This window comes from Pseudomonas kairouanensis (genome assembly GCF_004682055.1).
Classification (GTDB): domain Bacteria; phylum Pseudomonadota; class Gammaproteobacteria; order Pseudomonadales; family Pseudomonadaceae; genus Aquipseudomonas; species Aquipseudomonas kairouanensis.
The window spans coordinates 1-56,370 of the sequence record NZ_QUZU01000031.1 but is presented as its reverse complement, the minus strand read 5'-3'; the positions used below and the strand labels follow the sequence as shown (position 1 = coordinate 56,370).

52 protein-coding genes, 8 tRNA genes and 1 pseudogene (1 of these 61 only partly in view) are annotated in these 56,370 nt (G+C 60.4%); 43 read left to right on the top strand and 18 right to left on the bottom strand.

What is annotated here, in order from left to right; genetic code table 11:
- Window positions 1–1,377, bottom strand: partial view of an aldehyde dehydrogenase family protein gene (locus DYL59_RS21800; RefSeq protein ID WP_135291023.1) — the 5' portion only. It extends 6 nt beyond the left edge of the window; only the first 1,377 of its 1,383 coding nucleotides appear in the window; its start codon is at window positions 1,375–1,377; the stop codon falls past the left edge of the window.
- 103 nt (window positions 1,378–1,480) lie between these two features.
- Here DYL59_RS21800 and ptrR point away from each other — a divergent pair, with 103 nt between their 5' ends.
- On the top strand, window positions 1,481–2,353 hold the full coding sequence (ptrR, locus tag DYL59_RS21795) for a putrescine utilization regulator PtrR (protein ID WP_135291022.1): 873 nt from the start codon (window positions 1,481–1,483) through the stop codon (window positions 2,351–2,353).
- A gap of 123 nt (window positions 2,354–2,476) precedes the next feature.
- Here the strand turns inward: ptrR and DYL59_RS21790 are convergent, their stop codons facing one another.
- Window positions 2,477–2,686, bottom strand: a complete 210-nt coding sequence (locus DYL59_RS21790; protein WP_135291021.1) for a hypothetical protein — start codon at window positions 2,684–2,686, stop codon at window positions 2,477–2,479.
- A 99-nt stretch (window positions 2,687–2,785) separates the two neighbouring features.
- Window positions 2,786–3,982, bottom strand: a complete 1,197-nt coding sequence (locus DYL59_RS21785; RefSeq protein WP_135291020.1) for an amino acid aminotransferase — start codon at window positions 3,980–3,982, stop codon at window positions 2,786–2,788.
- Between the two features lie 343 nt (window positions 3,983–4,325).
- On the opposite strand from DYL59_RS21785, the gene uvrB reads away from it, so the two are divergent.
- From uvrB to DYL59_RS21720, 13 genes are all read left to right on the top strand, one after another.
- The gene (gene uvrB / locus DYL59_RS21780) at window positions 4,326–6,341 is read left to right on the top strand and encodes an excinuclease ABC subunit UvrB (RefSeq protein WP_135291019.1); all 2,016 of its coding nucleotides are present in this window, start codon (window positions 4,326–4,328) and stop codon (window positions 6,339–6,341) included.
- Between the two features lie 125 nt (window positions 6,342–6,466).
- Window positions 6,467–8,086, top strand: a complete 1,620-nt coding sequence (locus tag DYL59_RS21775) for an alpha/beta fold hydrolase (protein ID WP_193557573.1) — start codon at window positions 6,467–6,469, stop codon at window positions 8,084–8,086.
- A 99-nt stretch (window positions 8,087–8,185) separates the two neighbouring features.
- Window positions 8,186–9,667, top strand: coding sequence for a glutamate--tRNA ligase (gene gltX / locus DYL59_RS21770; protein WP_135291018.1), 1,482 nt, complete (start codon window positions 8,186–8,188; stop codon window positions 9,665–9,667).
- Window positions 9,668–9,814: 147 nt separating this feature from the next.
- Window positions 9,815–9,890: transfer RNA gene (locus tag DYL59_RS21765), tRNA-Ala, on the top strand.
- A gap of 79 nt (window positions 9,891–9,969) precedes the next feature.
- Window positions 9,970–10,045 (top strand) — tRNA-Glu (locus tag DYL59_RS21760).
- 50 nt (window positions 10,046–10,095) lie between these two features.
- Window positions 10,096–10,171 (top strand) — tRNA-Ala (locus DYL59_RS21755).
- A gap of 79 nt (window positions 10,172–10,250) precedes the next feature.
- Window positions 10,251–10,326 (top strand) — tRNA-Glu (locus DYL59_RS21750).
- A 181-nt stretch (window positions 10,327–10,507) separates the two neighbouring features.
- Window positions 10,508–11,047, top strand: a complete 540-nt coding sequence (locus DYL59_RS21745; RefSeq protein WP_135291017.1) for a TetR/AcrR family transcriptional regulator — start codon at window positions 10,508–10,510, stop codon at window positions 11,045–11,047.
- 15 nt (window positions 11,048–11,062) lie between these two features.
- The gene (locus DYL59_RS21740; RefSeq protein ID WP_135291049.1) at window positions 11,063–11,896 is read left to right on the top strand and encodes an alpha/beta hydrolase; all 834 of its coding nucleotides are present in this window, start codon (window positions 11,063–11,065) and stop codon (window positions 11,894–11,896) included.
- 38 nt (window positions 11,897–11,934) lie between these two features.
- The gene (locus DYL59_RS21735; RefSeq protein ID WP_135291016.1) at window positions 11,935–12,369 is read left to right on the top strand and encodes an acyl-CoA thioesterase; all 435 of its coding nucleotides are present in this window, start codon (window positions 11,935–11,937) and stop codon (window positions 12,367–12,369) included.
- 55 nt (window positions 12,370–12,424) lie between these two features.
- Window positions 12,425–13,384 carry a tRNA dihydrouridine synthase gene (locus tag DYL59_RS21730; protein ID WP_135291015.1) on the top strand — a complete coding sequence of 320 codons (960 nt, stop codon included), beginning with the start codon at window positions 12,425–12,427 and terminating at the stop codon, window positions 13,382–13,384.
- A 282-nt stretch (window positions 13,385–13,666) separates the two neighbouring features.
- Window positions 13,667–14,554: a hypothetical protein gene (locus tag DYL59_RS21725; RefSeq protein ID WP_238340756.1), complete on the top strand. Its 888-nt coding sequence runs from the start codon at window positions 13,667–13,669 to the stop codon at window positions 14,552–14,554.
- 64 nt (window positions 14,555–14,618) lie between these two features.
- On the top strand, window positions 14,619–14,936 hold the full coding sequence (locus tag DYL59_RS21720) for a hypothetical protein (protein WP_135291014.1): 318 nt from the start codon (window positions 14,619–14,621) through the stop codon (window positions 14,934–14,936).
- Here the strand turns inward: DYL59_RS21720 and DYL59_RS21715 are convergent.
- Both DYL59_RS21715 and DYL59_RS21710 read right to left on the bottom strand, forming a co-directional pair.
- Window positions 14,933–18,214, bottom strand: a complete 3,282-nt coding sequence (locus tag DYL59_RS21715) for an EAL domain-containing protein (protein ID WP_135291013.1) — start codon at window positions 18,212–18,214, stop codon at window positions 14,933–14,935. The two genes, DYL59_RS21720 and DYL59_RS21715, sit on opposite strands and share 4 nt — an antisense overlap.
- Window positions 18,215–18,280: 66 nt before the next feature.
- Window positions 18,281–19,171, bottom strand: a complete 891-nt coding sequence (locus DYL59_RS21710) for a LysR family transcriptional regulator (RefSeq protein WP_135291012.1) — start codon at window positions 19,169–19,171, stop codon at window positions 18,281–18,283.
- A gap of 139 nt (window positions 19,172–19,310) precedes the next feature.
- Between DYL59_RS21710 and leuC the strand changes: the two genes are divergently transcribed.
- From leuC to DYL59_RS21615, 19 genes are all read left to right on the top strand, one after another.
- Window positions 19,311–20,729, top strand: coding sequence for a 3-isopropylmalate dehydratase large subunit (leuC, locus tag DYL59_RS21705; RefSeq protein WP_135291011.1), 1,419 nt, complete (start codon window positions 19,311–19,313; stop codon window positions 20,727–20,729).
- A gap of 10 nt (window positions 20,730–20,739) precedes the next feature.
- The gene (gene leuD / locus DYL59_RS21700; RefSeq protein WP_135291010.1) at window positions 20,740–21,381 is read left to right on the top strand and encodes a 3-isopropylmalate dehydratase small subunit; all 642 of its coding nucleotides are present in this window, start codon (window positions 20,740–20,742) and stop codon (window positions 21,379–21,381) included.
- A gap of 131 nt (window positions 21,382–21,512) precedes the next feature.
- The gene (locus tag DYL59_RS21695; protein WP_135291009.1) at window positions 21,513–22,277 is read left to right on the top strand and encodes a class I SAM-dependent methyltransferase; all 765 of its coding nucleotides are present in this window, start codon (window positions 21,513–21,515) and stop codon (window positions 22,275–22,277) included.
- A 52-nt stretch (window positions 22,278–22,329) separates the two neighbouring features.
- The gene (gene leuB / locus DYL59_RS21690) at window positions 22,330–23,412 is read left to right on the top strand and encodes a 3-isopropylmalate dehydrogenase (protein ID WP_135291008.1); all 1,083 of its coding nucleotides are present in this window, start codon (window positions 22,330–22,332) and stop codon (window positions 23,410–23,412) included.
- A gap of 64 nt (window positions 23,413–23,476) precedes the next feature.
- Entirely contained in the window at window positions 23,477–24,589 is a 1,113-nt protein-coding gene (gene asd, locus DYL59_RS21685; protein WP_135291007.1) for an aspartate-semialdehyde dehydrogenase, read from the top strand.
- A gap of 248 nt (window positions 24,590–24,837) precedes the next feature.
- Window positions 24,838–25,848: an aspartate-semialdehyde dehydrogenase gene (locus DYL59_RS21680; RefSeq protein WP_135291006.1), complete on the top strand. Its 1,011-nt coding sequence runs from the start codon at window positions 24,838–24,840 to the stop codon at window positions 25,846–25,848.
- A 162-nt stretch (window positions 25,849–26,010) separates the two neighbouring features.
- Window positions 26,011–28,566 carry a FimV/HubP family polar landmark protein gene (locus DYL59_RS21675; protein ID WP_135291005.1) on the top strand — a complete coding sequence of 852 codons (2,556 nt, stop codon included), beginning with the start codon at window positions 26,011–26,013 and terminating at the stop codon, window positions 28,564–28,566.
- Between the two features lie 230 nt (window positions 28,567–28,796).
- A complete protein-coding gene (gene truA / locus DYL59_RS21670; protein ID WP_135291047.1) occupies window positions 28,797–29,621 on the top strand; it encodes a tRNA pseudouridine(38-40) synthase TruA in 825 nt (274 codons plus the stop codon).
- A gap of 64 nt (window positions 29,622–29,685) precedes the next feature.
- Window positions 29,686–30,306 carry a phosphoribosylanthranilate isomerase gene (locus DYL59_RS21665; protein ID WP_135291004.1) on the top strand — a complete coding sequence of 207 codons (621 nt, stop codon included), beginning with the start codon at window positions 29,686–29,688 and terminating at the stop codon, window positions 30,304–30,306.
- 244 nt (window positions 30,307–30,550) lie between these two features.
- The gene (gene accD, locus DYL59_RS21660) at window positions 30,551–31,471 is read left to right on the top strand and encodes an acetyl-CoA carboxylase, carboxyltransferase subunit beta (protein ID WP_135291003.1); all 921 of its coding nucleotides are present in this window, start codon (window positions 30,551–30,553) and stop codon (window positions 31,469–31,471) included.
- Window positions 31,468–32,775 carry a bifunctional tetrahydrofolate synthase/dihydrofolate synthase gene (gene folC / locus DYL59_RS21655; protein ID WP_135291002.1) on the top strand — a complete coding sequence of 436 codons (1,308 nt, stop codon included), beginning with the start codon at window positions 31,468–31,470 and terminating at the stop codon, window positions 32,773–32,775. Before accD ends, folC begins: the two co-directional genes overlap by 4 nt.
- A complete protein-coding gene (locus DYL59_RS21650; RefSeq protein WP_135291001.1) occupies window positions 32,759–33,412 on the top strand; it encodes an SPOR domain-containing protein in 654 nt (217 codons plus the stop codon). Before folC ends, DYL59_RS21650 begins: the two co-directional genes overlap by 17 nt.
- A 257-nt stretch (window positions 33,413–33,669) precedes the next feature.
- On the top strand, window positions 33,670–34,227 hold the full coding sequence (locus DYL59_RS21645) for a CvpA family protein (protein ID WP_003192538.1): 558 nt from the start codon (window positions 33,670–33,672) through the stop codon (window positions 34,225–34,227).
- A 41-nt stretch (window positions 34,228–34,268) separates the two neighbouring features.
- Window positions 34,269–35,774 carry an amidophosphoribosyltransferase gene (gene purF / locus DYL59_RS21640; protein WP_065904549.1) on the top strand — a complete coding sequence of 502 codons (1,506 nt, stop codon included), beginning with the start codon at window positions 34,269–34,271 and terminating at the stop codon, window positions 35,772–35,774.
- A 65-nt stretch (window positions 35,775–35,839) separates the two neighbouring features.
- On the top strand, window positions 35,840–37,051 hold the full coding sequence (locus tag DYL59_RS21635; RefSeq protein ID WP_135291000.1) for an O-succinylhomoserine sulfhydrylase: 1,212 nt from the start codon (window positions 35,840–35,842) through the stop codon (window positions 37,049–37,051).
- 11 nt (window positions 37,052–37,062) lie between these two features.
- Entirely contained in the window at window positions 37,063–37,827 is a 765-nt protein-coding gene (locus tag DYL59_RS21630; RefSeq protein ID WP_135290999.1) for an SDR family oxidoreductase, read from the top strand.
- Between the two features lie 107 nt (window positions 37,828–37,934).
- Window positions 37,935–38,010: transfer RNA gene (locus DYL59_RS21625), tRNA-Val, on the top strand.
- A gap of 55 nt (window positions 38,011–38,065) precedes the next feature.
- Window positions 38,066–38,142 (top strand) — tRNA-Asp (locus DYL59_RS21620).
- A 106-nt stretch (window positions 38,143–38,248) separates the two neighbouring features.
- Window positions 38,249–38,325: transfer RNA gene (locus DYL59_RS21615), tRNA-Asp, on the top strand.
- Between the two features lie 236 nt (window positions 38,326–38,561).
- On the opposite strand, the gene DYL59_RS21610 is transcribed toward DYL59_RS21615, so the two are convergent.
- A complete protein-coding gene (locus tag DYL59_RS21610; protein WP_135290998.1) occupies window positions 38,562–39,845 on the bottom strand; it encodes an NAD(P)/FAD-dependent oxidoreductase in 1,284 nt (427 codons plus the stop codon).
- A gap of 184 nt (window positions 39,846–40,029) precedes the next feature.
- Between DYL59_RS21610 and DYL59_RS21605 the strand changes: the two genes are divergently transcribed.
- Both DYL59_RS21605 and DYL59_RS21600 read left to right on the top strand, forming a co-directional pair.
- Window positions 40,030–40,106: transfer RNA gene (locus tag DYL59_RS21605), tRNA-Val, on the top strand.
- Window positions 40,107–40,265: 159 nt separating this feature from the next.
- Complete coding sequence (locus tag DYL59_RS21600) at window positions 40,266–40,718, top strand: hypothetical protein (protein WP_135290997.1); 453 nt, start codon at window positions 40,266–40,268, stop codon at window positions 40,716–40,718.
- Between the two features lie 25 nt (window positions 40,719–40,743).
- Here DYL59_RS21600 and DYL59_RS21595 read toward each other — a convergent pair whose 3' ends face one another.
- On the bottom strand, window positions 40,744–42,171 hold the full coding sequence (locus DYL59_RS21595) for a DHA2 family efflux MFS transporter permease subunit (RefSeq protein ID WP_135290996.1): 1,428 nt from the start codon (window positions 42,169–42,171) through the stop codon (window positions 40,744–40,746).
- Between the two features lie 185 nt (window positions 42,172–42,356).
- On the opposite strand from DYL59_RS21595, the gene DYL59_RS21590 reads away from it, so the two are divergent.
- Window positions 42,357–42,986 (top strand): YajG family lipoprotein, encoded by a 630-nt coding sequence (locus DYL59_RS21590; RefSeq protein WP_193557572.1) that lies wholly within the window; start codon window positions 42,357–42,359, stop codon window positions 42,984–42,986.
- 60 nt (window positions 42,987–43,046) lie between these two features.
- Here DYL59_RS21590 and DYL59_RS21585 read toward each other — a convergent pair.
- Window positions 43,047–43,400, bottom strand: a pseudogene (locus DYL59_RS21585) (hypothetical protein); the annotation flags it as partial.
- 239 nt (window positions 43,401–43,639) lie between these two features.
- On the opposite strand from DYL59_RS21585, the gene DYL59_RS21575 reads away from it, so the two are divergent.
- The 3 genes from DYL59_RS21575 to pcp are packed head-to-tail and all read left to right on the top strand — an operon-like array spanning window position 43,640 to window position 45,952.
- Window positions 43,640–44,356 (top strand): DUF969 domain-containing protein, encoded by a 717-nt coding sequence (locus tag DYL59_RS21575; RefSeq protein ID WP_135290994.1) that lies wholly within the window; start codon window positions 43,640–43,642, stop codon window positions 44,354–44,356.
- Entirely contained in the window at window positions 44,353–45,303 is a 951-nt protein-coding gene (locus DYL59_RS21570; protein ID WP_135290993.1) for a DUF979 domain-containing protein, read from the top strand. Before DYL59_RS21575 ends, DYL59_RS21570 begins: the two co-directional genes overlap by 4 nt.
- Before the next feature lie 7 nt (window positions 45,304–45,310).
- On the top strand, window positions 45,311–45,952 hold the full coding sequence (gene pcp, locus DYL59_RS21565; RefSeq protein ID WP_135290992.1) for a pyroglutamyl-peptidase I: 642 nt from the start codon (window positions 45,311–45,313) through the stop codon (window positions 45,950–45,952).
- A gap of 15 nt (window positions 45,953–45,967) precedes the next feature.
- Here pcp and DYL59_RS21560 read toward each other — a convergent pair whose 3' ends face one another.
- The 5 genes from DYL59_RS21560 to DYL59_RS21540 all read right to left on the bottom strand — a co-directional run bounded on the left by DYL59_RS21560 (window position 45,968) and on the right by DYL59_RS21540 (window position 49,647).
- Window positions 45,968–46,285: a hypothetical protein gene (locus DYL59_RS21560; protein WP_238340755.1), complete on the bottom strand. Its 318-nt coding sequence runs from the start codon at window positions 46,283–46,285 to the stop codon at window positions 45,968–45,970.
- Window positions 46,286–46,406: 121 nt separating this feature from the next.
- The gene (locus tag DYL59_RS21555) at window positions 46,407–47,807 is read right to left on the bottom strand and encodes a heavy metal sensor histidine kinase (protein ID WP_135290991.1); all 1,401 of its coding nucleotides are present in this window, start codon (window positions 47,805–47,807) and stop codon (window positions 46,407–46,409) included.
- The gene (locus DYL59_RS21550) at window positions 47,804–48,475 is read right to left on the bottom strand and encodes a heavy metal response regulator transcription factor (protein WP_135290990.1); all 672 of its coding nucleotides are present in this window, start codon (window positions 48,473–48,475) and stop codon (window positions 47,804–47,806) included. Before DYL59_RS21550 ends, DYL59_RS21555 begins: the two co-directional genes overlap by 4 nt.
- A 41-nt stretch (window positions 48,476–48,516) precedes the next feature.
- Entirely contained in the window at window positions 48,517–48,768 is a 252-nt protein-coding gene (locus DYL59_RS21545; RefSeq protein WP_135290989.1) for a DUF2790 domain-containing protein, read from the bottom strand.
- Window positions 48,769–48,876: 108 nt separating this feature from the next.
- A complete protein-coding gene (locus tag DYL59_RS21540; protein WP_135290988.1) occupies window positions 48,877–49,647 on the bottom strand; it encodes an alpha/beta fold hydrolase in 771 nt (256 codons plus the stop codon).
- 213 nt (window positions 49,648–49,860) lie between these two features.
- Here DYL59_RS21540 and DYL59_RS21535 point away from each other — a divergent pair, with 213 nt between their 5' ends.
- Entirely contained in the window at window positions 49,861–50,532 is a 672-nt protein-coding gene (locus DYL59_RS21535; RefSeq protein WP_135290987.1) for an HAD-IA family hydrolase, read from the top strand.
- Window positions 50,533–50,557: 25 nt separating this feature from the next.
- On the opposite strand, the gene DYL59_RS21530 is transcribed toward DYL59_RS21535, so the two are convergent.
- Both DYL59_RS21530 and csrA read right to left on the bottom strand, forming a co-directional pair.
- On the bottom strand, window positions 50,558–50,812 hold the full coding sequence (locus tag DYL59_RS21530) for a hypothetical protein (protein WP_135290986.1): 255 nt from the start codon (window positions 50,810–50,812) through the stop codon (window positions 50,558–50,560).
- Between the two features lie 260 nt (window positions 50,813–51,072).
- Window positions 51,073–51,267, bottom strand: a complete 195-nt coding sequence (gene csrA / locus DYL59_RS21525; protein ID WP_003192511.1) for a carbon storage regulator CsrA — start codon at window positions 51,265–51,267, stop codon at window positions 51,073–51,075.
- 247 nt (window positions 51,268–51,514) lie between these two features.
- Between csrA and DYL59_RS21520 the strand changes: the two genes are divergently transcribed.
- A complete protein-coding gene (locus DYL59_RS21520) occupies window positions 51,515–51,895 on the top strand; it encodes an SPOR domain-containing protein (RefSeq protein ID WP_135290985.1) in 381 nt (126 codons plus the stop codon).
- Between the two features lie 31 nt (window positions 51,896–51,926).
- Here DYL59_RS21520 and DYL59_RS21515 read toward each other — a convergent pair whose 3' ends face one another.
- The 3 genes from DYL59_RS21515 to DYL59_RS21505 form a co-directional block, all read right to left on the bottom strand.
- Window positions 51,927–52,616 (bottom strand): endonuclease, encoded by a 690-nt coding sequence (locus DYL59_RS21515; RefSeq protein WP_135290984.1) that lies wholly within the window; start codon window positions 52,614–52,616, stop codon window positions 51,927–51,929.
- Between the two features lie 4 nt (window positions 52,617–52,620).
- Entirely contained in the window at window positions 52,621–52,872 is a 252-nt protein-coding gene (locus DYL59_RS21510) for a DUF1654 domain-containing protein (protein WP_135290983.1), read from the bottom strand.
- 192 nt (window positions 52,873–53,064) lie between these two features.
- The gene (locus DYL59_RS21505) at window positions 53,065–54,153 is read right to left on the bottom strand and encodes an asparaginase (protein ID WP_135290982.1); all 1,089 of its coding nucleotides are present in this window, start codon (window positions 54,151–54,153) and stop codon (window positions 53,065–53,067) included.
- Window positions 54,154–54,648: 495 nt separating this feature from the next.
- On the opposite strand from DYL59_RS21505, the gene DYL59_RS21500 reads away from it, so the two are divergent.
- Window positions 54,649–55,605, top strand: coding sequence for a sugar ABC transporter substrate-binding protein (locus DYL59_RS21500; protein ID WP_135290981.1), 957 nt, complete (start codon window positions 54,649–54,651; stop codon window positions 55,603–55,605).
- A 57-nt stretch (window positions 55,606–55,662) separates the two neighbouring features.
- On the top strand, window positions 55,663–56,370 hold a 708-nt coding region (locus DYL59_RS21495; protein ID WP_135290980.1), incomplete at its 3' end, for an ATP-binding cassette domain-containing protein.

The following is a 56,370-nucleotide window of genomic DNA, read 5'->3' as shown; positions in this document are numbered from 1 at the left end:
ACGGTCCAGCCACACGGTCTGGGCGTTGCAGAATTCACGTACGCCGAAGTGCGACAGCTCGCGGCCAAAGCCACTTTTCTTGATCCCACCAAATGCCACCCGAGGGTCGGACACGCTGAACGCGTTGACGAAGATCCCACCGGTTTCCAGGCGGTTGGCAATATCGCGTGCTTTTGCTGCATCGGTGGTGAAGATGCTGGCGGTAAGGCCGAACTCGCTGTCGTTGGCCAAGTCAACCGCATGGTCGGCGTCGCGGGCGGTGATGATCGAGGCCACCGGGCCGAACAGTTCCTGTTTGAACGAGGTCATCTGGTCGGTGACGTTGGCCAGTACGGTGGGCTCGTAGTAGTTGCCGTCGCCTGCGACCTTGTTGCCGCCCAGCAGCAGGGTGGCGCCTTCTTCCAGAGTGGCCTGGACCTGAGCGTGCAGCTCGTCACGCAGGTCGAAGCGCGCCATCGGGCCGATGTAGGTGGTGGTCGAGGTTGGGTCGCCCATCACCAGGGCACGGCTGGCCTCCAGGAATTTGGCGGTGAAAGCTTCGGCCACACCGGCTTCGATGATCAGGCGCTTGGCGGCGGCGCAGACCTGGCCGCTGTTCTGGAAGCGACCGATCAGCGCGGCTTGCACGGCAGCGTCGAGGTCGGCGTCGTTGAGCACGATAAACGGGTCGGAGCCGCCCAGTTCCAGTACGCATTTTTTCAGCGCGGCACCGGCCTGGGAGCCGATGGCGACACCAGCGCGCACGCTGCCGGTGAGGGTCACGGCGGCGATGCGTGGGTCGGCGATGGCTTTGGACACCCCATCGTTGCCCACGTTGACCACTTCAAAAATGCCTTCGGCGAAACCGGCTTTTTTGAAGGCTTGCTGGATCAGGTAGGCGCTGCCCATGACGTTGGGCGCATGCTTGAGGACAAAGGTGTTGCCGGCGAGCAGGGTCGGCACGGCGCCGCGCAGCACTTGCCAGACCGGGAAGTTCCACGGCATCACGGCGAGGATCGGGCCCAGGGGGCGGTATTCGATCTGCGCGCTGCCGTTGTCCACCAGGGTCGGTTCCGGCGCGAGCATGGCCGGGCCGTGGGCGGCGTACCACTCGGCGAGCCCGGCGCATTTTTCGATTTCGGCGCGGGCCTGGGCGATGGGTTTGCCCATTTCCAGGGTGATCATCTGCGCCATGTCTTCGGCCTGCTCGCGCAGGGCGGCGGCCAGGGCCAGCAGCAGTTCGGCGCGCTGGCTCACTGGCTGACGGCGCCAGGTGCGGAAGGCGGCGGTGGTGCGGTCGAGTGCGGCATTCAATTGCGACTCGGTTTCGTAGGCATAGCTGCCAACGGTTTCGCCGTTGGCCGGGTTGATCGAGAGGGCGTGGGTAGTCGCGTTCATGGCACCGTCCTGCTGAATGATTAAGTTGGGTTCAGGTTACGGGGCTGGATCTTTTCTGGAAACTGAATAATATTAAGCAATACATTCACGAATGGAGAATGACGTGGATCTGGTGCAGTTGGAAATCTTCAAGGCTGTTGCCGAACAAGGCAGCATCAGCGCCGCCGCGCAGTTGATTCATCGGGTGCCGTCGAACCTGACCACCCGTATCAAACAGCTGGAGCAAGACCTGGGCGTTGAGTTGTTCATCCGCGAGAAGAGTCGCCTGCGCCTGTCGCCGGCCGGCTGGAACTTCCTGGGCTATGCGCGGCGCATTCTGGACTTGGTGCAAGAAGCCCGCGCCACGGTGGCAGGGGAGGAGCCCCAAGGCGCATTCGCCCTGGGTTCGCTGGAAAGCACGGCGGCGGTGCGCATCCCGGTATTGCTGGCGGCGTATAACCAGAAGCACACCAAGGTTGAGCTGGACCTGAGCACCGGACCCTCCGGCACCATGATCGAAGGCGTGCTGTCGGGGCGCCTGACGGCGGCGTTTGTGGATGGGCCGGTGTTGCACAGCACCCTGGAAGGCGTGGCGGTGTTCGAAGAGGAAATGGTGGTGATCGCGCCACTGCATCACGCGCCGATCACCCGGGGGCAGGATGTGAATGGCGAGAACATCTACACCTTTCGCTCCAATTGCTCGTATCGGCATCACTTTGAGCGCTGGTTTTCACAGGATGGCGCGGTGCCGGGCAAGATCTTCGAGATCGAGTCGTACCACGGGATGTTGGCGTGCGTGAGTGCCGGGGCGGGGTTGGCGCTGATGCCGCGCAGCATGCTGGAGAATATGCCGGGGTTTGCGGCGGTGAGTGTGTGGCCGTTGATGGACAGCTTTCGCATCCTGCACACCTGGTTGATCTGGCGGCGGGGCACGGTGTCGCAGAGCCTCAATAGCTTCGTAAAGCTGCTGGAAGAACGCAATCTGGTTGCAACCTAGATCTAATGTGGGAGGGGCGGTGCGACGATTCGACTTGCTCCCGATGAGGGTGTGTCAGGCAACAGATTCAGTGACTGATTCACCGCCATCGGGAGCAAGCCCCCTCCCACATTTTGATCTTCATCAGCCGCCGAATTGCAGGGTGCCCATCGCGAGCTTGGCCATCAATGCTGTCGCGCCCAACTGCACCAACCACAACGCCAGCCCACCAATGAACACCCCCAGTGCCACTTGCAATACCAGGCTCTTTTGACGTTTGGGTTGCGGCGCACGCGGCGCATAGTCATCCAACTCATCGCGGTCGGCACGCAGGTCCAGGTCGTCGTTTCTCATAGGGTTCTCACTGCAAAGGGGCGGGCAAGGTTCAGTCTAGGGGCTGGATACAAAAAAGGGGAAGCCATCGGCTTCCCCTCCTGTGCAACGGCTACAGGTTTACAGCACCTGAACGATTGCCTTTGTGACCGCGTCGATGTTGGACTGGTTCAACGCCGCCACGCAGATACGCCCGGTATCCAGCGCGTAGATACCGAACTCAGTACGCAGACGGGTCACTTGCTCAACGCTCAGGCCGGAGTAGGAGAACATCCCACGCTGGCGGCCGACGAAGCTGAAGTCGTGGCCGGGTGCAGCCTTGGCCAGTTCGGCCACCATCTGCTCACGCATGCCACGGATGCGCAGGCGCATTTCGGCCAGCTCGGCTTCCCATTGGGCGCGCAGCTCAGGGCTGTTGAGCACTGCGGCAACAATCGCTGCGCCGTGGGTGGGCGGGTTGGAGTAGTTGGTGCGGATCACGCGCTTGACCTGGGACAGGATGCGCGCGCTTTCTTCCTTGGACTCGCCGACGATGGACAGCGCGCCCACACGCTCACCGTACAGGGAGAACGACTTGGAGAACGAGCTGGACACGAAGAAGGTCAGGCCCGATTCAGCGAACAGGCGCACGGCAGCGGCGTCTTCGTGGATGCCATCGCCAAAGCCCTGGTAGGCCATGTCGAGGAACGGCACCAGGTTCTTGGCCTTGACCACGTCCAGCACGTTCTGCCAGTCGGCCGGGCTCAGGTCGACGCCGGTCGGGTTGTGGCAGCAGGCGTGCAGCACCACGATGGATTGCGGCGTCAGGGCGTTGAGGTCTTCGAGCAGGCCGGCACGGTTTACATCGTGGGTGGCGGCGTCGTAGTAGCGGTAGTTCTGTACCGGGAAACCGGCGGTTTCGAACAGGGCGCGGTGGTTTTCCCAGCTTGGGTCGCTGATGGCCACGACGGCGTCGGGCAGCAGTTGCTTGAGGAAGTCGGCGCCGATCTTCAGCGCGCCGGTGCCGCCAACGGCCTGTACGGTAGTGACCCGGCCAGCGCCCAGCAGCGGCGATTCAGCGCCAAACAGCAGGGTTTGTACGGCTTTGTCGTAGGCTGCGATGCCATCGATGGGCAGGTAGCCACGGGCGGCGTGTTGCGCCACGCGAATGGCTTCCGCTTCGGCAACGGCACGCAAGAGTGGAATCTTCCCCTCCTCGTTGCAGTAAACGCCCACGCCAAGGTTGACCTTGGTGGTTCGTGTATCGGCGTTGAATGCTTCGTTGAGGCCCAGGATTGGATCGCGTGGTGCCATTTCGACAGCGGAGAACAGGCTCATTTTTGCGGCAGCTCTATGGGGGATAGGAGGGACGTGTCGCGCTCCAGCCGAATGCACTAGAGCGGTGCACAAACGGGGAGCTAGTATAGAGGCCATCACGGCTTGAGGCGACAACCGAAACGGCTTTTCGGCCAAGTTTTTCGGTTTATTTGCTGACCGTTAGTCTTATTGCAACCCTGATCCTGGACGGCTGGTCAGAGGATTGCCTTGAAAGCCCTCACATTCGCCACCACTTGTAGGGCTATCATGGTTTTTTCCTACGGCCCGCGCTGAATTTTTGCGGGCGGTGGTTTTTTTCGTCCCCGACGGGTTTACAGTCCGGGGTGACTCAAAGAGGTACGTTATGTCGGATTTCCAATTAGTCACCCGTTTTGAACCCGCCGGCGACCAGCCCGAAGCCATTCGCCTGATGGTCGAAGGCATCGAGGCAGGCCTGGCGCACCAGACGCTGCTCGGGGTGACCGGTTCGGGCAAGACCTTCAGCATTGCCAATGTGATTGCGCAGATCAACCGGCCCACCCTGGTATTGGCGCCGAACAAGACCCTGGCCGCGCAGCTTTACGGCGAGTTCAAGGCGTTCTTCCCGAACAACGCGGTGGAGTATTTCGTTTCCTACTACGACTACTACCAGCCTGAAGCCTACGTGCCGTCGTCCGACACCTTTATCGAGAAAGACGCCTCGATCAACGACCATATCGAGCAGATGCGGCTGTCGGCCACCAAGGCGCTGCTGGAGCGCAAGGACGCGATCATCGTCACCACGGTGTCGTGCATCTATGGCCTGGGCAGCCCGGAAACCTATTTGAAGATGGTGCTGCACGTTGACCGTGGTGACAAACTCGACCAGCGCGAACTGCTGCGCCGCCTCACCAGCCTGCAATACACCCGCAACGACATGGATTTTGCCCGCGCCACCTTCCGCGTGCGTGGCGACGTGATCGATATCTACCCGGCCGAATCCGACCTGGAAGCGATCCGCATCGAGCTGTTTGACGATGAAGTCGAGAGCCTGTCGGCCTTCGACCCGTTGACCGGTGAGGTGATCCGCAAGCTGCCGCGCTTCACCTTCTACCCGAAAAGCCACTATGTAACGCCCCGCGAAACCCTGATGGGCGCCATTGAAGGCATCAAGGTGGAGCTGGCCGAGCGCCTGGACTACCTGCGCGCCAACAACAAGCTGGTGGAAGCCCAGCGCCTGGAGCAGCGCACCCGCTTCGACCTGGAGATGATCCTGGAGTTGGGTTACTGCAACGGCATCGAAAACTACTCGCGCTACCTCTCGGGCCGCGATTCCGGAGCGGCGCCGCCGACCTTGTATGACTACCTGCCGGACGATGCGCTGCTGGTGATCGACGAGTCTCACGTCAGCGTGCCGCAAGTGGGCGCCATGTATAAGGGCGACCGGTCGCGTAAAGAAACCTTAGTGGAGTACGGCTTCCGCTTGCCCTCGGCGCTGGACAACCGGCCGATGCGCTTTGACGAATGGGAGGCTATCAGCCCGCAGACCATCTTTGTGTCCGCCACGCCCGGTAACTACGAGGCCGAGCATGCCGGCCGCGTGATCGAGCAACTGGTGCGCCCCACCGGCCTGGTAGACCCGCAAATCGAAATTCGCCCGGCACTGACCCAGGTGGACGACCTGCTCTCGGAGATCAACAAGCGCGTAGCGCTGGAGGAGCGGGTGCTGGTCACCACGCTGACCAAGCGCATGTCCGAAGACCTTACCGACTACCTGGCCGACCACGGCGTGCGTGTGCGCTACCTGCACTCGGACATCGACACCGTGGAGCGCGTGGAGATCATCCGCGACCTGCGCCTGGGCACCTTCGATGTGCTGGTGGGCATCAACCTGCTGCGCGAAGGCCTGGACATGCCGGAAGTGTCGCTGGTGGCCATTCTGGATGCGGACAAGGAAGGCTTCCTGCGTTCCGAGCGCTCGCTGATCCAGACCATCGGCCGTGCTGCGCGCAACCTCAATGGCCGGGCGATCCTGTACGCCGACCGCATCACCGGTTCCATGGAGCGGGCGATTGGCGAGACCGAGCGCCGTCGCGAGAAGCAGATCGCCTTTAACCTGGAACACGGCATCACGCCCAAGGGCGTGTTCAAGGATGTCGCCGACATTATGGAAGGCGCCACCGTGCCCGGCTCGCGCAGCAAGAAGCGCAAGGGCATGGCCAAGGCTGCCGAGGAAAGCGCCAAGTACGAGAACGAACTGCGCTCGCCGAGCGAGATCACCAAACGCATTCGCCAGTTGGAAGAGAAGATGTACCAGTTGGCGCGGGATCTGGAGTTTGAAGCGGCGGCGCAGACGCGCGATGAGATTGGCAAGTTGCGCGAGCGTTTGTTGGCGGTTTGAGGCCATCCCCGCGTTGAGGGCGATCTTTCGGAAGGCGGATAGCCAGATTTCGTCTGTTTCCTACATTTTTCGTGGTTAACCCCTTGTGATAATCCAGCCCCTCACGGGCTATGCACGGGGCGAAAATGATGAGCAGTCGCGTACTGAAATGGATTTCAACTGGAGGGGGCGTCTGCGCTGCCAGTGTGCTGATACTGTTGCTGGGCGGGTGCTTGGGCATACGTCAACCTCCAGGGCTCGGTGTCAGCTGGCTGCCGACGTGTGAGGCCATTCCCGCTGATGGCCTGGACCCGGATGTGTTCGCCCGAACCCAATGCGGTATCGCGACAGTGCCGCTCGATCACTTCAATCCAATGGCCGGCACCCTGGCCTTGGACATCACGCGCGTCAATGCCCGGTTACCTCACGCGCGTGAAGGTGCCATATTCACCAATCCAGGGGGGCCAGGGTCGTTGGGCAACGCTGTCTTTGCCCCGGTGTTGGCTTCAGCGTGGAAGGGCTTTGGCGAAGGGTCTGGAGTCGAGTCCTTTCGACATTTGGTGGATGCCTATGATGTGATCGCAATCACGCCGCGAGGGCAGGGCGGCCAGGCAGATTCGCAGCTGGTATGCCAATCAGACGAAATGATCGTCGCGCAAAACGACCTCTCCGAAGATCAAACGCCTGCCAATTTCGCCGCGTTGCACCATAACGTCGGGGTGCTGGCGCGTGGTTGTGCCAGCCAGCGGCTTGCGCCCTATATCAATACCGATCAGACCGCGCGGGATATGGAGTTTATTCGCCTGCAGCTCAAGGAGCCCAAGCTTCACTACTTCGGTAATTCCTACGGTACCTGGCTGGGGGCCTGGTATGGCGGACTGTTTCCCAAACATGTCGGACGCATGGTGCTGGACTCCAATGTGGACTGGACGTCGAGCTTCCAGGGCGCCAGTTTGAATATTGCGCCCGAGAAGGAAAGAGTCTTTGAACGCTTTGTCGCGCAGCACGCTGCGGCCAACGCGACGGTCTATCAGATGGGCGAAGATCCGAGCGGGGTACGTCAGGTCTTTCTGGGCCTGTTGCCTGAAGTCAGGGTGGCCATGCGTTCTGACACCGACTTTTACAGTTCTGCCGACTATCTGCTCGCGGCACGAGCACTCAGTGGGTGGTTGCAGGTCTGGCCGGGTATATCGGACGCTGAGCTCCTGGCACTGGCGCGCACCTACCGATTCAGCCCGGATACCGAGGTGGCGCAGGCTGCGCGAAGGGCATTTGCAGATCTGTTGCGGGCGACGCGATCACCTGCCCACTGGAATGGTATCCCTCCCGGCCCCCTACGGCTGACACCCGAGGAGTCCGTGCGTAGCACAGTGTTGTGCAACGACTCGGTGGCCTCGGGCGAAGCTTTTTGGACGGGAAAGGAAAGTCTCTACGCTGTTCGCTATCCTGTTGGCGGCAGTTTTTTTCCTGCCAGGCATTGCTCTGCCTGGGCAGGCACACAATTGTCAGGGGTGCCGTTGATCCGTTTGGGGCGGCTGGACAGTATTGTAATGGTGCAGGCCGAATACGATGACCAAACCCCAAAAACAGGCGCAGTGCGGGCGTTTGATAGCTTGCCCAATACTCACCTTATTGTGCTCGAGGGTGCGTACAGACATGGGGTTTCTTTCAGTGAGTACGATGCCTGTGTAACCCCCAAGGTTGGCGAGTACCTGGCGTACGGTCGCAAGCCTGAACGCCTTTCGATTTGTAATGCGGCGGATTGACTGGGGGCATAAGCCCCAAGCTGGAGCATGGGGGCCTTGGGCTGTTACCATTCGCCCCTTGCTTTAACTTTTAGTTTTATCGCCCATTCGAGACCCGCCATGACCACCGTCCGCACGCGCATCGCGCCATCGCCTACTGGGGATCCCCACGTCGGCACTGCTTACATCGCCTTGTTCAACTACTGCTTTGCCAAGCAGCACGGTGGTGAATTCATCCTGCGGATCGAAGACACCGACCAACTGCGCTCGACCCGTGAGTCGGAGCAGCAGATTTTCGATGCCCTGCGCTGGTTGGGCATTACCTGGGCTGAAGGCCCGGACGTCGGTGGCCCCCACGGCCCGTATCGCCAGAGCGAGCGCAGCGACATCTACAAGCAGTACACCCAGCAATTGGTGGACATGGGCCATGCGTTCCCATGTTTCTGCACCGCCGAAGAACTGGACCAGATGCGTGCCGAGCAAATGGCCCGTGGCGAAACCCCACGCTACGATGGCCGCGCGCTGCTGCTGTCGAAAGAAGAAGTGGCCCAGCGCCTGGCAGCAGGCCAGCCCCATGTGATCCGCATGAAAGTGCCGAGCGAAGGCGTGTGCGTGGTGCCGGATATGCTGCGCGGTGACGTCGAGATCCCGTGGGACCGCATGGACATGCAAGTGCTGATGAAGACCGACGGCCTGCCGACGTACTTCCTGGCCAACGTGGTCGATGATCACCTGATGGGCATCACCCACGTATTGCGTGGCGAAGAATGGCTGCCATCGGCGCCCAAGCTGATCCTGCTCTACGAGTACTTCGGCTGGGAACAACCGCAGCTGTGCTACATGCCGCTGCTGCGTAACCCGGACAAGAGCAAGCTGTCCAAGCGCAAGAACCCGACCTCGGTGACGTTCTACGAGCGCATGGGCTTTATGCCGGAAGCGATGCTCAACTACCTGGGCCGCATGGGCTGGTCGATGCCGGACGAGCGTGAGAAGTTCTCGTTGCAGGAGATGGTCGACAATTTTGACCTGTCCCGCGTGTCCCTGGGCGGGCCGATCTTCGACATCGAGAAGCTGTCGTGGCTCAACGGCCAGTGGCTGCGTGACCTGCCGGTGGAAGAGTTTGCCAGCCGCGTGCAGCAGTGGGCGTTGAACCCTGAATACATGATGAAGATCGCTCCACTGGTGCAGGGCAGGGTGGAGACGTTCAGCCAGGTCGCACCGCTTGCCAGCTTCTTCTTTGCCGGGGGCGTGAACTCGGATGCCAAGCTGTTCGAGTCCAAGAAGCTCTCCGGCGATCAGGTGCGCCAGTTGATGCAGTTGATCCTGTGGAAGCTCGAAAGCCTGCGCCAGTGGGAGAAGGACGCGATCACTGCCACGATCCAGGCGGTGGTGGAATCCCTGGAGCTGAAATTGCGCGATGCCATGCCGCTGATGTTTGCCGCAATCACCGGGCAGGCCAGTTCGGTGTCGGTACTGGATGCGATGGAAATCCTCGGTCCGGACCTGACCCGTTTCCGTCTGCGCCAAGCCCTTGATTTGCTTGGTGGTGTGTCGAAGAAAGAAAACAAAGAGTGGGAAAAGCTGCTGGGCGCTATCGCTTAAGCTGGCTGATGTAACGGCGAAACCCAGGCTTTGCGGGGTTTCGCCGGTAAGTGATTGTTATCCCGGCAAAAAATTTTGGAAAATGTTGAAAATAAATTTGACACACTTCCAAACCGCTATTAAGATTCGCCCCGTCCTCACCGATGAGGGGCTATAGCTCAGCTGGGAGAGCGCTTGCATGGCATGCAAGAGGTCAACGGTTCGATCCCGTTTAGCTCCACCAATTTACAGGTTCAAGGCCTGGCCACACCGTCCTTGAATCGATCAGTTCTCAGCGCTGATCAGGTTGTACAGAAGGTTTTGTCCCCTTCGTCTAGTGGCCTAGGACACCGCCCTTTCACGGCGGTAACAGGGGTTCGAGTCCCCTAGGGGACGCCAGTTTCAACAAGCAGTTCGAAAGGTCTGCTGCGTCGCGAGACGAAAAATCCGGGGCTATAGCTCAGCTGGGAGAGCGCTTGCATGGCATGCAAGAGGTCAACGGTTCGATCCCGTTTAGCTCCACCAATTTACAGGTTCAAGGTCTGGCCACACCGTCCTTGAATCGATCAGTTCTCAGCACTGATCAGTTGTATAGAAGGTTTGTGTCCCCTTCGTCTAGTGGCCTAGGACACCGCCCTTTCACGGCGGTAACAGGGGTTCGAGTCCCCTAGGGGACGCCACGATTACCCGCTCTGCGGGATTTTTAAGGGTCATTCAATTATTGAATGGCCCTTTTGTTTGTCTGGCGTTTGGCCAATCCTCATCCCCATTCCTTTTTCCCTTCTGACCAATGGTCATGCCTGTCGCTTGCCAAATATTATTATGGTAATAATATTGGCCCCATGAGAAACGGAGGCTTTGATGAGCGATAAAAAAGCACAGACCCGCGAACGTATTCTGCAGGCCGCCAGCGCTGCGCTGATCCAGCGCGGCCCGGCGGAGCCGAGTGTGGGCGAAGTCATGGGCGCGGCGGGGCTGACCGTCGGTGGTTTCTACGCGCACTTTGAGAGCAAGGATGCGTTGATGCTGGAAGCCTTCACGCAGTTGTTGGCCAAGCGTCGCGCGTCGATTGACGACATGGACGCCCAGTTGACCGGTGAGGAGCGCAGAAGCCTGGTGGCAGCGTTCTATCTGTCGCGCAAGCACCGCGACTCCACTGCCCAGGCCTGTCCGATCCCGGCCACTGTGGGCGAAATGGCCCGCCTGCCGGATGAGTTCCGTCAGGCCTTGAACGAGCATTGCGAGCTGATGGCTGCGCAACTCGCCGCTACCCCCGAGGACACTGACAAAGCCCTCGCCGACATGGCGTTGATGATCGGTGGCCTGGCCCTGGCCCGCGCCCTTGGCCCTGGGGAATTGTCTGACCGTGTGCTGCGCGCCGCCAAGTCGGCCGTGCGCTAGAAGAGGGCTTGCATGATGGGCACGTTAACCTGGATTCGTCGTTTCAACGGCACCCTGGGGCACCTGGCACCGCACGCGGTGGCCAGCAAAATGCGCCGTGCCTTCATGACCCCGCGTGACCTGCCGCCACGGGACTGGGAGCTGCCATTGCTGGCACAATCGGAGCGTCTTACCCTTCGCTTCGGCTTGTCGGCCCTGCGCTGGGGGCAGGGGCCGGCCGTGCTGCTGATGCATGGCTGGGAAGGCCGGCCCACTCAATTTGCCAGCCTGATCACGGCGCTGGTCGACAATGGCTATTCCGTCATCGCCTTGGATGGCCCAGCCCACGGTCGCTCGCCGGGGCGCGAAGCCCACGTATTGCTATTCGCCCGCGCCATGCTGGAGGCGGCGGCCGAGTTGCCGCCGCTGCATGCTGTGATCGGTCATTCCATGGGCGGCGCCAGTGCGATGCTGGCGGTGCAGTTGGGGTTGCGCACCGAAGCCTTGGTGAGTATCGCGGCGCCATCGCGCTTTCTCGACGTACTGCGCGGCTTTACCAAGATGGTCGGCCTGCCGTCACGCGCTCGTTCGGCGTTTATCCAGGAAGTCGAGTGGGCGATGGGCATGCCGCTCAAGCACTTGGACGTGGCTCACTACCAGATGAATATGCCCGGCCTGATCGTGCATGCCGAAGACGACACCTTCGTTCCGGTCAAGGCCTCCCAGGCAATTCATGACGCCTGGTTCGACAGCCGCCTGCTGCGCCTGGAACAGGGCGGCCATCAGAAGGTGTTGGCCGACCCACGGGTAATCGACGGCGTGCTGGCGTTGCTGGCAGGTCAGCGTCTACAGGCGCGGCAAACCGCCTGATACACTGCCCGGCCGACATCAATCGACTGGAGCAAGGCATGGGCTGGGATTTGGCAACGCCGTTTATCATCGACCTGCAGGTCGCCGCCGAGGATATCGACGGCCTGGGGCACGCCAATAACGCGGTGTACGTGTCCTGGCTCGAACGCTGCGCCTGGCGCCACTCCCAGCGCCTGGGGCTGGACCTTACCGAGTACCGTCGCCTGGACCGCGCCATGGCCGTGGTGCGCCACGAGATCGATTACCTGGCCGCCGGTTACGAGGGCGACGAGCTGCAACTGGCCACCTGGATTGTCGATTGGGACCAGCGGCTGAAGATGACCCGGCGTTTCCAGCTGTTCCGACCTCGCGACGGCGCGACCCTGCTGCGGGCGCAAACCACCTTTGTGTGCATCGAACTGTCCAGCGGCAAGCCCAAGCGCATGCCCGTGGAGTTTCTCGACGGTTACGGCCCCGCCCTGACAGGGGGTTAACGGTTGCCGTAGGAAACCCAGTAAACTGCGCCACGATTTTTGTTGAGTGTTTTCCATGCAAATTGCTTTGGCGCCCATGGAGGGGTTGGTCGACAACATCCTGCGGGACGTGTTGACCCGCGTGGGCGGAATTGACTGGTGCGTGACCGAATTTATCCGCGTCAACGACCGCCTGCTGACCCCGGCCTACTTTCACAAGCTTGCCCCTGAGCTGCTGCACGGCGCCCACACCGCTGCGGGCGTGCCGTTGCGCGTGCAATTGCTCGGCTCCGACCCGGTGTGCCTGGCGGAAAATGCTGCGCTGGCCTGTGAATTGGGCTCGCAGGTGATCGACCTCAACTTCGGCTGCCCGGCCAAGACCGTCAACAAGTCGCGCGGTGGGGCCGTACTGCTCAAGGAGCCGGAGTTGCTCAACCAGATCGTCGAGCACGTGCGTCGCGCTGTGCCGGCCCATATCCCGGTGACCGCCAAGATGCGCCTGGGCTTCGACAGCCCGGACGGCGCGCTGGTGTGCGCCACGGCGTTGGCCGAAGGGGGCGCGGCGCATATCGTGGTGCATGCACGCACCAAGACCGATGGCTACAAGCCGCCAGCGCATTGGGAGTGGATTCCGCGCGTTCAGGATGTGGTCAAGGTGCCGGTATTTGCCAATGGTGATATCTGGAGTGTTGAAGACTGGAAGCGCTGCCGTGAAGTCAGTGGCGCCGAAGACATCATGCTCGGTCGTGGCTTGGTGGCGCGACCTGACCTGGCACGCCAGATCGCAGCCGCACGGGCGGGCGACGAGGTGGTGGAAATGACCTGGGCGCAGATGCAGCCCATGCTCCAGGACTTTTGGACCCAATCGGTCGCTCAACTGACTGAAAAACAGGCGCCGGGTCGCTTGAAGCAGTGGCTGGCGATGCTGACCCGCAACTATCCGGAGGCGGTGGAGTTGTTTACCGCGCTGCGCCGGGAGACTGACTTGCAGCAGGTCAGCCGGTTGTTGGGGATGCCCCATCCGATTGCAGCCTGATTGTTTCTGATCGCAACAGGGCGCCCATGGCGCCCTTTTTTGTGCCTGGCGATTGTGGCAGGCGTTATCAGGTTTGACTCGGATAAAACGCACATAGCCTCGGATGAATCCTCTCGATATTTCACGGTTGGCAGCTTGCGGTTACTTGTGCAATTGGAACCTGCTGATGTGACTCACCACTGACTAAGTGCACTGAACATAATCAAACTTATAGGGGCGGTTGCTCTGTGAGGTGTTTGCGTTGGGTGTCATCTCTATCAATTATCAGTTAAGGAGTGATTCATGCAGGTTGTCTGTGTTTCGCGTCACAATAATATTGAAATGTTTAATGATCGTAGTGGCGTTGATGTCGCTAAGTTTGTACCCGCACTGAAATTAAGCGCTGCGTCAGTCCACGATGTAGGGTCGGTAATAAAAAACACCAGCGGCAACAGTTTGCCCCCAGCGGCAAACGATAGTGCCGTGTTGGCCCAAACGCTGTTCAAGATGATCGATATGGCAGTAGCGTTGTTAAAAAGTTGGTATTTTCCTGCGCCATCGCCGATTACTCCGGTGGGTCCTCCAAGCCCCAGGGTCGTAGTGCCTGATGTGCCGTCGGTGATTCCGGGTCAAAAGCCCAAGGACATCTGGGGTGGTTTCAGGCAGGGCCCGGACGGTAATTGCGTGACTGTCTCGGCCATCAAGGCTGCCATGATGCGGTTTGGCCAGAAACCCACGGACATATTCACCGAAGTAAAGCCTGTACGCGGGGGTTATGAGGTGGTGATGAGGGATGGCTTCAGGTTTCAACTCAGTGAGTCTGAGTTGCAAATGGGAACCAAGGGGTCGCAGTTTCAAGGTTACGACCAGGCCATGCTCAAGGATGCTCATTTCTTATTTGCCGTCAGCGCCAAGAGAGCACAAATGGAAAATAACGATGGCAGCGCAGCGCGCAGTTTTGATCAGGCTATAAAAACGTTGAACGATGGGGAATACTCTCGTGAAGGTTTATTGCGATTGGGCTTGAAGAATCATATTAAAACCGTGCCGTTGTCAGACTTGTTGAATGGCATGATCGGTACAGTCGAGCGGCGAGGGCACTCGGTGGCGGTTATTGAAGGGGTCGAAGAACTTTGGGGCAAGCGAGGAAACGCGCCCTATCAGCCCGAGACGATTACCGGGTTGGTCTAAGTGGGTCCCTGATAAGTGATTAAGTTACGTGTTGTTCAATAATTAATTAAATAGGAATTGCACCATGATAGGTTCTACGCGCTCGGCTGCTCTTTTTCCGACAAGCGATATCGTCAACAACCCACCCGTGGCTGGCAATTGCTGTCCTGCCAGCGAAGCGGCGGATAAAGGTGTGGGGAGCCCGGCGCATTTCCCGTGGCTGCCGCCGGTACTCCCGCCAAAACCCAAGCCTCCGGTCGAGCCGCCCAAGACAGGCGGAGTTCTGGAGCGAATTGAAGATGTGGTTGAGTGGGCTATCGATGCCTTCAAAAACTTCGCCGGCAAGCTCGGCGATATGTTGGCAGGGCTGAAACAATTGCCTTCCTGGATGCGCTGGTTTTAATCCTCCAATAGCGTTCTAAACCCCTCTATCGGCAATGGCCGACTGTGCAAATACCCTTGGAACAAATGGCACCCCAGCTTCTGCAGGAAGGCCAGTTGTTCCGGGGTTTCCACGCCTTCGGCGATCACTTCCAGGTTCAGGCTGCGGGCCATGGCCACGATGGCGCGGATGATTTCGGCGTCGTTGGGGTCGTGGGTGGCGTCGCGCACAAAGGATTGGTCGATCTTCAGCGCGTCCACCGGCAGGCGTTTGAGGTAGGTGAGCGATGAGTAGCCGGTGCCAAAGTCATCCATGGCAAAGCTGATGCCGAGTTTTTTAAGGCGGCGCATTTTGCTGATGGTGTCATCCAGATTTTGAATCACGATGCCTTCGGTGATTTCCAGTTTCAGCAGGCTGTAGGGCAGCGAGTGCTGCTTGAGGCTGCGTTCGACCCGCTCCACAAAATCGTTCTGGCGAAACTGCCGGGGGCTGATATTCACGCACAGGCTGAAATTCAGCGGGTCCACCAGCCCATCGGCGATGAGTTGCTCGAAGGCCGCGCAGGCTTCATCGAGGATCCAGGTGCCCACTTCCAGGATCAGGCCGCTGTCCTCCAGCACCTTGATAAATTCGGTGGGTGACTGGGCGCCCAGTTGTGGGTGCTGCCAGCGCACCAGGGCTTCGGCGCCGACAATCTTGTTGCCGCGCGCGTCCACCTGGGGCTGGTAATGCACGCTGAACTCACCCCGCGACAGGGCCAGGCGCAAGTCGGTTTCCATGCGCAGCCGTTCGCTGGCGGTTTTTTGCATGCTGTTGTGGAACATCTGCGTGGTATTGCGTCCTGAGTCCTTGGCGCGGTACAGGGCGATATCGGCACGCTTGAGCAGGTCGGCCGGCGTGGAGCCGTGATCGGGGATCAGCGCCACCCCGATGCTGGGGGTGACCTGCAAGCGGTGGCCGTCCAGGAACATCGGCTCCGAGAGCAATTCACGCAGGGTGTCAGCCAGTTCCTGTACCTGGGCGCTGACTTCGATACGCGAGCCATCCAGCCCGCTGAGCAGCACCACGAATTCGTCGCCGCCCAGGCGCGCCACGGTGTCTTCCATGCGCACGCTGGCTTCCAGGCGGGCGGTGACGATTTTTAGCACGGTGTCGCCCACCGGATGGCCGAGGGAATCGTTGATGTGCTTGAAGTGGTCAAGGTCCAGGAACAGCAGCGCGCCCCGCAGATTATGGCGCTTGAGCAGGGCGATCTGCTGGCTCAGGCGGTCCATCAGCAGCGCCCGGTTGGGCAGGTTGGTCAGTGGGTCGTGGTAGGCGAGGTGGCGGATCTGGGCCTGGGCGTTTTTCAGCAGGCTCACGTCCCTCGCCGTCAATAACAGGCAGGGGGTTTCGTTCAGCGTGATTGGCTCTACCGAGACTTCCACCGCCAGCACTTCGCCGCGCTTGTTGTGCCAGAGCATTTCCAGGTGGTGAATGCGGCCCTTGATCTGCAACTCTGCCAATAGCGCGGCGCGCTGGTTTTCATCGGCCCAGATGCCGATCTGGTACAGCGTCAGGCCAATGGCTTCTTCGGCGCGGTAGCCGGTGAGGCGGCAGAAGCCGTCGTTGACTTCCACGTAGCGGCCGGTATCGCGCTCGGTGATGGAAATGGCGTCGGGGCTGGAATGGAAAGCCTTGGCGAACTTCTCTTCGCTGGCTTTCAGCGCGGCTTCCGAGCGTTGCTGCTGGGTGATGTCCCGCAGCGTGGTGACGATGCAAGGTTGCTCACCCACCTTGATCAGGCGGCTGGAAATCACGCAGGTCAGGGCTTGGCCGTCTTTGTGATGGACCACGATGGCCACATTGCTCAGGGCTTGCTCGCGGATCACTCGCTCGATGCGCTGCAGGCGCTTGCTCGACTCGTCCCACAGGCCGATCTGCTCGGCGCTTTTATCGATCACTTCGGCGGCGGTCCAGCCAAAGGTCTGGGTGAAGGCCGGGTTGATCTCGATAAACGCGCCGCTGTCCAGGCAGGTGACGCAAATGGGGTCGGGGCTGGCCTGGAACAGGCTGGCGAACTTCTCCTCCGACGCGGTGAGGCGTTGCTCGCGTTCCACTTGGTCGGTGATATCCAGCAGTGTGCCGGCCATGCGCAGGGGCGCGCCTTGCTCGTCGCGGTACAGGCGCGCGCGGCTTTCCAGGTAGCGCGAACTGCCGTCTTCCATTTGCACGCGGTAGGTCAGCTGATAGTTGCCCGCCGGGCCTTCGCGCAGGGTGCGATAGGCGTTGCGCATGTTGTCGCGTTCTTCATTGGGCATGCCCTCGAAGAAGGCATCGAAGGATTCATGGAAGGGTTCGGCCGGCAAACCATGCAGTTGAGCGGCGCGGGCCGAGCCATAGAGCATGCCGGTGGGGATGTGCCAGTCCCAGGTGCCCAGTTGCGCGGAGTCCAGGGCCAGGTCAAGACGCTCCTGGCTGTCTTTGAGGGCTTGATCGGCGTTCTTGCGCTCGGTGGTGTCGAGGAAGGTGCTGATCAGGTAGGCCTCGCCCTCAAGCTCGACCTTTTGAGCGCTGAGGGTGCCGTCGTGGATTTGGCCGTTGCTGGCGCAAAACTGCACCTCCATGGTGATCGGCTCGCCCTTGCGCTGGGTGGCCTTGACCAGTTGCGCGCGCTGCTCCGGGTGGCGCCACAGGCCCAGGTCCAGGGTAGTGCGGCCAATGGCATCGGCCACGGGCCAGCCGAAGTGGATCTCGAAATACTGGTTGGCTTCGCTGATCAATCCGTCGGCCTGGCGGGTCAGCAGCACCATGTTCGGGCACAGGTGGAACAGCGTGGCGAAGCGCTTTTCAGAGTGGCCCAGGGCGTTTTCGCGCTCGCGCTGGTGGGTGATCTCACGGATCACGCCGATCATGCGGCGTCGGCCGGATTTGTCCGGCGCCAGGCTGCCGTTGATTTCCAGCCAGTGGTGGGTGCCATCGGGCCACTGGATGCGGTGGCGCATAGCCTGCTCGAACGGCTCCCCGGCCAGCACTGCATGAAACGCACGCACCACCCGGGCGCGGTCGGCGGGGGCCAGCAGGTCGAGGTAGTCCAGGTCCTTGGGCAAGGGTTGGCGGGGGTCAAAGCCGAACAGCGCCTGGGTGCCTCGTGACCAGCTTAATTTTCCTGTGTCGATTTCCCAGCACCACGCGCCCAGGCGGGCAGCGTTGAGGGCTGCCAGCAGTTGTGGGGCGCTGTCCCAGCTTTGTTCCGCCTCATGGGGGTCCAGGGCGTAAATGCGGGGCAGCGGCGGTACGGAATCGAAGGGGTTGCGCATTATCAAAGGGCCTTGGCTCGATGGGCGTAAGGCGCGGTTTTACTTAAACCTTGAGGCCGCACAGCTTCATGCCGGTATCCCTGGCAGATCGACCTGTGCATCCAATAGGCTCATGAAAGCCCGCGCAGCATTCGACAGCGTCCTTTCGGTGTGCACGATATAGCCTAGCTGGCGACTGAGCTGTATGCCCGGCAAAGCGATACTTGCCACCTGATCATCGAGCATGGTGCGCGGCAACACGCTCCAGGCCAGGCCGATAGACACCATCATCTTGATAGTTTCCAGGTAGTTAGTGCTCATCGCGATATTCGGCGTAAGGCCCTGGCCTTCGAACAGCCGGCTGACAATATGGTGCGTAAAGGTGTTTCCACCGGGGAAAACCGCCGGATGACCGGCAATATCGGCCAGTGTGACGATGCCATTGAGGGTCAGGCTGTGTTCCGGCGCCACGACGAAATCCAGCGGGTCATCCCATACCGGGGTGGCGCGCACCAGGTGATGGGGGTCGGGCGCCAGGGTGATCACCGCCACTTCGGCGCGGCCATGGAGGATTTCTTCGTAGGCCACTTCCGAATCAAGGAACTGAATATCCAGCGCAACGTTCGGATATTCCCGAGTAAAGGTACGCAAAATCGGCGGCAGGCGGTGCAGGCCGATGTGGTGACTGGTGGCCAGGGTCAGGCGCCCGCTGACTTCACCGGTGAGGTTGGTGAGGGCGCGGCGGGTGTCGTCCAGCACGTTGAGAATCTGATAAGCCCGAGGCAGCAGGGCCCGTCCGGCCTCGGTGAGGCCAACTTCACGGCCCAGGCGATCAAACAGGCGCACCTTTAATTGTTGCTCAAGACCGGCAATGCGTTTGCTGATGGCCGGTTGGGTGAGGTGCAGGCGCTCACCGGCGCCAGAGAAGCTGCCGGTCTCGGCGATGGCGATAAAGGCGTTGAGGTTGGCCAGGTCCATGGTTGTATTCCAGTTGGTAATCCAAAGCATAAAAAATATGAATTTGAGTTATTTAATGTAGCGCCATACCATCAGCCTCACAAGCCAAAGGGTTATTGAAAAGCCCGGCGTATGAAACACCGCTGATGAGGACCGACTGATGGCCGGCAAAACGCTTTACGACAAGCTTTGGGATTCCCATGAAGTGAAACGGCGCGACGATGGCTCGTCGCTGATCTACATCGACCGTCACATCATCCATGAAGTGACCTCGCCCCAAGCGTTCGAAGGCCTGCGGCTGGCCGGGCGCAAGCCTTGGCGCGTGGACTCTATCATCGCCACCCCCGACCACAACGTGCCCACCACCCCTGAGCGCAAGGGCGGCATCAATGCCATCGTCGACACCGTCTCGCGGTTGCAGGTGCAAACCCTCGACGACTATTGCGATGAATATGGCATCACCGAATTCAAGATGAATGACGTGCGTCAAGGGATCGTCCATGTGATCGGCCCGGAGCAGGGCGCCACCTTGCCGGGCATGACCGTGGTCTGCGGTGACTCCCATACCTCCACCCACGGTGCGTTCGGCGCCCTGGCCCATGGCATCGGCACTTCCGAGGTGGAGCATGTGTTTGCCACCCAGTGCCTGGTTGCCAAGAAAATGAAGAACATGCTGGTGTTGGTCGAAGGCACGTTGCCGTTTGGCGTGACCGCCAAGGACATCGTGCTGGCCGTGATCGGCAAGATCGGCACCGCCGGCGGTAACGGCCATGCCATCGAGTTCGCTGGCAGCGCCATTCGCGACCTGTCCATCGAAGGCCGCATGACCATCTGCAACATGTCCATCGAAGCCGGTGCCCGCGTGGGTATGGTGGCGGCGGACGAAAAAACCGTCGAATACGTCAAGGGTCGTCCCTTCGCACCGGCTGGCGCCGATTGGGACGCAGCGGTAGAGGCCTGGAAAGACCTGGTCTCCGACGCCGACGCGGTGTTCGACACCGTGGTTGAGTTGGATGCTGCCCAGATCAAGCCGCAAGTCAGTTGGGGCACTTCGCCGGAAATGGTGTTGGCCGTTGACCAGAACGTGCCGGACCCGGCCAAGGAAGCCGACCTGGTCAAACGCGGTTCCATTGAGCGCGCCTTGAAGTACATGGGTTTGCAGGCCAACCAGGCGATTACCGACATTCAGTTGGACCGCGTATTCATCGGCTCTTGCACCAACTCGCGGATCGAAGACCTGCGCGCGGCGGCGGTGATCGCCAAGGGCCGCAAGGTGGCCTCGACCATCAAGCAAGCCATCGTGGTACCGGGTTCGGGCCTGGTCAAAGCGCAAGCCGAAGCTGAAGGGCTGGACAAGATCTTCCTCGAAGCCGGTTTTGAATGGCGTGAGCCGGGCTGCTCGATGTGCCTGGCGATGAACCCGGACCGTTTGGAATCGGGCGAGCATTGCGCGTCCACCTCCAACCGTAACTTCGAAGGGCGTCAGGGCGCCGGTGGGCGTACTCACCTGGTCAGCCCGGCCATGGCTGCTGCAGCTGCCGTCAACGGTCGTTTCATCGACGTTCGCGAATTGATCTGAGGAATACCCGATGCGTGCTTTTACCCAACACACCGGCCTTGTCGCCCCTTTGGATCGCGCCAACGTCGACACCGACCAGATCATCCCCAAGCAGTTCTTGAAGTCGATCAAGCGCACCGGTTTCGGCCCGAACCTGTTCGACGAGTGGCGCTACCTGGACGTGGGCTATGCCTACCAGGACAACTCCAAGCGCCCGCTGAACAAAGACTTCGTGCTCAACGCCGAACGTTACCAAGGCGCCAGCGTGTTGCTGGCCCGGGAAAACTTCGGCTGCGGTTCCAGCCGTGAACACGCGCCGTGGGCCCTGGAAGAATATGGCTTTCGCAGCATCATCGCGCCGAGCTACGCCGACATCTTCTTCAACAACAGCTTCAAGAACGGCTTGCTGCCGATCATCTTGACCGACGAAGAAGTGGACGAGTTGTTCAAGCAAGTGGAAGCCGAAGAAGGCTACCAGTTGACCGTCGACCTGGCTGCGCAAACCGTGACTCGCCCGGATGGCAAGGTGTACCACTTTGAAGTGGATGCCTTCCGCAAGCACTGCCTGATCAACGGCCTGGACGATATCGGCCTGACCTTGCAGGACGGCGATGCGATTGCAGCGTTTGAGGCTAAGCACCGTGCGAGCCAGCCTTGGTTGTTTCGCGATTGATGTAAGGCAGGGCCGCCGCCATCGGGAGCAAGCCCCCTCCCACATTTTGAATTGCGAATACCTTCAAATGTGGGAGGGGGCTTGCTCCCGATGAGGCCAGTGTTAACAACACAAAATCCAAGGAAAGCACCATGACCAGCACCGCCCACACCCAAGTCGTGCAAAAACAATTCGGCGAGCAAGCCTCGGCCTACCTGAGCAGTGCCGTGCACGCCCAGGGCACCGAATTCGCGCTGCTGCAGGCCGAGCTGGCCGGGCAGGGCAGTGCGCGACTGCTGGACTTGGGCTGCGGTGCCGGGCATGTGAGCTTCAATGTGGCGCCACTGGTTAAAGACGTGGTGGCCTACGACCTGTCCCAGCAGATGCTCGACGTAGTCGCCGCCGCTGCAAAGGACCGTGGCCTGCACAACATCCACACCGTCCATGGCGCCGCCGAACGCCTGCCGTTCGCCGATGGCGAGTTCGACTTCGTGTTCAGCCGTTACTCGGCCCACCACTGGAGCGACCTGGGCCTGGCCCTGCGTGAAGTGCGCCGTGTGCTCAAGCCGGGCGGCGTGGCGGCGTTCGTGGATGTGTTGTCACCGGGCAGTCCGCTGTTGGACACTTGCCTGCAAACCGTCGAAGTACTGCGCGATACCAGCCATGTGCGCGATTATTCTGCCGCCGAATGGATGCAGCAACTCAGCGAGTCCGGTTTGCATGTGCGCAACAGCAGCCGCCAACGCCTGCGCCTGGAGTACACCTCGTGGGTCGAGCGCATGCGCACCCCTGAGGTACTGCGTGCTGCAATCCTTGAGTTGCAAAAGGCGATGGGCCAGGAAGTGCGCGATTACTACGAGATTCAAGCCGACGGCACCTTCAGCACCGACGTGCTGGTGGTATGGGCTGAACGCTGATCAATTTTTCCGGCCTGCCCGCGTGCAGGTCGCTCGATGAAATGAGGAACCCATGAGCAAGCAGATTCTGATTCTCCCTGGCGACGGTATTGGTCCGGAAATCATGGCCGAAGCGGTCAAAGTCCTGGAAGTGGCCAACACCAAGTACAGCCTGGGCTTCGAGCTGAGCCACGACGTGATCGGCGGCGCGGCCATCGACAAGCACGGCGTGCCGCTGGCTGACGAAACCCTGGAGCGTGCCCGCGCGGCGGACGCCGTACTGCTGGGTGCCGTGGGTGGCCCGAAATGGGACAAGATCGAACGTGACATCCGCCCTGAGCGCGGCCTGCTGAAAATCCGCGCGCAACTGGGCCTGTTCGGCAACCTGCGCCCGGCGATCCTCTACCCGCAACTGGCCGATGCATCGAGCCTCAAGCCGGAAGTGGTCGCAGGCCTGGACATCCTCATCGTGCGTGAGCTGACCGGCGGTATCTATTTCGGCTCGCCACGCGGCGTGCGCGAGTTGGAGAATGGCGAGCGCCAGGCCTACGACACGCTGCCGTACAGCGAGAGCGAAATCCGTCGCATTGCCCGCGTCGGCTTTGACATGGCCCGCGTGCGTGGCAAGAAGGTCTGCTCGGTTGATAAAGCCAACGTCCTGGCCTCCAGCCAGCTGTGGCGCGAAATCGTCGAAGAAGTGGCCAAGGATTACCCGGACGTCGAACTGAGCCACATGTACGTCGACAACGCCGCCATGCAGCTGGTGCGTGCGCCCAAGCAGTTCGACGTGATCGTCACCGACAACCTGTTCGGCGACATCCTGTCGGACCAGGCCTCGATGCTCACCGGCTCCATCGGCATGCTGCCGTCGGCGTCCCTGGACACCAACAACAAGGGCATGTACGAGCCGTGCCACGGTTCGGCGCCGGATATCGCGGGCCAGGGCATTGCCAACCCGCTGGCGACCATCTTGTCGGTGTCGATGATGCTGCGTTACAGCTTCAACCTGGGCGATGCAGCAGATGCCATCGAGAAGGCTGTAAGCCTGGTGCTGGACCAGGGTTTGCGCACTGGCGACATCTGGTCTCAGGGTTGCACCAAGGTCGGTACACAAGAAATGGGCGATGCAGTAGTCGCCGCGCTGCAGAATCTGTAATCTCTCGGGCCCGCTTGCAGTTGTTGCTGCACGGCGGCCCACTTTTTAACAAGGTGTAGTTGCGATGAAACGTGTAGGTCTGATCGGTTGGCGCGGTATGGTCGGTTCCGTGCTCATGCAGCGGATGCTGGAAGAGCAGGATTTCGATCTTATTGAGCCGGTGTTTTTCACCACTTCGAACGTTGGTGGCCAAGGGCCGTCCGTGGGCAAGGATATTGCCCCGCTCAAGGACGCCTACAGCATTGAAGAGCTGAAGACCCTCGACGTGATTTTGACCTGCCAAGGCGGCGACTACACCAGCGAAGTCTTCCCCAAGCTGCGTGAAGCGGGCTGGCAGGGCTACTGGATCGACGCCGCATCGAGCCTGCGCATGCAGGACGACGCCGTGATCATCCTGGACCCGGTCAACCGCAAGGTCATCGACCAGCAGTTGGACGCCGGCACCAAGAACTACGTCGGCGGCAACTGCACCGTCAGCCTGATGCTGATGGGCCTGGGCGGCTTGTTCGAAGCGGGCCTGGTGGAGTGGATGAGCGCCATGACTTATCAGGCGGCCTCCGGTGCCGGTGCGCAGAACATGCGCGAACTGATCAAGCAAATGGGCGCGACCCACGCCGCCGTGGCCGATCAACTGGCCGACCCGGCCAGCGCGATCCTCGACATCGACCGCCGTGTGGCCGACGCCATGCGCAGCGATGCCTACCCGACCGAAAACTTCGGCGTGCCATTGGCCGGTAGCCTGATCCCGTGGATCGACAAAGAGCTGCCCAACGGCCAGAGCCGCGAAGAGTGGAAGGCCCAGGCCGAGACCAACAAGATCCTCGGTCGCTTCAAGAGCCCGATCCCGGTGGATGGCATCTGCGTGCGTATCGGCGCCATGCGCTGCCACAGCCAGGCGCTGACCATCAAGCTGAACAAAGATGTGCCGATCGCCGATATCGAGTCGTTGATCAGCTCCCACAACCCGTGGGTCAAGCTGGTGCCGAACAACCGCGATATCAGCATGCAGGAGCTGAGCCCGACCAAGGTCACCGGCACCCTGAATGTACCTGTGGGCCGTCTGCGCAAGCTGAACATGGGCAGCCAGTTCCTCGGTGCATTCACCGTTGGCGACCAGTTGCTGTGGGGTGCGGCTGAACCGCTGCGCCGCATGCTGCGGATTCTGCTGGAGCGTTGAACGCTTGAGGCAATACAGAAAACCCGCGACTGGTGACAGGCGCGGGTTTTTTATTGGGCTTTCGGGCCTCATCGGGAGCAAGCCCCCTCCCACATTTGACTGTATTTCAACTGAAGAAAATCGGTCGAATGTGGGAGGGGGCTTGCTCCCGATGAGGCCATCAGCCATGCCACAAAAGCTGGGCAATTGCCTCACCCTCAGCCACCCGGTAAAGTGCCGCTCCCCCCGCAATGCCCGAGGCAGCCCCCATGACCCAGACCTTTGAAATCGCCGTAATCGGCGCCACCGGCACCGTTGGCGAAACCCTGGTGCAGATCCTCGAAGAGCTGGACTTCCCGGTGGGCACCCTTTATCTGCTGGCAGGCAGCAACTCTGCCGGCGCTTCGGTGCCGTTTCGCGGCAAGAACGTGCGGGTCAAGGAAGTCGACGAGTTCGACTTCAAGCAGGTGCAATTGGCGTTTTTCGCGGCAGGCCCGGCCGTAACCCTGAGCTTCGCCCCGCGCGCCACGGCGGCCGGTTGTGCGGTGATCGACCTGTCGGGCGCCTTGCCGGCTGAACAAGCGCCGCAGGTTGTGCCAGAAGCCAATGCGCATGTATTGAACAGCCTGAAAAAGCCTTTCCAGCTCAGCAGCCCGAGCCCGTCCGCCACCCACCTGGCCGTGGTACTGGCCCCTTTGCGCGACCTGGTGGATATTCAACGTGTCAGCGTCACCGCCAACCTTGCCATCTCGGCACTGGGGCGCGAAGCCGTCAGCGAACTGGCCCGGCAAACGGCCGAGCTGCTGAATGTGCGTCCGCTGGAGCCGCAGTTGTTTGATCGCCAGGTTGCCTTCAACCTGCTGGCACAAGTCGGGGTGCCCGATGCCCAGGGTCATACGGCTCTGGAGAAACGTCTGGTGCATGAACTGCGCGCGGTGCTGGAAACTCCTTTACTAAAGATTTCCGCAACTTGCGTTCAAGCCCCGGTGTTTTTTGGCGATAGCCTGACTGTGTCGTTGCAATTGGCTGCACCGGTCGACCTTGGTGCAGTGAACCGGGTGCTCGACGCAGCGCCAGGTATAGAGCGGGTGGAGGAGGGGGATTACCCGACGGCCGTGGGCGATGCGGTGGGCCAGGACGTTGTGTACGTAGGGCGGGTTCGCGCAGGTGTGGACGATCCGGCGGAACTAAATCTGTGGTTGACGTCAGATAACGTACGCAAGGGTGCCGCCCTTAACGCCGTACAGCTGGCGCAGTTGTTGATAAAAGACCTTGTGTAAAAGATACTTGGCGGCAATTTGTAGATTGATTCTAACCAGGCGCTATGCTTGGCCCCAAGCAGGAACAGAAGCGCGTCGGTGACCTATCGGCTCGCCATGCCTTATGGCAGCGGTTACCAACCTTCTCGCAGGCCGGGGAGTGTTCAAACAAAGGATGAGGCTATGGTTCAAGTTCGCAAACTGGTGTTAGCAATAGCGGCCGCCTCGGCGCTGTCCTCCGGTATGGCGCAGGCGCTGCAGCTGGGGGAAATGACCCTCAAGTCGACGTTGAACCAGCCGTTGTCGGTGGAAATCGAATTGCTCGATGTCGGTGGCCTGACGGCTGCCGAGATCACGCCGAGCCTGGCTTCGTCCCAGGCGTTTGTGGATGCAGGCGTGGATCGCCAGGCGTTTCTCAATGACCTGACGTTTACCCCGGTGATCAACCCCAGTGGTCGCAGTGTGGTGCGGGTAACCTCCAGCAAGCCGCTGCCGGATTCCTACATACGCTTCCTGCTGCAGGTGCAATGGCCCAGCGGCCGCCTGATGCGCGACTACAGCGTATTGCTCGACCCCGCCAAGTTCGAACAACCGGCGCCGACAGCCACAGTGCCCGCACCACGCTTGAGTGCGCCGGCCAGCCCCGCACGTGCCGCCAGCCAGGCTGCGCAACACAGAACCACGTCTCACGATACGTTGTGGGAAATCGCCGAAAAGAACCGCAATGGCGCGTCGGTCCAGCAGACCATGCTGGCCATCCAGGCGTTGAACCCAGATGCGTTTGTCGACGGCAATATCAACCGCCTCAAGACCGGCCAGGTATTGCGCATGCCGGATCGCGTGCAGGCCACCAGCTTGCCGCAGCCCCAGGCAATCGCCGAGGTGACTGCGCAAAACGCTGCCTGGCGCCAGGGGCGTCGCACTGCCACCAACCAGCTGGCGGGCAAGCAGCAACTAGACGCGACCCGGCGCACCCAGGCCGGCAGCGCACCCTCAAGCACCAACGCCAAGGATAACCTGAGCCTGGTCTCTGCCGAGGCGGCCAAAAAAGGCGCCAAGGGCAAGGCGGCAGATGGCTCGGCCCTGAGCGACAAGCTGGCGATGACTCAGGAGCAACTGGACACCACCCGTCGCGACAACGAAGAGTTGAAAAGCCGCGCCGCAGACTTGCAAAGCCAGTTGGACAAGCTGCAAAAGCTGATACAGCTGAAGAACGATCAACTCGCCCGCTTGCAGGCGGAAAAGGGCGACCCTGCTGCACCGGCCACGGCGACAATGCCCGCTCAATTGGCCGGCGACCCTGCATCGGCGCCAGTTGCCGCTGCAGAGCCCGCACCTGCCGCACCGGCCGCCGAACCGATCAAGCCGGAGCCAGCACCCACGGCCTCCACCGAAGGTAAATTCAACGACCTGCTGACCAACCCGATCATCCTCGGCGTGATCGGCGGCGCGGCCGGCTTGCTGGTGCTGCTGCTCTTGCTGCTGTGGGCGCGCCATCGCAATGCCCGTCGCGAAGAAGAAAAACACCTGCGCATGGCGCGGGCCCTGGCCGAAGAGCCGGAGTTCACCTCCAACATCGATCACGACCTGCCGCCAGACAGCTTCGAAGGCCTTGAAGTACCGCCGCCGAGCGTCAAGCTGGCGGCCGCACCAGCGCCTGCACCTGCTCCCGCTCCCGCGGTTGAACCGGCGGTGGTTGTACCGACGGTTGCGTCGGTGCTGGCCCCGCTGGCGGTGGCCGTTGCACCGCAAAACGCCAACGATGCGCTGGCGCAGGCCCAGTCCCTGATTGATCGCGGTCACTTGAACCAGGCGGCTGACGTACTGGAGCAGGCGATCAAGCACGAACCCAAGCGTAGCGACCTGCGCTTGAAGCTGATGGAGGTCTACGGCCTTCAAGGCAACAAGGACGGCTTTGTCACCCAGGAGCGCCAGTTGGTAGCCAATGGCGACAATCATGCCCAGGTCGAACAGCTCAAGTCGCGCTTCCCGGCCATGGCCGTGCTGGCGGCGGGCGTCAGTGCCGCCGTTGCTGCGGCGGCCCTGGACGCGCAATACGTCAAGGACCTGCTGGAAGACAAGCCGGCGGCGCCTGCGCAAGAGCCCGAAGCGTTCGATACCGATTTCGACCTGAGCCTGGATGACCTGGAGGCTGCGTCACCTGCCGACATCGCTGAAGACCAGCAGACGTTCGAGTCGCTTTTGCAGCAGCAGACCGAGGCCAAGGCCAGTCCGGACGATCTGTCGGATTTCGATCTGGATTTGGACCTGCAACTGGACGCACCGGCCGCGACGCAAGCGGACGATGATTTCCTCTCGGGCCTGGAAGACCCTGCGAAGGATGGGCCCGCTGTTGAACCGCCCACCCTGACCCCGGCGGCATTGGATGACTTCGACCTGCCCGAAGATTTCGACCTGTCCCTGGCCGATGAGCCACAGCCGGACGCCTTTGCGTCGGAGCTGGATGATGTCAACGCTGAGCTGGATCGCTTGTCCCAGAGCCTGGAACACCCGCCCATGGAGCCTACCTTCACCGCTGAGGATGCGGCGTTGGGCGGGGATGAGCCGGAGTTCGATTTCCTGTCGGGCACCGATGAAGTGGCCACCAAGCTCGATTTGGCCCAGGCCTATATCGATATGGGGGATGCCGATGGCGCACGGGACATCCTGTCCGAAGTGCTGACCGAAGGTGATGAGGCCCAGCGCGGTGAGGCCAAGGAAATGCTCGGCCGCATCTAACTAGCGACACATTACAAATGTGGGAGGGGGCTTGCTCCCGATAGCAGTGGTTCAGTCACAGGTGTGTTGATTGAGGCACCGCCATCGGAAGCAAGCCCCCTCCCACATTTGCATTGCGTGAATCCACAACAAAACCGCCCTCCTCGCGCCTACCGCCCTTATAATGTCCGCCTTTGCGCAACTCATCAGGCTCTCAGTTCTTGGCAAATATAGATAACGCGGCCGCCGAAATGGCGGCCGCAGGCTTTTACCGCATCGCCCTGGGCGTAGAATACAAAGGCTCGCGCTATCGCGGCTGGCAGCGTCAGGCGTCTGGCGTGCCAACCGTGCAGGAAACCCTGGAAAAGGCTTTGTCGAAAGTCGCCGACGCCCCCGTGTCACTGATGTGCGCCGGGCGTACCGATGCCGGCGTACACGCCTGCGGCCAGGTGGTGCACTTCGATACCCAGGCCGAGCGCACCATGAAGGCCTGGGTGATGGGGGCCAATATCAATTTGCCCCATGATGTCAGCGTAAGTTGGGCCAAGGTCATGCCGGCGCATTTTCATGCGCGGTTCAAGGCCATCGCCCGGCGCTACCGCTATGTGATCTACAACGATCAGATCCGCCCCGCGCATCTCAACGAAGAAATCACCTGGAACCACCGCCCGCTGGACGCCGAGCGCATGGCCGAGGCCGCGCAGCACTTGGTGGGTGTGCATGACTTCAGCGCCTTCCGCGCTGGCCAGTGCCAGGCCAAGTCGCCGATCAAGGAAGTGCACCACCTGCGGGTGACCCGCCACGGCAAGATGATCGTGCTGGATATCCGCGCCGGTGCGTTTCTGCACCATATGGTGCGCAACATCGCCGGGGTGCTGATGACCATCGGCACCGGCGAGCGTCCGGTAGAGTGGGCCAAGGAAGTCCTGGAAAGCCGCATTCGCCGCACTGGCGGAGTAACGGCCCACCCCTTCGGCCTGTACCTGGTGGATGTGGAGTACCGTGACGAGTTCGAACTGCCGGATCGTTTCATCGGGCCACACTTCCTCACAGGCTTCAGCGAACTTGGCGGCTGACGCCCGGAAAAGCTTTTGTTACCATCCGGGACTTTCTCGGTCCAATCCCTGGGGTTTTCACGACATGTCAGCCGTTCGCAGCAAGATTTGCGGGATTACCCGCATAGAAGACGCGCTGGCGGCAGTCGAGGCGGGGGCGGATGCGATTGGTTTCGTGTTCTACGCCAAGAGCCCGCGGGCGGTGAATGTGTTGCAGGCGCGGGCGATCATCGCCGCACTGCCACCCTTCGTGACCACCGTAGGCTTATTCGTCAACGCCAGCCGCTGCGAGCTCAACGAAACCCTCGATGCGGTCCCGTTGGACATGCTGCAGTTTCACGGCGACGAAAGCCCCGAGGAGTGCGAGAGCTACCAGCGCCCGTATATCAAGGCGCTGCGGGTCAAGGCCGGGGATGATATCGCCGCAGCCTGTGCTGCCTACGGCGGTGCTCGCGGAATTCTGTTGGATACCTATGTCGAGGGCGTGCCTGGCGGTACCGGCGAGGCGTTCGATTGGTCGCTGATTCCCGAGGGGCTGAGCAAGCCGATCATTCTCGCGGGCGGGCTCAACCCCGCGAATGTCGCGGCGGCCATCGAGCAGGTTCGTCCTTATGCCGTGGATGTCAGCGGTGGGGTCGAGCAGGCCAAGGGCATCAAGGATCACCCCAAAATTCGCGCATTCATGCAAGCTGTGCGCGGGATGTGACGGCTGGCAGTCTGCCGCCGTCCATAACTACCACTGTGTAAAACAGCCCGGCGCCGCCTGTGGGTGGCCTGGAAATGAAGTAGCAACCTTGCGCTGGCAGGTTGTCTGGAAGGCTGAGGGCACATGCAGGAACAGGCCGGTCGAACGTCTGACCCCGTCCAGCATGCGCCATCGCCACATATGAATTTAGCTCAAGGGCATACGCGGGGCTGTGTTCAAGCCACCGGTACTGGAGAAAGAAAGCATGAGCAACTGGTTAGTAGACAAACTGATCCCTTCGATCATGCGTTCCGAGGTGAAAAAAAGCTCGGTTCCTGAAGGTCTGTGGCACAAGTGCCCATCCTGCGACGCGGTGCTGTACCGCCCGGAGCTGGAAAAGACCCTGGACGTTTGCCCCAAGTGCAACCACCACATGCGTATCGGCGCCCGCGCCCGCATCGACATCTTCCTCGACGCCGAAGGCCGCAGCGAGCTGGGTGCCGACCTGGAGCCCGTTGACCGTCTCAAATTCCGCGACAGCAAGAAATACAAGGACCGCCTGGTTGGTGCGCAAAAGCAGACCGGCGAGAAAGACGCGCTGATTTCCGTCAGCGGCAAGCTGCTGGGTATGCCGGTAGTGGTTTCGGCGTTCGAGTTTTCCTTCATGGGCGGCTCCATGGGTGCCATCGTCGGTGAGCGCTTCGTTCGCGCCGCCAACTATGCGCTGGAAAACCGTTGCCCGATGATCTGCTTCGCCGCCTCCGGTGGTGCGCGGATGCAGGAAGCCCTGATCTCCCTGATGCAAATGGCCAAGACCTCTGCGGTACTGGCGCGTCTGCGTGAGGAAGGCATCCCGTTCATTTCCGTACTGACCGACCCGGTCTACGGCGGCGTTTCCGCCAGCCTGGCGATGCTGGGTGACGTGATTGTCGGTGAGCCAAAAGCCCTGATCGGCTTTGCCGGCCCGCGCGTGATCGAGCAGACCGTGCGTGAAAAACTGCCCGAAGGCTTCCAGCGCAGCGAGTTCCTGCTGGAGCACGGCGCCATCGACCTGATCATCCCGCGCGGTGAATTGCGTCCACGCCTGGGTAACCTGCTGGCGCAAATGATGGGCCTGCCGACGCCTGTGTACGTCGCCCCTAAAGTCGAGCCGATTGTCGTGCCGCCGGTGCCTGCAAACCTATGACCCAACGTACCCTGGGCGAATGGCTCGCCTACCTGGAGCAGTTGCATCCTTCCGCCATCGACATGGGCCTGGAGCGCTCGCAGCAGGTAGCGGCCCGCCTCGGGTTGGGCCGCCCGGCACCGCGCGTGATCACGGTGACCGGCACCAACGGCAAAGGCTCTACCTGTGCCTTTGTCGCCGCGCTGCTGCAAGCCCAAGGGCTGAAGGTCGGTGTGTACAATTCCCCGCACCTGCTGCGTTACAACGAGCGGGTGCAACTCAATGGCGTCGAAGCCACTGACGAGCAGCTCTGCGAAGCCTTCGCCGCCCTTGATGCGGGGCGTGGCGAAACCTCCCTGACTTATTTTGAAATGGGCACCTTGGCGGCTTTTTGGCTGTTCGAGCGTGCGCAGTTGGATGTGGTCGTTCTGGAAGTGGGGCTGGGCGGGCGTCTGGACACCGTCAACGTGGTGGATGCCGACCTGGCGCTGGTGACCAGTATTGGCGTGGACCATGCTGATTACCTGGGTAACACCCGCGAATCGGTGGCCTTTGAAAAGGCTGGGATTTTCCGCCTGGGCAAGCCTGCGTTGTGCGGGGATATTGATCCGCCGTCAACCTTGCTCGACAAGGTGCGTGAACTGGGTTGCCCGTTCTTCTTGCGCGGCCGTGAATTCACTCTCGACATCGGTACCCAGCACTGGCAATGGCGCGGGCTCAATGCTCGTGGTGAGGGGGTGGAATTGCGCAACCTGCCACTGCTGAACCTGCCGATGGAAAACGCCGCGCTCGCGCTGCAGGCCTATTTGCTGCTGGATCTGCCGTGGGATGCCGAGCAGATCGTCGCAACCCTGCTGGCGACCCGGGTGGTTGGGCGCCTGGATCGACGCGCGTTCGACTGGCAGGGCAAGCGGCTGAACCTGTTGCTGGATGTGGGGCACAACCCCCATGCGGCCGAGTACCTGGCCCAGCGTCTGTCGCGCACGCCGCCGGTCGGTCGTCGTCTTGCGGTATTCGGTTTGCTGGCCGATAAGGACCTGGAAGGTGTGGTTGCACCCTTGTTGGGTAGCGTCCAGGCTTGGGCTGTGGCGCCGCTGGATTCGCCGCGCAGCCGTCCGGCCGCCGAGTTGGCAGTGACCTTGCAGAACCTTGGCGCGCCGGTGACGTCGTATGCAAGCGTCACGCAGGCCCTTGAGGCGCAGTGTGCAGTGGCCACGCCAGGCGACGAGATTCTGTTGTTCGGATCATTTTATTGTGTTGCCGAGGCGCTTGAGTGGTTGGCCCGGCGCTCCACGGAGGAAGCTGCACATGGCATTACTGGATAGCGCTTACAAGCAGCGAATGGTCGGAGCCCTGGTTCTGGTGGCGTTGGCGGTGATCTTTTTGCCGATGCTGTTTTCCCGTCAGGATGAAGAGCGTCAAGTAGTGGTCGAAGCGCCCGCCGCGCCACAGGCGCCGGCGGTGCCGCAGGTTCAGGTTCAGCCGGTGGTGGTGCCTGAGCCGCAGGCTTTGCCGGAGGAAGAGCCGGTGCCGAGCGATGATGAAGTGGCTGCTCAGCAGGCCCCTTCGATGCCGGTGCAGCCCAGCGTGCCAGTGGTCAAACCGGCGCCTGTTGTGGCTGCCAAGCCTGTTGCGCCAGCGCCAGCGCCCAAGCCGGTAGCGCCGCAGCCTGCCGCGCCGGGCAAGCCGGACGTGGGTCAGAGCCGCATCGACCCCAATGGCCTGCCGATCAGTTGGTCGATCCAGGTGGCCAGCCTCGGCAATCGTGAAGGTGCCGATGCCTTGCAGAAAAAGCTGCGTAGCCAGGGGTATAACGCCTACATCCGTAGCGCCGATGGCAAGAATCGGGTGTTTATTGGTCCGCTGATCGAGCGTGCCGAGGCGGATCGCCTGCGGGACTTGCTCGATCGCCAGCAGAACCTGAAGGGGTTCGTCACCCGGTTCCAGCCTGAGCGCGGCTGAATTCGTATCGATTCGAGTTTGAAATGCAGTCAAATGTGGGAGGGGGCTTGCCCCCGAAAGCGGTGGACCAGTCAGCACATGTATCGCTGAACTACCGCTATCGGGAGCAAGCCCCCTCCCACATTAGTTTTTCATAGGGGTTGAAATAGGGTTGATCGGTCACAAACTACTGATTTGCAAAGCAGCCGCAATCACTGCTTACCCATAGCCCGGCGCTCTGCTAAAATGCGCCGCCTTATCTGTCCGTAGGCTCGAACGTGCCATTTACCTGGGTTGATTGGGCGATTGTTGCAATCGTCGCCATCTCCGCTTTGATCAGTCTTAGCCGCGGCTTCGTCAAAGAAGCACTGTCGTTGCTGACCTGGATCATCGCAGGAGTCGTAGCCTGGATGTTCGGTGGTTCACTGTCGGTCTACCTGGCCGGATACATCGAGACACCTTCGGCTCGCGTCATCGCGGGCTGCGCCATCATGTTCATCGCCACGCTGCTGGTGGGGGCAATGGTCAATTATCTTATTGGCGAGTTGATACGTGTCACCGGCCTCTCCGGGACCGATCGATTTCTCGGCATGGCCTTCGGTGCCGCGCGTGGCGCGTTGCTGGTGGTCGTGGCGGTCGGGCTGTTGAGCCTGGGGCCAGTACAGCAGGATTCGTGGTGGCAGGAGTCTGTGCTCGTGCCAAAATTTCTATTGGTTGCAGATTGGTCCAAAAACCTCATTTTGGGGTGGAGCAGTCAGTGGCTGGCCAGCGGAATCAGCGTACCCGCTGATCTTCCGTTCAAGGAGCATCTCTTACCGGCCAAAACGCCTCAGTAAGTTGTGTTCAGTCAAGATTCATTAAGTAGGGGTTGCGTCGCATGTGTGGCATCGTCGGTATCGTCGGTAAGTCGAACGTCAATCAGGCGCTGTATGACGCGCTAACCGTCCTCCAGCACCGCGGCCAGGACGCTGCCGGTATTGTGACCAGCCACGACGGCCGGTTATTCCTGCGCAAGGACAATGGCCTGGTACGTGACGTGTTCCATCAGCGTCACATGCAGCGCCTGGTCGGGCACATGGGCATTGGCCATGTGCGTTACCCGACTGCCGGTAGCTCGACTTCGGCCGAAGCTCAACCGTTCTACGTCAACTCGCCTTACGGCATCACCTTGGCGCACAACGGTAACCTGACCAACGTTGAACAGCTGGCCAAGGAGATTTACGAATCTGACCTGCGCCACGTCAACACCAGTTCCGACTCGGAAGTGCTGCTCAACGTGTTCGCCCACGAGCTGGCCCAGCGCGGCAAGCTGCAGCCGACCGAAGAAGACGTGTTCGCGGCCGTCACCGACGTGCACAACCGTTGCGTGGGTGGTTATGCGGTAGTGGCCATGGTTACCGGTTATGGCATCGTCGGCTTCCGTGACCCCCACGGCATCCGCCCGATCGTATTCGGCCAGCGTCACACCGACGAAGGCGTCGAGTACATGATCGCCTCCGAAAGCGTGTCCCTGGACGTGCTGGGCTTCACCCTGATCCGCGACCTCGCGCCGGGCGAAGCGGTGTACATCACCGAAGACGGCAAGCTGCACACCCGCCAGTGCGCCGTGGCACCGAAACTCACCCCGTGCATCTTCGAACACGTCTACCTGGCGCGTCCGGATTCGATCATCGACGGTGTTTCGGTCTACAAGGCGCGTCTGCGCATGGGCGAGAAGCTGGCCGAGAAGATCCTGCGCGAGCGTCCCGAGCACGATATCGACGTAGTGATCCCGATTCCGGACACCAGCCGCACCGCGGCCCTGGAGCTGGCCAACCACTTGGGCGTCAAGTTCCGCGAAGGCTTCGTGAAAAACCGCTACATCGGCCGTACCTTCATCATGCCGGGCCAGGCTGCGCGCAAGAAGTCGGTACGCCAGAAGCTCAACGCCATCGAGCTGGAGTTTCGCGGCAAGAACGTGATGCTGGTGGACGACTCCATCGTGCGTGGCACCACCTGCAAGCAGATCATCCAGATGGCCCGTGAAGCCGGTGCGAAGAACGTGTACTTCTGTTCCGCAGCGCCAGCCGTGCGTTACCCGAATGTGTACGGCATCGACATGCCAAGCGCTCACGAGCTGATCGCCCACAACCGTACCACCCAGGATGTGGCCGACCTGATCGGTGCTGACTGGCTGATCTACCAGGACTTGCCAGACCTGATCGAGGCGGTTGGTGGTGGCAAGATCAAGATCGACCAGTTCGACTGCGCCGTATTTGATGGCAAGTACGTGACCGGTGACGTCGATGAGGCCTACCTGAACAAGATCGAGCAGGCGCGCAACGACTCGTCGAAGATCAAGACCCAGGCGGTCAGCGCGATCATCGATCTGTATAACAACTGAGTAGACACCGGCCCTGAGGGGCCGGTTTTGTATCTTAAATAAAGAATTGAGTAAGGAGAGGCAGCATGAGTCAGGAATGGGATGCCGGTCGTTTGGACAGCGACCTCGATGGCGTAGCTTTCGATACCCTGGCTGTGCGCGCTGGCCAGCACCGTACACCGGAAGCCGAGCACGGTGAGCCGATGTTCTTTACCTCCAGCTACGTGTTCCGTACCGCCGCTGATGCGGCTGCGCGCTTTGCTGGCGAAGTGCCGGGCAACGTGTACTCGCGTTATACCAACCCCACCGTACGCGCGTTCGAGGAGCGTCTGGCGGCGCTGGAAGGGGCTGAGCAGGCGGTGGCCACGGCGACCGGCATGGCGGCGATCCTGGCAGTGGTGATGAGCCTGTGCAGCGCTGGTGACCACGTACTGGTGTCGCGCAGCGTGTTTGGTTCGACCATCAGCCTGTTCGAGAAGTACTTCAAGCGCTTCGGCATTGAAGTGGACTACGTGCCGCTGGCGGATCTTTCGGGTTGGGATGCGGCCATCAAGGCCAATACCAAGCTGCTGTTCGTCGAGTCGCCGTCCAACCCGCTGGCCGAGTTGGTGGATATCGCTGCGCTGTCCGAAGTGGCGCATGCCAAGGGTGCGATGCTGGTGGTTGATAACTGCTTCTGTACGCCTGCCTTGCAGCAGCCGTTGAAGTTGGGTGCGGACATTGTCGTGCACTCGGCCACCAAGTTCATCGACGGCCAGGGCCGTTGCATGGGCGGCGTCGTTGCCGGTCGCAGCGAGCAGATGAAAGAGATCGTCGGCTTCCTGCGCACCGCGGGCCCGACCTTGAGCCCGTTCAATGCGTGGATCTTCCTCAAGGGCCTGGAAACCCTCAACCTGCGGATGAAGGCCCACTGCGCCAACGCTCAAGCGTTGGCCGAGTGGCTGGAGCAGCAGGACGGTATCGAGAAGGTGCACTACGCCGGCCTCAAGAGCCATCCGCAGCACGAGTTGGCCCAGCGCCAGCAGCGTGGTTTTGGGGCGGTGGTGAGCTTTGAGGTGAAGGGGGGCAAAGACGGCGCCTGGCGCTTTATCGATGCCACCCGGCTGATTTCCATCACCGCCAACCTGGGTGACAGCAAGACCACTATTACCCATCCGAGCACCACCTCCCATGGGCGCCTGGCACCGCAGGAGCGTGAAGCTGCCGGTATTCGTGACAGCCTGATCCGCATCGCGGTGGGCCTGGAAGATGTGGCCGACTTGCAGGCTGACCTGGCTCGCGGGCTGGCGGCTTTGTGATCGAGTGGTCCATGGAGGCTGCGACGGCCACTAACGGGCGGGTTGCCTTGGTGACGGGGGCGGCTCGGGGCATTGGCCTGGGGATTGCTGCCTGGCTGATCAGTGAGGGGTGGCAGGTAGTGTTGACCGACCTGGACCGCGAGCGCGGTTCCAAGGTGTCCAAGGTGCTGGGCGAGAATGCCTGGTTCATCAGCATGGACGTGGCCGACGAGAAGCAGGTTGCCCAGGGCGTTGCCGAGGTGCTGGGGCAATTTGGTCGCCTGGATGCGCTGGTGTGCAATGCGGCAGTGGCCGAACCGCATAACATCACGCTGGAAAGCCTGGATCTGGCCTACTGGAACCGGGTGTTGGCCGTGAACCTCAGTGGGCCGATGCTGTTGGCCAAGCACTGTGCGCCGTACCTGCGTGCCCACGGCGGCGCCATCGTCAACCTGGCGTCGACCCGGGCCCGCCAGTCGGAGCCCGATACCGAGGCCTATGCGGCGAGCAAGGGTGGGCTGCTGGCCCTGACTCATGCGCTGGCCATGAGCCTTGGGCCTGAGGTGCGGGTCAATGCCGTAAGCCCTGGCTGGATCGATGCGCGTGATCCGGCGGTGCGCCGTGCCGAGCCTTTGACCGATGCCGATCATGCCCAGCATCCGGCGGGCAGGGTGGGTACCGTTGAGGATGTGGCAGCGATGGTTGCGTGGTTGCTGTCGCGCCAGGCCGGGTTTGTCACCGGGCAGGAGTTTGTGGTGGATGGTGGCATGAGCAAGAAGATGATTTACAGCGAGTAGGGCGCATGGCCGTCTTGAAGTAATTTTGTCTTTTTTAGAAAAACTTCAAGCAGGCTATTGACTTAGGTTCGTTACCTGCGTAAATTTCGCGGCCTCAACGAAGCAAAGGGTGATTAGCTCAGCTGGGAGAGCATCTGCCTTACAAGCAGAGGGTCGGCGGTTCGATCCCGTCATCACCCACCACTTCTTGAGAGTTTTGCCCTAGGGCAAGACGCAACGTTAAAGGTTGCACCGACGCGCAGCGGTAGTTCAGTCGGTTAGAATACCGGCCTGTCACGCCGGGGGTCGCGGGTTCGAGTCCCGTCCGCTGCGCCATTATTTTCCAGGCCTGACTCGTCAGGTTTGAGATTGACCAGCCAAGGCTGATCGATCAGATGTTTAAAGGCGGTTGGGCGTTTACGCTCAACTGGTCAAGCGATACGCAGCGGTAGTTCAGTCGGTTAGAATACCGGCCTGTCACGCCGGGGGTCGCGGGTTCGAGTCCCGTCCGCTGCGCCATATCTGCCTCAAGGCCCACTGAACGCCTTGAAGCACAAAGAAAGCCGCTGGCTACTTTGATCCGATAGCAAAGACCCTGGTCGAAAGACCGGGGTTTTTTGTGTCTGCGATTTGTCTTCGGGTGTTGGTGGGCCAGTGTGGGAGCGGGCTTGCGCGCGAATACGGTAGGTCAGGCATGAAATCGGTGACTGACACACTGCATTCGCGAGCAAGCCCGCTCCCACAATGGTTTGGGGTCAGAACCCCAGCTTATCCCGTAGCCCGTAATACCAGGCCCCCAGCGCCGCGAACGGTGTGCGTAATAGTTGCCCGCCCGGGAACGGGTAGTGCGGCAGGTCGGCAAACGCATCAAAACGCTCTGCCTGGCCTCTGAGCGCCTCCGCCAGAACTTTGCCCGCCAGGTGTGTGTACGTCACGCCATGGCCACTGCAACCCTGTGAGTAATAGATGTTGTCGCCCAGCCGTCCTACTTGCGGCAAGCGCGAGAGGGTCAAAAGGAAATTACCGGTCCAGGCATAGTCGATCTTCACGTCCTTGAGTTGCGGGAAGGCCTTGAGCATCTTCGGTCGGATGATCGCTTCGATATTCGCCGGGTCGCGCGCACCGTACACCACGCCGCCGCCGAAGATCAGGCGCTTGTCGCTGGTGAGGCGGTAGTAGTCCAGCAGGTAGTTACAGTCTTCGACGCAGTAATCCTGCGGCAACAGGGTCTTGGCCAACTCATCACCCAAGGGGGCGGTGGTGATCACTTGAGTGCCGCAGGGCATCGACTTGGCCGCCAGCTCCGGTACCAGGTTGCCCAGGTAGGCGTTGCCCGCAACAATAATGAATTTGGCCCTGACCTTGCCCTCGGCGGTATGCACCACCGGGTTGGCAGCGCGCTCAATGCGCATCGCTGCTGATTGTTCGTAGATCGTGCCACCGAGGGATTCCACCGCAGCGGCTTCACCCAGTGCCAGGTTGAGCGGGTGGATATGCCCGCCGCTCATGTCCAGCAGGCCGCCGACATAGTTGTCACAGGCCACCACTTCGCGGATGCGACGTTCATCCAGCAGTTCAAGCTGCGTGTGGCCATAGCGCTCCCACAGGCGCTTCTGTGATTCCAGGTGGCCCATGTGCTTGCTGTTGAGGGCGGCGAACACGCCACCGTTCTTCAAGTCGCACTGAATCTGATACTTGGCTACCCGCTCGCGAATGATCTTGCCGCCTTCAAATGCCATCTCGCCCAACAACTGCGCTTGCTTGGGCCCGACACTGCGCTCGATTACATCAATGTCACGGCTGTAGCTGTTGACGATCTGCCCGCCATTACGGCCCGACGCGCCAAAACCCACTTTAGCGGCTTCCAGGACGGTGACGCGAAAACCGTTTTCCAGCAGGAACAGCGCGCTGGAAAGGCCGGTGTAGCCGGCACCAATCACGCACACGTCGGTTTCGACCTCGCCTTGGAGGGCTGGACGAGGCGGCACTGCATTCGCAGAAGCGGCGTAATACGACTGGGGGTAGGGGGTGTTCGCCATCCTGGAACCTCTGTTTTATATTTTTTACGAGTGCCCCGATCCTACCTGAGTTGAAAATTGCCTGCCAGCCACCCGAAAATCACGGCTGTGCCCTGCACAAATAAAAAATTCGCATATTCATAGGGTTAGCTGCAAAAAAGATGTTGACACCCCTCCGGAATTCCGTAGAATGCCGCCTCACAGCAGGCACGTAGCTCAGTTGGTTAGAGCACCACCTTGACATGGTGGGGGTCGTTGGTTCGAGTCCAATCGCGCCTACCAAACAAAATCCGCTCTGCTGGGCGGTCTAGAAGGGCTCACCGAAAGGTGGGCCCTTTTTTGTTGTCTCGGGTTTTTCCAGCAGAAATCACAATGCCTTCCTAAAGTATTCGTCCGTCAAGCCGATGTGGTGAGTAACACTCCCGTTATTGGACATCTGGCATGCAAGTCAACATTAACGCACCCGTCCCCGTCGCTAGCACTTCCAGTGTTGTCAGCCCGGCTGATGCCGCCACCGTCGACGATACCAAGGGCACGAGCGGTTCGAGCAGCACCAGCGGTGCGACCGTCGATGCTAAAGCCGGTGCGAAAGGTGCTGGCGGCGTAGGCGGCAGCAGTGAGCCTTCATCCAGCTCGTCTGAGACCGATGCGGTCAAAGAGTTGAAGAAGCAGATCGAGAAGTTGCAAAAACAGCTTCAGCAACAGCAGCAGGCCTTGCAAGAAGTGCAATCGAGCAGTCAGAACGAAGACGCGAAAGTGGCGGCCGTCGCGGCCGCTCAAACGCAGATTGCAGCCACCACTGCGGCGTTGCAGACAGCCACTGCTGCTCTGCTGCAAGCGCTCACCCAATCGGGCGGCAGTACTTCGGGTTCAATGGTCAGCACCACCGCTTGATCGGCTGGCCGGTGTGTTGATGGGCTCAGCCGCGCTTCAACACACTTTCACCCGCGCCCGCCGGTAGTCGATACACATCCACCAGGGCCAATATTCCCAGCAATGCCACCCCGATAAACGCCACGCGAAAATCCCCGACATGGGCCTGGGTTTCATGCCCCTGCACGGTCATGGAGGCTCGCAGCAATAGCGCCGCCACCGTCACGCCCATGCCCATTGCAAGTTGGAACGACATGCTGAACAGCGCCGACGCCTCGCTCATGCGTGCCTTGGGCACGTCAGCAAAGCCAATGGAGTTGTAGGCAGTAAACTGCATCGAGCGTGACAGCCCGCCTATGAACAACACCGTTGCAATCACTGCGAGCGGCGTTTGCGCTGTGAAAAATGCGCAGGCCGCAATCGACACCACGCCGATCACCCCATTCACCAGCAGTACCTGGCGAAACCCGTAGCGCTGCATGATGGCCGTGGTAAACGGCTTCATCGCCAGGTTGCCAGCAAATACCGCGAGCACCAGCAAGCCGGCATCCACCGGGGACAAGCCAAACGCGACCTGGAACAACAACGGCAACAGAAATGGCAGTGCGCTGATGGCCAGGCGAAACAGCGAGCCACCGTAGATGCTGACGCGGAAGGTGTTGATGGACAGGGTTTGCAGCGGCAGCAGCGGATCGGTGTAACGGCGGCAATGCTGCACGGCCCATACCGCAAGCAGCAAGCCCACCGCGACCAGGCCCAGGCCCGGGGCGAGCATTTCGCCGGTCTGGCTGCCCAGCCATTCCAGCCCGCCCAGCAGCGCCACGCAGGCACTTGCCAGCAGGACAAAACCCTTGGCGTCGAAGTTGCGCACGCTCGGCTCACGGCCTTCCGGTACCAGCCACAGGGCGGCGATAAGCGCCAGGGCGCCGAGCGGCAGGTTCACATAGAAGATCCATGGCCATGATGCATGGGTCACGATCAAACCGCCGGCCAATGGCCCCAGGATCGGTGCCACCAGGCCTGGCCAGGTAATGATCGCGATCATCTTAACCAAGTCTTTTTTGTCGGTATTGCGCAACACTGCCAGGCGTCCTACGGGCACCATCAGCGCGCCACCGATGCCTTGCAGGATGCGGGCAAAGACGAACATCTCAAGGCTCTGGCTGAGGCCGCAGAGCAGTGAGGCCAGAGTGAATACGATGATTGCGCCGGCGAATACCCGGCGTGCGCCAAATCGGTCGGCCACCCAACTGGACAGTGGGATGAAGATCGCCACGGCAAGGATGTAGGCGGTGATACCGATGTTCATGTCGACCGGGGTGACCCCGAATGCGCTGGCCATGGTCGGCAGTGCCGTGGCAATGACGGTGGCGTCGAGGTTTTCCATGAAGAAGGTCACCGCGACCACCAGTGCAATCAGGCGGGTTTGCACGCTCAGGGTGTTATCTGGAATAGGTGTGGCGGGAGAGGTCACCGGTGCTGCCCCTTGATCAGTGAAGGTCGCTGGGGCTTGACGATACCGGGTCCGGGCATGAGCGCACACTCACTGACGCGCGTTTTTGTGAAATAAGTGGTTGATGTCCATCTGCCATCATTTATGTACAATCACCATCGATCGATGTCCGGTCGGGCCAATGAAGGCGATAGGGAGTGGTGGTGATGAGTATTCGGTTAGCGGTGGGGATTGCGGCTTTGACGATGCTGGCGGGATGCGCCACCAGTCGGTCGGAAGTGGATGTGAATGTTGCGCCGCTGAGTGCCAACCAGGCTGTTGCCCCAAGTAACGGCAAGAAGGTGCTGATTAGCACCGTGGATGAGCGCGTTTTCCAGATTGACCCGCGCAGCCCCGATACCCCATCACTCAAAAATGACGAAGTCACGGACAAGTCGATCACCGAGCGCGCCATTGCCCGCAAACGCAACGGCTATGGCAAAGGGCTGGGCGATGTGTTGCTGCCTTCTGGGCGTACTGTTTCGCAACTGGTGAATGAGTCGGTGGCGGCGGCTTACAAGCAGGCGGGCTATCAAGTGGTGACCGACCCGAGTGCGCCGGATGCGGCTGCAGTGAAGGTGCATATCGTCGAGTTCTGGTCGTGGTTCACGCCGGGTTTCTTCTCGGTAGATGTGAGCAACAAATCCCACCTGCGTATCGAAACCCCAGGTGCGACAGCGCTGAATGTGGTGACCCGCAAGAACGAAAGCATGCAGGCGGTGACGGAAGGCGATTGGAAGAAAATCACCGAGGCAGGTTTGCAGGAAGTCTCGCGGGAGACGCTCAAGCAGCTCTGATACACGCTTGGCAGGTCAGGGCCGACCCGATGGTTGGCCCTTTTTTGTGCGCGTTGAAAACTATTTGGCCTTGGCGCTCTTGATATCGCTGATCATCTGCCTGGCGATGGCCTGCACTTGTTTTTGCGTCATCGCTGACGCAACACCTTCCCAGGCCGATGAGGAGGTGTCGTACGTGCGCGAGCCGATGGGCGCACCGGATTTCAGATCGGAGTAATCGGCGCGGGAGAATACCCAGGCGTTACCCACCAGTGCACCACCGACGTACCGTGACCCAGGTTCGATGTAGCGGAATTTGCTCACGTTGACGCTGATGCCAACGCCGTCTTCACCGCTGGGCACCACTGTCGCGCTTTCGGTGACATTGAAACCGGCTTGGCGGGCTTCGACTTGCAGTGCGTGATTCCCTCGGCGCTGTCCACAGCTTGTTACGCGGGGTGTCCAATCGCCCACAAAATTTATTGGTTCGCAGCAACAATTTTTCTTGTTGGACACCTCCCGCCCCAGGCAGCAAAGTTGCCGCCACTGACGCTCGACCTTCCGGGTCAACAATAAAAAACCGAGCCGACTGCACGCCCCATCCTTGCTGTGAACCCTTTGTTCACATCCTGCTGTAATGGCGCCGCAGCGCGCATTTTAAGGACCTCACCGTCATGCAGACTGTTGTGAATTTATGGCCGTTGATCGGCGTACTTGTCATCGTGGTTGGCTTTTTCTTGCGCTTCAACCCGCTACTGGTGGTCACTGCCGCCGCTATCGCCACGGGCCTTGCTGCCCATTTTCCGTTGGAAAAAATCCTCGCCACCATGGGGGAAGGTTTCCTTCAGACCCGTGCCCTGCAATTGATCCTGTTATTGCCCCTGGCGGTCATCGGCCTGCTGGAGCGCCATGGGCTGCGCCTGCATGCGCAGAACTGGATTGCGCGCTTCGAGCGCGCCACGGTTGGGCGCTTGTTGATCATTTATCTGTTTGTGCGCGAGTCCACGGCGGCCATGGGGTTGACCAGCCTGGGCGGGCACCCGCAAATGGTGCGTCCGCTGCTGGCGCCGATGGCCGAAGGCGCGGCGGAAAAACGCTATGGGAAACTGCCGGACAAAGTGCGTCACAAGGTGTTGGCCATGTGTGCCGCGACCGACAACGTCGGGCTGTTTTTTGGTGAGGATATTTTCGTGGCCTTTGGCGCAATTGCGTTGATGCACACGTTCCTGCTGGGGTCAGGGATCGATGTCGAGCCGCTGCATATTGCCGTGTGGGGCATTCCCACTGCGATCTGTGCGTTTATCGTGCATGGGATACGGCTTCATCGCTTCGACCGAAAGCTCACCCGTGAACTGACACCTGCCGCCACGCCCGTGGAGGCCGCGCAATGATCATTTCCATTCAATACCTCTACTGGCTGGCAGGCGTCCTGCTGCTGATTACCGCCGGCATGATCCTGCTCGATCGCACCCACCCCAAGCGCTGGTCCAGTGCACTGTTTTGGCTGCTGTTTGCTATCCCGTTCCTGGTGGGTGAGCGCCTTGCGCCGGTGGTTATCGGTGTCGGCGTGGTGGTGATGGCACTGATCGCCGGCATGGGGGGAGTGGGGCGTGGCCAGCACGCCGAACTGCATGTCAAGGCGTCCCGCGCCAGTGCTGGCCGCCTGGGCCACAAGCTATTCATTCCGGCATTGGCCATTCCGCTGACGACGGTGATCGGCTCGGTCTTGCTCAAGCACACAGAGATCGGCGGCGTGCCGTTGCTGGACCCTAAAAACACCACCTTCGTCTCGCTGGGCATCGGCTGCCTGATTGCCCTCGCCCTGGCGTGCTGGTTGACCCGTGATACGCCGGTACAAGCCCTGCGCGAATCCCGACGCCTCACCGAAGCCCTCGGTTGGGCCATGGTGCTGCCACAGATGCTGGCGATGCTCGGGTTGCTGTTCAATGAAGCGGGTGTAGGCACGGCAGTCGCCCATGTGACGACCACGTACATCAACCTGGATTTCAAGTTGGTGGCAGTGATGGTCTATGTGCTGGGCATGGCCTTGTTCACGGTAATCATGGGTAATGGCTTTGCTGCGTTCCCGGTGATGACCGGCGGGGTTGGCGTGCCGGTGCTGGTGGGGATCTATGGCGGCAACCCGGCGGTAATGGCGGCTATCGGCATGTTTTCCGGTTATTGCGGTACCTTGATGACCCCGATGGCGGCCAACTTCAACATCGTGCCGGCGGCATTGCTGGAGCTGCCGGACAAGAATGCTGTCATCAAGGCCCAGCTGCCCACCGCGTTGATGATGCTGGTGGTAAATATTGTGCTGCTTTACCTGCTGATGTGAGGCCAGGATGCAAATCGTGCTGCTGACAGGGTTCGAGCCCTTTGATCAGGATGGAGTGAACCCCTCCTGGGAAGCCGTGCGCCAGTTGGACGGCGTCCAGTTGGGTGCTGATGTACAGATTGTGGCTCGCCGGCTGCCCTGCGCGTTTGCCACGGCGGGTCAATGCCTGACGCAGTTGATCAATGAGTTGCGCCCGGCGATGGTCATCGCCACGGGCCTTGGCCCTGGGCGTAGTGATATTTCCATCGAGCGGGTGGCAATCAACGTCAACGATGCTCGCATCCCCGATAACCTGGGGGAGCAACCTGTCGACACACCGGTGGTGGAGGCAGGCCCGGCGGCCTACTTCAGCACGCTGCCGATCAAGGCGATGGTCAATGCTGTGCGCGAGGCGGGTATTGGTGCGTCGGTTTCACAAACGGCTGGCACGTTTGTGTGCAACCAGGTGTTCTATCTGTTGCAGCATGCTTTGTTTGGGACGGTCGTGCGCAGTGGATTTATTCATGTGCCTTGGCTGCCTGAGCAAGTGGCTGATTCGAGCAGGCCTTCGATGGCATTGGACAGGATGGTAGAGGGCTTGCTGAAGGCTGTGCTGACAGCCTGGCAAACCCCCGTAGATGTGACGCAAACCGGCGGCCAGGTCAGTTGATCTTCCCGCCAGGCCCTAGGTAGCGAACAGGCGGGTGAGCCCGAAGGTAATGGCACAGGCCAGGCCGGTCATTGCGAACGCGGTGGCAACATACCACTTGATCAGGTTCAGTTCCGTGGTCGCCAGGTCGGCCTTGGTGGCGAAGTGTTTTTCAATGGCATCTGTCTTGTTCGAAACGGCAAATAGCTTCTCTTTCATTTCCGCTAGCCTCTTCTCCAGTAAGCCTAGGCGTTTCTCCATGCCTGAGCCGCCGTCATTACCGCCACCGTTTCCACCTTGAACCGGGATGTTCTGCGCGTTGGTCTGGCTAAATAGATACTGTTTCTTCTCCAAAGCATGCCACCTGTTTCAAATACTGTGAGATTGCATATGGGAAGCAAGAGTAGTGGGTGTTTTGGCCAAGCGTGACAGGCAAACTTTTGCAAAATACCACCGGGTGTCTGGCGCGTACTGTTCAGTCTTCTCGCCGTGGGAAGAACAATTCAAAGCACGTCACTCCCGCTTCACTGCTGACGTCGTAGTGCCCGTTATGCAGTTGCATGATCGTCGCCACAATCGACAGGCCCAGCCCATTGGATTGGGCTGAGCGTTCGCGCGATTCATCCACCCGGTAAAACCGCTCGAACAACCTGGGTAGATGCTCAGGGCCAATCGTTTCGCCCTGGTTGCTGACCCGCAGGTTGATGCCCTCGGCATTTGGCAAGGCACGGATCACCAGTTCGGTACCTGGCGCGCCATACTTGATGGCGTTGGCGCACAGGTTGGCCAGCGCCCGGCGCAGTAGCATCGGCTCGGCCCAGATCACGCCTTCGCCCTCGGCATGGATACTGATTTGCACATCGCTGGCCAAGCCTTCGAAGTAGTCGGCGATGCGCTCCACTTCATCGGCAGCGCTTAGTTCCTGACGCTGGTTTAACGCGCTGGCAGGGTCAGTGCGGGCCAGGAACAGCATGTTGTCGAGCATCCGCGCCAGGCGTTCAAGCTCTTCGACATTGGACGCCAACAGTTGCTGATAACCTTCGATGCTGCGGCTCTGTTGCAGCGCCACCTGAGTTTCACCCAGCAGGTTATTGATCGGTGTGCGCAGTTCGTGAGCCATGTCGGTGGACACCTGGCCCAATTGCACGAAGCCCTTGGCCAGGCGTTCGAGCATGGTGTTGAAGGCGTCAATCATCGGCAACAGTTCCTTTGGCGCGCCCTGGCTGTCGAGGCGTTCGCTGAGGTTACTTACCCCGATCCCTTGGGCATGCCGGGCCAGCCGTCGCAACGGCAGCAGGCCACGATGCACCAGCAGGTAACCCACCAGCGCCAGGATGAGCGCGGCGATACTTGCCAGGATATAAACGCTCAACCGATAGCTGGCGAGCACAGCGGTGCGCTCGGTCATCAGGCGCCCCGTGGTGACTTGCAGGCTGCCCAGGTCGCCGGAGTCGATGGACGCCGCCACGGTGGCATACGGTACGCCATTCACGCCAGGAAAGTGGTGTACGTCGCCAAGGCCCAGCGCGTGGTTTTTCGGCACGGCAGGTACGGAAGGCACGTCGATATTGCCCGGGTTCACCAACAACAGCGGTTTTTGCCCAGGCGCGGAGATGCTCAGCACGGATTCGCGGTTGCCCAGCATGTTCTGGAACAGCTCGGGTTTGGTCTTGATCAGGTCCAGGGTATTGCTGTCGTTGAGCAGGTTGCGCAGTTGATCCACGCGAGAGATCAGTGCGGCGTCGTCACGCCTCACCAGTTCACGCTCCAGTTCGCGGTACAGTGCCACACCCAAGGTGGCCAGCAATGCAAAGGCGAGCAGGGCGAAGATCAGCGCCAGGCGCAGGGTCAGGGAGTGATGTCGACCGGTGCTCATGGCTGGGTATCGAAGCGGTAGCCGATGCCGCGCACGCTGTGGATCAGCTTGAGTTGGAATGGGTCGTCGACCTTCAGACGCAGGCGCCGCACGGCCACATCGACCACGTTGGTGTCGCTGTCGAAGTTCATGTCCCATACCCGGGAGGCGATCAGCGAGCGGGACAGCACCTGGTCCTGGTGGGTCGCGAACAGATGCAGCAGGGCGAACTCCTTGTTGGTCAGGGTGATGCGCGTGCCGGCACGGGTGACGCGGCGCTTCAACACATCAATGTGCAGATCGGCGATCTGCAACTGCTCTTCTTCGCGGCTCGGACCACGGCGAGTAAGGGTACGAAGGCGCGCCACCAGTTCGGCGAAAGAGAAGGGTTTGATCAGGTAATCGTCGGCGCCCAGTTCCAGGCCCTTGATGCGGTCAGCAATATCGTCGCGGGCCGTCAGGAAAAGTACCGGGGTGTCAGCTTCCTTGCGCAGGCGGCGCAGCACTTCCCAGCCGTCCATCTTGGGCATCATCACATCCAGCACGATCACATCGAACGGGGTCTCCAGCGCCTGGTGCAAGCCGTCCACGCCATCGCGGGCGAGGCTGACGGAGTAGCCCAACTCTTGCAGGCCGTTGAGCAGGTAATTGCCTGCCTTGGGTTCGTCTTCGACGACAAGAATGTTCATGGAGGATGCCCTGTCTCTAGTGGTGCGCAAGTGTAGTCCGATCAGTTGTCGCTGGGGCAGCCCATGCCTTGTACCTGGTAATCCAGCACATGTTCGCGGCCCTGGTGGTCCAGGTAGTCGAGCCGCGCGGGGACGACGCCGCATTGGCCGTAGGTGTCGGTGCTCGACAGTACCTTGTCCACGTCCAGGTGCACAAAAAAGCCGGTCTTGTCGTGGATCACGGCGGGGACATCGGCTGCATATACAGAGCCGGTGGCAAGCAAGGCGGTGAAGCCGAACATAAACAGTTTCATGGCGATCTCTCTTAAAAAGGGGCTGCCAGGTCGTGGCAGTGGGTTCACAGTAACCAGGCGACCCAAACAGCCCGCCAACAGGACGATGACAAGTTTGTAATGAAGGGCTTACGGCTGGCGGCCGGACGCTTCGAGGATCAGGTCGGTGATTTCCTTAGCGTGGGACACCAGCGACAAGTGGCTCGACGGCAGTTCGAGGGTGGAGGCGTTCATACGCTTGGCGAGGAAGCGCTCCAGGTCGGGGCTGATGGTCTGGTCGTTCGCCGACACCGCGTACCACGACGGCTTGGTGTGCCAGGCGGCGTTCACGGTGCGGCCACTGAACAGTGTCTTGGTGATCGGCTGCTGCACGGCATACAACTCCATGGCCTTGGCCCGTGGCACGTCGGCGGCGAAGTAGTTGAGGAAGGCGTCCTGGTTCAGGGTGAGGTAACCGTCGTGATCCTCCACGCCTGAACGTACGGGCATGGTCGGGTACTTGGCAGAAAGCGCGACGAAGTCTTCGTTGGCGTCTGGTGCACGGGCGGCGACGTACACCAGGGCGCTGACTTTCGGATTGACCCCGGCGTCGCTGACGACGGTACCGGCGTAGGAATGGCCGACCAGTACGGTAGGGCCGTCCTGTTGGGCCAGCACGCGGTTGGTGGCGGCCACATCGTCGGCTACCGATGTCAGTGGGTTTTGCACGGCGGTGACGTGGAGGCCAGCCGCCTGCAGGCGGCTGATCACCTCGGACCAGCTTGAGCCGTCGGCCCAGGACCCGTGCACCAGCACCACGTTGTTGGCTTTGACCGATGCCACTGTGCCGGCCATGGCGGTGCCGGTGCCCAGCATCAGCAGGCTGGCGGCGATCAGGCAGAGTTTGCTTACAGGCTTCATCAGGCGGACCCTTGTTCATGAGTGGGAAGTGACGTCAGCCGGTGTGGCTGACTGACGACTCCACTGTATGAAACGAGGGGGCTCGGAAGACTGACCGCTTGATTACAACTCTGTAATGCACGCGTGGCGCGCGGGTGGCGTTTACAACGTGCACAGTGATCCGTAGATTGCACCGGGCCCATTATTTGTTACAGCCCGCGAGGAAGCCACGCCGTGTCCATCCCTGGTTCAGCCGTATTTGCCCATCGTTATCGCGCCTTCCTGTTTGACATGGACGGCACTCTGCTCAATTCCATTGCCGCCGCCGAGCGGGTGTGGGGCATCTGGGCTGAACGCCATGGCCTGGATGTTCCGGCGTTCCTGGCAACCATCCACGGCGCACGCGCCATCGACACGATTACCCGCCAGGCGCTGCCCGGCGTCGATCCTGAAGTCGAGGCGCAGTGGATTACCGAGGCGGAGATCAATGATGTCGAAGGCGTGGTGGCCATCGCTGGCGCTGTCGCGTTTTTGAACAGTGTGCCGGGGGATCAATGGGCGTTGGTCACCTCCGCTCCCAGGGAACTGGCGTTGCGTAGGCTGAACGCGGCAGGCATCGCGCCACCAGCGGTCATGGTCACGGCCGAAGACGTCGCCATCGGCAAACCCAACCCAGCCTGTTATGTGCTCGGTGCCCAGCGTCTGGGTGTGCCGGTGCAGGAGTGTTTGGTGTTCGAAGACGCGATAGTGGGTATTCGCGCGGCAGAGGCGGCGGGGGCGGATGTAATGGTGGTGAGTTCCACGCATCATGCGCCGATGGTGACGGAGCATCCTTTGACCGATGGGTATGAACGCTTGCGAGTGCAGCGTGATGCCGAGGGCTTGCTGTACGTATTGAGCGTTTGAGTGGATGTGAAAAAGGCCGAGTCTGTTATTGGTCTCGGCCTTTTCGAATGCCTTGACGTGAAAGCACCATTTCCCTGAGCAGTTCATTGGCCAGCCGAGCAATGGCCTCGGCGCCTCGATAGTGCGCCCGCACTATTCCGGTAATTGCAAAATGGTCGGTTTCCGGGCCGCTGAGCACGGCCGAAAGCGTGCCGTCGGTGTGCAGCGTGCAGGTGATGTTGTAGCTGGGCAGGCGAGCCGCAAGGGCGGATTCGATTTCGGATTTACTCAGGGTGTCCATCTGCTTCTGCGCCTTTGGGTAACCGTGCACGTCAAAGCATAGGCAGTGTAGCGTCCCTGTAAACACCAGTGATCAGATCGAGAGATTGGCCGGTCAGAGACCTTGGGGTGTTAATAGGGTGACGAGTTTGATGCGTGAACCATGCTCTCTGTTTGCGCGAAGTCCAAGGCGTTGTGCCGGCGCCAGAACAGGAGCCGTTCGAAGGGGTTTTCGCCAGCCGTTACAGTGAACGAAAGGGCTGGCTACTGAGGCGTTTCATGTCAAGGCGTCTGGTTTTTATCCGGAGCAGTCAGGCCGGCCTGGATGCGCTGGTAAATCTCTTCGCGGTGCACGGCGACATCCTTGGGTGCATTGATGCCGATTCGTACTTGCTGGCCGCTGACGCCCAGGATGGTGATCGTGATGTCATCACCGATGTTTATGCTTTCACCAACTTTACGGGTGAGTATAAGCATGGACTTCTCCTTGATTACTTTTAAGGACACATGTTTCAGGCAGGGCAGATGTCGTGTGTGTATAGCTTACTGCTAAGCGCTTCCCTGTGACTGCCTCTTTTAGGACGCATAGAGGCGACATTAATTCCCATGGCGGCATCATACAGGTCTGCGATACATGATTCGCATTGTTTAAGCCGATGTTTATGACGGCCAGAATAGACAGTGAATGATAAAGTCGCCTCTTTATCCTCAAAGGAGCAAGGCAGTGCGTAAAGTAGCGATGGCAATTGCGGTGTTGGCGTTGGCCGGTTGCGGTGAAGGTGAACGCGTCGATGCCCCCAAGGCCAAGCCTGCCGTGACCGAAAGCCAGCCCCAAACCGGCGCAATCGCCGCCCAGGAGTGGGACCTGCGGGTCGGCCCGCCGGACCATAAACTGCAGGCGATCACCGACCTGACAGCCTGGTTGCTGGAGCATGGTTTTAATTTTTATATCGTGAAAGTCGAGGGCAAGGACGAAGTGCTGCTGGGCCCATTCGCCACCAAGGCGCAGGCCGAGGCCAAGCAGACGCTGCTGGCCGAGAAACTTGCCCGCGCGAAGAAAACCGACACAGTCTCCGAGATCATCGAACACAAGGCTGCGCAGTAACGGGATGGCTGGGCGGAAGGTCCGCCCACGTTCAACCGCAGGCCTTGAGGTTCACCGGGCCGACAAACTCATTGCCACGCCCCATCACGCATGCCACGGTCTGGTTGCGTTGGCGCTCCCAGGTCTGGACGGGGTAGGTCTTGTTCCAGGCTTCGTAGAGCTGGCGATCCTGTTTCGACAGGCGCAGGCCGTATTGCTTGCTCATGTAGAAATAGGTTCGGGCGATCATCCCTCGAACGGAGGGGCGCGGCATGACCTTCTTGGCCTTGAAGTCCACCTGGGTCAGGCAGGATCCGTACTGACCGTTTTGCACTGGCAGCCAACCAAAACTGAAGTTGTTGCGGTCGCCGTTGACCTCACCGATGCTCGGCACCAGATTGTGCAGGTCGGCTTCGGCGCGTTTGAACACCTCATCATTGCGCGTGCAGTTTTTGCGCCCTCCGTTTTGCCAGCACTGACGCTGATGCCCGATCTGCCACGCCGGCACGATGTGCTCCCACTCGATTCGTGCCGCCCGACTGGCGTTTTTGCGCGGGATGTAGCCGCAGGCTTTCAGGTCAACCCGGTTACCGGTGTACTTGCAGCCACAATAAAACTCGGTGGATTGTGGCGCGTAGAGCTTCCAGGCCACTTTCTTGGCTTCGCTGAAGGTTCGCGGCGCCTGGGCGTGGGCGGTGACGGCAAAAAACAGGCAGCACACAGCAATAAAACGGGCACTCATTGAATCAGTCTTCCTTTGGTACAACCCAGAAAATCTGTACGCCGCCGTCGTCCCGATAGGCGAGGGTGACGTTGTCGTTCTCCGCGATTTCCTCCAGCAAGCGCTGCCATTCATCCTCTGGCTCATCCGGCAAGCGGAAGATCAAGGCTGCCTTGGCTTTTTGGGCGTTGGTCGAATTGATGATCTTTTGCACGCGAATGGCCATGCGTGCATAGGCATCAGGTGGTGTTGGCGCTGCGGAAGAGGACTTTGCCACAAGGAATTCCTTAATTTGCTGTACGTGCATACAGTATTTAAGTGTAAGCAATTTCGCAACTGCTTAAAATTCAAGAGGTTCGTCTGATAGCGATGCGGGTGGGGTTGCGTAGGACGGGCGTATTTTTTAGCGGAGGTTTTTGCGCAGTGGCAGGGGCGAGAACATCCGCCCCTGCCGGGGTAGCACTGGGGATCAATATTCCCAGAAAATACGCTGCAGCTCTTTGCTGTCCTGGGTCTTGGTCAGGGCGACCATCGCCAGAATGCGTGCTTTCTGTGGGTTCAGGTCAAGGGCAGCGACCCAGTCGTACTTGTCATCAGGCTGTTCGGCGTTACGCAGCACCATACCGCCGGCATTGACGTGGGAAGAGCGGATGATCTGCACGCCTTGCTTGCGAAGCTCCACCAGTGCCGGTACGACTTTTGACGACACCGAGCCATTGCCGGTGCCCGCGTGGATGATGGCTTTTGCGCCAGCCTGGGCCAGGGCTTTGTAAGCGGTGTCGCTTACGTTGCCATAGCCGTAGGCGATTTCAACATCGGGCAGGCTCTTGATGTTCTTGATGTCGAACTCAGAGTCAGTGGTGTGACGCTTGGCCGGCAGGCGGAACCAGTAGGATTTGCCTTCGACCACCATGCCCAGCGGGCCCCACGGGCTCTTGAAGGCCTCGGTCTTGATGTTGATCATCTTGCTGACATCACGGCCCGACTGGATCTCATCGTTCATGGTTACCAGCACGCCCTTGCCGCGCGCATCTTTGCTGCCGGCCACGGCCACGGCGTTGTACAGGTTGAGCATGCCGTCCGCCGACATGGCAGTGCCAGGGCGCATGGAGCCGACCACGACGATAGGCTTGTCGGTTTTTTCCACCAGGTTGAGGAAGTAGGCCGTTTCTTCCAGGGTGTCGGTACCGTGGGTGATCACGATGCCGTCCACGTCCTTGCTGTCGGCCAGTTCGGCGACGCGACGGCCCAGTTGCAGCAGGTTGTCGTTGTTGATGCTTTCGGACGCAATTTGCATCACTTGCTCGCCGCGCACTTTGGCGATCTGGCTAAGCTCAGGAACACCGGCGATCAATTGCTCAATGCCAACCTTGGCCGCCTGGTACGTGGCACTGTTGGCCGCGCTGGCACCAGCGCCGGCAATGGTGCCGCCGGTGGCAAGGATCACCACGTTGGACAGTTTGGTCTTGGTTTCAGCTTCCTTTGCCTGGACGGCAACAGGGAGCAGCAGCAGAAGGGCTAACGCGCCCGGAACAAAGTTCTTCAGTGCAGATGTCATTATTTTTCTCTCTGGTTTTTGATGAGTGCTGTAGCAGGTTCATCTAGAACACCCGGGCGGTTCTGAATGCCACGAGGTGCTGGGGTAGAGCAGGATTTGTACCAAGCGCACCGGTTTGCGGTTTATAAAATAACTATATGTTTTATAAGGTGGTTTTCGTTTTTATAGCGCGGGAGTTGAATGTTGGAAATCCGGCTTTCCGAACATCTTGCGATATTGCGTTCGGTTGTCCGAAAAGGCCCTCACGCGTGTCAGGCAGCGGCTCGGCAATATCATCCTGGGTTGTCGTCTTACAGAACGGCCAGGAGGGGACGGCGATGTTTAACGATTCCTTTTGCGGCGCGCCAGGGCAGGGGTTAGAGGGGTTGCATGAAACTGCGTTTTCTACCGTTGACAAATCTCGACAAGGTTCTCATAGTTTGGTGTAACGCAAACGTTTGCGAGATGTTTCGTGGCAAGCGTTGCTTACAATAATCATAAGATCGGAGTACACCCATGAAGCTGCCATTCGCTGGACGTCTTCTTGCTGTCGCTGTGCTTGCTGCCGCATCCGCCGCTTTACCTCTCTCTTCTGCATTCGCTGACGACGCCGCCAAGCCCAAGGTCGGCCTGGTGATGAAATCCCTTGCCAACGAATTCTTCGTGACCATGCAAGACGGCGCCAAGGACTATCAAAAAGCCCACGCCGCCGACTTCGACATGATCACCAACGGCATCAAGAACGAAACCGATACCAGTGCCCAGATCGACATCGTCAAGCAGATGATCCTGTCCAAGGTCAATGCCATCGTCATCGCGCCGGCTGACTCCAAGGCGCTGGTAAAAGTACTGGAAGATGCGTCTAAAGCCAGGATCAAGATCGTCAACATCGACAATCGCCTGGACCCGGATGTACTTAAAGGCAAAAACCTCGATATCCCCTTCGTAGGCCCCGACAACCGTAAAGGCGCCAAGCTGGTGGGCGACTACCTGGCCAAGCAGTTGGCTGCGGGTGACAAGGTCGGCATCATCGAAGGCGTGCCGACCACGACCAACGCCCAGCAGCGCACGGCTGGCTTCAAGGATGCGATGGATGCCGCCGGCATGAAGATCGTCTCCACCCAGTCCGGCAATTGGGAAATTGACGAGGGGCGCAAGGTGGCTTCGGCCATGCTGAGCGAATACCCGGACCTCAAGGCCCTGCTGGCCGGTAACGACAACATGGCGCTGGGCGCGGTCTCTGCCGTACGTGCTGCCGGCAAGTCCGGCAAGGTGCTGGTGGTTGGCTACGACAATATCGAAGCGATCAAGCCGATGTTGCAGGACGGCCGAGTACTCGCCACTGCCGACCAAGCTGCCAAGGATCAAGCCGTATTCGGTATCCAGAACGCGCTCAAGCTGGTCAAGGGTGAAAAGGTCGAGGCCAAAGACGGTGTAATCGAGACCCCGGTCGAACTCGTTCTCAAGAAGTAATCCTGGCAGTACCCAACAGCGCCCGCTCGTCCTGAGCGGGCGCCTGGAGATTTTCCTATGTCATCTTCCGCCCCGAACGCTGTCCTCTCGGTCAGCGGTATCGGCAAGACCTATGCCCAACCGGTTCTGTCCGACATCACGCTGTCGCTCAATCGCGGCGAAGTGCTGGCGCTGACCGGTGAAAACGGCGCCGGTAAAAGTACCTTGTCGAAGATTATCGGCGGGCTGGTCACACCGACCACCGGGCACATGCAATTCAACGGTCAGGATTACCGCCCTGGCAGCCGTACCCAGGCTGAAGAGCTGGGTGTGCGCATGGTCATGCAGGAACTCAACCTGCTGCCGACGCTGACCGTGGCCGAAAACCTGTTCCTGGACAACCTGCCCAGCCACTGCGGCTGGATCAGCCGCAAGCAACTACGCAAAGCCGCCATTGAAGCCATGGCCCAGGTGGGCCTGGACGCCATCGACCCGGACACCCTGGTGGGCAGCCTGGGTATCGGCCACCAGCAAATGGTCGAGATTGCCCGCAATTTGATCGGCGACTGTCATGTGCTGATCCTCGACGAACCCACGGCCATGTTGACGGCCCGTGAAGTCGAAATGCTGTTTGAACAAATCACCCGTCTGCAGGCCCGGGGCGTGGCGATCATTTATATTTCGCACCGGCTCGAAGAGCTCGCCCGTGTCGCCCAGCGCATTGCGGTACTGCGTGACGGCAAGCTGGTGTGCGTCGAGCCAATGGCCAACTACAACAGCGAGCAG

Excerpts from the sequence above, each read along its gene's own strand:
- DYL59_RS21680 (WP_135291006.1), top strand. The coding sequence starts at position 24,838 with ATGACCCAGACCTTTGAAATCGCCGTAATCGGCGCCACCGGCACCGTT.
- DYL59_RS21720 (WP_135291014.1), top strand. The coding sequence starts at position 14,619 with ATGATAGGTTCTACGCGCTCGGCTGCTCTTTTTCCGACAAGCGATATC.
- DYL59_RS21790 (WP_135291021.1), bottom strand. The coding sequence starts at position 2,686 with ATGAGAAACGACGACCTGGACCTGCGTGCCGACCGCGATGAGTTGGAT.
- leuD (WP_135291010.1), top strand. The coding sequence starts at position 20,740 with ATGCGTGCTTTTACCCAACACACCGGCCTTGTCGCCCCTTTGGATCGC.
- DYL59_RS21515 (WP_135290984.1), bottom strand. The coding sequence starts at position 52,616 with ATGAGTGCCCGTTTTATTGCTGTGTGCTGCCTGTTTTTTGCCGTCACC.
- DYL59_RS21745 (WP_135291017.1), top strand. The coding sequence starts at position 10,508 with ATGAGCGATAAAAAAGCACAGACCCGCGAACGTATTCTGCAGGCCGCC.
- DYL59_RS21590 (WP_193557572.1), top strand. The coding sequence starts at position 42,357 with ATGAGTATTCGGTTAGCGGTGGGGATTGCGGCTTTGACGATGCTGGCG.
- truA (WP_135291047.1), top strand. The coding sequence starts at position 28,797 with ATGGCGGCCGCAGGCTTTTACCGCATCGCCCTGGGCGTAGAATACAAA.
- DYL59_RS21530 (WP_135290986.1), bottom strand. The coding sequence starts at position 50,812 with ATGGACACCCTGAGTAAATCCGAAATCGAATCCGCCCTTGCGGCTCGC.
- DYL59_RS21570 (WP_135290993.1), top strand. The coding sequence starts at position 44,353 with ATGATCATTTCCATTCAATACCTCTACTGGCTGGCAGGCGTCCTGCTG.
- uvrB (WP_135291019.1), top strand. The coding sequence starts at position 4,326 with ATGTCGGATTTCCAATTAGTCACCCGTTTTGAACCCGCCGGCGACCAG.
- csrA (WP_003192511.1), bottom strand. The coding sequence starts at position 51,267 with ATGCTTATACTCACCCGTAAAGTTGGTGAAAGCATAAACATCGGTGAT.
- DYL59_RS21715 (WP_135291013.1), bottom strand. The coding sequence starts at position 18,214 with ATGCGCAACCCCTTCGATTCCGTACCGCCGCTGCCCCGCATTTACGCC.
- DYL59_RS21500 (WP_135290981.1), top strand. The coding sequence starts at position 54,649 with ATGAAGCTGCCATTCGCTGGACGTCTTCTTGCTGTCGCTGTGCTTGCT.
- DYL59_RS21730 (WP_135291015.1), top strand. The coding sequence starts at position 12,425 with ATGCAAATTGCTTTGGCGCCCATGGAGGGGTTGGTCGACAACATCCTG.
- DYL59_RS21630 (WP_135290999.1), top strand. The coding sequence starts at position 37,063 with ATGGAGGCTGCGACGGCCACTAACGGGCGGGTTGCCTTGGTGACGGGG.
- DYL59_RS21775 (WP_193557573.1), top strand. The coding sequence starts at position 6,467 with ATGATGAGCAGTCGCGTACTGAAATGGATTTCAACTGGAGGGGGCGTC.
- folC (WP_135291002.1), top strand. The coding sequence starts at position 31,468 with ATGACCCAACGTACCCTGGGCGAATGGCTCGCCTACCTGGAGCAGTTG.
- DYL59_RS21550 (WP_135290990.1), bottom strand. The coding sequence starts at position 48,475 with ATGAACATTCTTGTCGTCGAAGACGAACCCAAGGCAGGCAATTACCTG.
- accD (WP_135291003.1), top strand. The coding sequence starts at position 30,551 with ATGAGCAACTGGTTAGTAGACAAACTGATCCCTTCGATCATGCGTTCC.
- DYL59_RS21725 (WP_238340756.1), top strand. The coding sequence starts at position 13,667 with ATGCAGGTTGTCTGTGTTTCGCGTCACAATAATATTGAAATGTTTAAT.
- DYL59_RS21505 (WP_135290982.1), bottom strand. The coding sequence starts at position 54,153 with ATGACATCTGCACTGAAGAACTTTGTTCCGGGCGCGTTAGCCCTTCTG.
- DYL59_RS21610 (WP_135290998.1), bottom strand. The coding sequence starts at position 39,845 with ATGGCGAACACCCCCTACCCCCAGTCGTATTACGCCGCTTCTGCGAAT.
- leuB (WP_135291008.1), top strand. The coding sequence starts at position 22,330 with ATGAGCAAGCAGATTCTGATTCTCCCTGGCGACGGTATTGGTCCGGAA.
- DYL59_RS21540 (WP_135290988.1), bottom strand. The coding sequence starts at position 49,647 with ATGAAGCCTGTAAGCAAACTCTGCCTGATCGCCGCCAGCCTGCTGATG.
- DYL59_RS21710 (WP_135291012.1), bottom strand. The coding sequence starts at position 19,171 with ATGGACCTGGCCAACCTCAACGCCTTTATCGCCATCGCCGAGACCGGC.
- pcp (WP_135290992.1), top strand. The coding sequence starts at position 45,311 with ATGCAAATCGTGCTGCTGACAGGGTTCGAGCCCTTTGATCAGGATGGA.
- DYL59_RS21635 (WP_135291000.1), top strand. The coding sequence starts at position 35,840 with ATGAGTCAGGAATGGGATGCCGGTCGTTTGGACAGCGACCTCGATGGC.
- DYL59_RS21575 (WP_135290994.1), top strand. The coding sequence starts at position 43,640 with ATGCAGACTGTTGTGAATTTATGGCCGTTGATCGGCGTACTTGTCATC.
- DYL59_RS21650 (WP_135291001.1), top strand. The coding sequence starts at position 32,759 with ATGGCATTACTGGATAGCGCTTACAAGCAGCGAATGGTCGGAGCCCTG.
- gltX (WP_135291018.1), top strand. The coding sequence starts at position 8,186 with ATGACCACCGTCCGCACGCGCATCGCGCCATCGCCTACTGGGGATCCC.
- DYL59_RS21675 (WP_135291005.1), top strand. The coding sequence starts at position 26,011 with ATGGTTCAAGTTCGCAAACTGGTGTTAGCAATAGCGGCCGCCTCGGCG.
- DYL59_RS21545 (WP_135290989.1), bottom strand. The coding sequence starts at position 48,768 with ATGAAACTGTTTATGTTCGGCTTCACCGCCTTGCTTGCCACCGGCTCT.
- DYL59_RS21735 (WP_135291016.1), top strand. The coding sequence starts at position 11,935 with ATGGGCTGGGATTTGGCAACGCCGTTTATCATCGACCTGCAGGTCGCC.
- DYL59_RS21600 (WP_135290997.1), top strand. The coding sequence starts at position 40,266 with ATGCAAGTCAACATTAACGCACCCGTCCCCGTCGCTAGCACTTCCAGT.
- DYL59_RS21555 (WP_135290991.1), bottom strand. The coding sequence starts at position 47,807 with ATGAGCACCGGTCGACATCACTCCCTGACCCTGCGCCTGGCGCTGATC.
- DYL59_RS21785 (WP_135291020.1), bottom strand. The coding sequence starts at position 3,982 with ATGAGCCTGTTCTCCGCTGTCGAAATGGCACCACGCGATCCAATCCTG.
- DYL59_RS21665 (WP_135291004.1), top strand. The coding sequence starts at position 29,686 with ATGTCAGCCGTTCGCAGCAAGATTTGCGGGATTACCCGCATAGAAGAC.
- purF (WP_065904549.1), top strand. The coding sequence starts at position 34,269 with ATGTGTGGCATCGTCGGTATCGTCGGTAAGTCGAACGTCAATCAGGCG.
- DYL59_RS21695 (WP_135291009.1), top strand. The coding sequence starts at position 21,513 with ATGACCAGCACCGCCCACACCCAAGTCGTGCAAAAACAATTCGGCGAG.
- DYL59_RS21740 (WP_135291049.1), top strand. The coding sequence starts at position 11,063 with ATGGGCACGTTAACCTGGATTCGTCGTTTCAACGGCACCCTGGGGCAC.
- leuC (WP_135291011.1), top strand. The coding sequence starts at position 19,311 with ATGGCCGGCAAAACGCTTTACGACAAGCTTTGGGATTCCCATGAAGTG.
- asd (WP_135291007.1), top strand. The coding sequence starts at position 23,477 with ATGAAACGTGTAGGTCTGATCGGTTGGCGCGGTATGGTCGGTTCCGTG.